Here is a 52482-nt window from a genome sequence, read left to right on the forward strand (position 1 = left end):
GCTCACCGCTCGGGCCGCAACGGCTCCCGCAGCAGCGGATTGTCCAGCAAATACAGCTGGCCCACGGACAGATAGTTCGCGGCCCGCCACCAGGCGTCCACATCGCGCAGGCCGGGGGTGAGCGCACCGGGCTCACCGGCCAGCAGGGTCGTCATCCCCGCCCCTACTTCACCGGGTGGACGACCATGACCGGGCAGGACGCGTGCTGCACCAGGGCGTGCGAGGTGGAGCCGAGCAGCAGACTGGTGAAACCGCCGCGCCCCCGGCTGCCGACCACGACCAGCTGGGCCGTGCGCGACCATTCGCGCAGCCGCCCGGCGGGATCGGTGGCGTAGACCTTGCGCGCCACCTCGACCTCGGGGTACTTCTCCTCCCATCCGGCCAACCGCTCGGCGAGAATCGCGTGCTCGGTGACGTCGAGATCGTCGGTGGACATCCACACCGGGTCCGCGCCCGCGAATTTGCCGCCCTTCCAGTCACTCCAGACATGGACCGCGACCAGCTTCGCGCCCCGCTCGGCCGCCTCGGCGAAGGCCGCGCCGATGGCGGCCTCCCCCGCCGGGCTGCCGTCCACGCCCAGCACCACCGGACCGGAGGTGTGGATGCGGTTGCCCGCCTCCGGATCGGTGCGCACCACGATCACCGATCCTTCGGCGTGCGCGGTCACCGCGAGCAGCGTCGACCCGAGATGACCGAAGGTGCCGACGGTGCCGGTCGCGCCGAGCACCACCGCGTATGCGTCGGCGCTGTGCGCGATGAGCAGTTGGTCGGCGGAATCGGCCGACAGGTTCACGGTGATCGGGACGTCGGGAGCCACCGTCTTCGCCACCTCTTCGGCGCGAGCGATGACCGCCTTGCCGTTGTCGCGCACCGTGTCGACGACCGCCGGTACCGAGACCTCGTAGACGCCGAGCACATGGGTGAGGCCGACCAGGTCCATGCCGTGCAGGATGTGCAGCGGGCGCTCCCGCTCGGCGGCCAGCTCGGCCGCCCAGCGCAGGGCCGCGTCCGAACCCGCCGATCCGTCCACGCCCACGACCACCGGTGCGGAGACCAGATGGTGCGGATCCTCGAAGCGCTGCTGTGTCATGGCGACCTCCCGTACTGGGTTGACGGTGCCCGGCCGGGCACTCACCCTCACGGTAGAAATCGGCACCCGCCACCGGATGCTGCCGATCGTCACCGGCTGCCGGGACCGAAGCCACTGCCGGAGGGCACTTCTCGCAGCTCCGGGCCTCGGGTCCCGAACCCGCGTGACCTTGGTCCCGTCCGCCGGGGCCGCACGCCCCTCACGACGGCGGCGCGTGGCGCGAAAGCTTGCCGGCATGCGAACCGACTCGTCGCCCGATGACGCGATTCTCGCCGTCCCCGCCATGGCGGTGGGCATCGTCATGCTGACCGTGGCCCTGGCCACCGCGCCCCTGCTACCGGGTTGGGCCGACGATTACGGCACCATACTCGTAGCGCTGGCGGTGGCCGAGTACCTCACGGCGGCGACGGCCTCGGTGTGGTGGGGATGCCGCGCCCTGTGTGCCGCTCGGTAGCCGGTGCGGCGCGCCGCGACGTCCGAAATGCCCATGGACCACGTCGGAATAGGGACTTTGGACCATCGCTGCGCCCCGCGCTCCCGCGTATGTTTGTTCGCATTACTCACCACAGATCGGATGCCGCCATGATCAAGGTGTTTCTCGTCGACGACCACGAGATCGTTCGCCGGGGACTCGTCGACCTCCTCGAGGGGGATCCGGAACTCTCGGTGGTCGGCGAGGCCGGGGACGTCGCGCAGGCCCTGGCCCGGATTCCCGCGCTGCGACCGGATGTCGCCGTGCTCGATGTTCGCCTGCCCGACGGCAACGGCATCGAACTCTGCCGCGAGCTGCTCTCGCGACTCGACGATCTGCGCTGCCTGATCCTCACCTCGTTCACCGACGAACAGGCCATGATGGACGCTATCCTGGCCGGTGCCAGCGGCTACGTGGTCAAGGACATCAAGGGCATGGAATTGGCGAAGGCCATCAAGGAGGTCGGCTCGGGCCGATCCCTGCTGGACAACCGGGCCGCCGCCGCGCTCATGGAGCGGCTGCGGCGCAGCACCCAGCCCGACGGTCCGCTCGCCGGGCTCACCGAACAGGAACGCCGACTGCTCGATCTGCTCGGTGACGGCCTGACCAACCGGCAGATCGCCGAACGCATGTACCTGGCCGAGAAAACCGTGAAGAACTACGTCTCGCGACTGCTGGCCAAGCTCGGCATGGAACGCCGCACCCAGGCCGCGGTACTGGCCTCCAAACTGCGCTCCGGGTCCGCCGCGACGCAGCAGGATGGGTGATCCCGAGACCGGTTCGCACTCGGTGCGCGAGGCACTCTCGCAGCTGCGGCTGCGGGAGCTGCTGGCCGAGGTCAGGGACCGGGTCGAGCAGATCATCGACCGCCGGGACCGGATCGACGGCCTGGTCGAGGCCATGCTGGCCGTCACCTCCGGACTGGATCTCGACCACACCCTGCACACCATCGTGCACACCGCCATCGAACTGGTGGACGCCCGGTACGGCGCGCTCGGGGTGCGCGGGCCGGATCGGCGACTGAGCCGGTTCGTCTTCGAGGGCGTCGACGAGGCGACCGGGCGGCGGATCGGCGATCATCCGTCGGGTCACGGCGTCCTCGGCCTGCTGATGAGCGAGGCCACGCCCATTCGCCTCATGAACATCGCCGATCATGCCGCCTCCGTGGGCTTTCCGGAGCACCATCCGCCGATGCGCGCCTTTCTCGGTGTGCCGGTGCGGATTCGGGACGAGATCTTCGGCAACCTCTATCTGGCCGAGAAGCACGGCGGGCTGCCCTTCACCGAGGACGACGAGGTGATCGTGCAGGCCCTGGCCGCGGCGGCGGGCACCGCCATCGACAATGCGCGGCTCTACGCGTCGGCGCACGCCCGGCAGGCGTGGATCGAGGCGATCCGCGACATCTCCACCGAATTGCTGGCGGGCACCGCGCCCGACACGGTGTTGGCGCAGGTGGTCGAACGTCTTCGCGCACTGACCGAATCGGAGCGGGCGTTCGTCGCCCTGGCCGACGATCCGGAGCTGCCGCCGGAGGAGATCACCGAACTGCGCATCGCACAGTGGTGCGGCACCGGCTCCGACCCCGGCCACCGCATCGTGACGCTGTCGGGCACCGCGATCGGCGACGCCTTCCATCGCCGCGGCACCCGACGTTTCGCCGATCTCGTCGGCGTGGAGCTGGGCAAGCCGATCAGCGGGGCCGGACCGGCCCTGCTCGTGCCACTGCACGCGCACGGCTCGACATTCGGTGTGCTGGTGACGACGCGCGCCAGCGGATCCGCGCCCTACTCCGACGAAATCCTGGAACTGACGGCGGGTTTCGCCGATCAGGCCGCACTGGCCATCCAGTTGGCCGCGGCACAACGGCGGGTGCGGCAGTTGGATGTGCTCACCGACCGCGACCGCATCGCCCGCGATCTGCACGATCACGTCATCCAGCGGCTGTTCGCCGTCGGGCTGGCGCTGGAGGGGACGGTGGCGCGGGCGCACACCGACGAGGTGCGGCAGCGCCTGTCGGATGTGGTCGGCGATCTCCAGGACGTGGTGCAGGAGATCCGCACCTCCATCTTCGATCTGCACGGCGGCGATCCGCGCAGTGTGCGCTTGCGCCAACGGCTGGCGCGGGCCGTCGAAGCGCACACCGCGTCCACCGACATCCGAGCCTCACTCCGGGTCAGCGGACCGCTGTCGGTGATCGGCGCGGAACTGGCCGACCAGGCCGAGGCGGTGGTGCGGCGGGCGGTGGGCCATGCGGTGCGGCAGTCCGGAGTGGGCGCGGTGACCGTGCGGGTGGACGTCGCCGACGAACTCACCATCGCGATATTCGGCGACGGAAACGGGATCGCGGGCGACAGCACGCCGGACGAGCTGCACGATTTCGAACTCCGGGCACGTCGAGCGGGCGGCGGTTTCGAAATCGCCGCCACCGCGCAGGGCGACGGAACCCGGCTGGTCTGGTCGGTGCCGCTGCGCTGAGTCCAATCCCCTGCACCGAGTCCGTTCCCACAACGACGAGCTCGACCGCACTACGCCGAGCTCGATCCCGCTGCGCAGAGCTCGATCCCCCTGCGCTGAGCTCGATCCCCCTGCGCTGAGCTCGATCCCGCTGCGCTGAGTACGATCCCCCTACGCTGAAACCGGCCCGCCGGAAAGCGCGCCGGTCCGGCGCGCTCCCCTCCTCAGCCTTCGCGAACCACCAGTACCGGGCAGGGGGCCAGGTGCAGCAGGGCGGTGCTGGTCGAACCCAGGTTCATCCCCGCGAAACCGCCGCGGCCGCGCGTGCCCACCACGACGAGTTGCGCGCCGTCGGCGTACTCGAGCAGGGCCCGGACCGGGGTGTCCCGAGCCACCACCCGCTGCACCTCGACCTCGGGGAACCGCTCGCCGAATCCGGCCAGGCATTCGGCGAGGACGGCGTCCTCGGTCTCCTGAATGCCTTCCCACGGGATGACGGGCAGGTCGTGGCCGGTGTCGTCGCTCCAGGCGTGCACCGCCACCAGGCCGACCTTGCGCCGCGAGGCCATCTCGAAGGCCATGGCCACCGCGGGCATGCTGTTCTCGCTGCCGTCCACGCCGACCACGATCGGGCGGTGCGCGGCGGTCGGATCGGTCTCCTCCGGCATGGCGGGGACGACCACGACCGGGCAGTGCGCGTGCCGGGTGAGCGAGGTGCTCACCGATCCCAGCACCGCGCGGCGCAGCGCGCCGCGACCGCGATTGCCCAGCACGACCAACCGCGCGCCGCGCGACCGGGCGATGAGCGTGGTGGTGATGGGCTCGAAGATCAGTTCGGTGGTGACGGTGAGATCGCCGGGCGCGGTGTGCCGCGCGATGGCGGCGGCCTCGCTGAGCACCCGATTCCCGTCCTCGCGCACCCAGGCCAGTTCCGCCGCTCCGAGCGAGGTGACGGGCACCTTGGAGACCGGGATGGCGTACGAGGTGATGATGTGCAGCGGGCAGCCGCGCAGATCCGCCTCCGCCGCCGCCCAGCCGACCGCCTGGTAGGAGATCGCCGAGCCGTCGACGGCGGCCAGGATGGGCGCGGGTCGTGATGCCTCGTGCGCGGTGTCGGCCATGTTTCCTCCCGTGGTCGGTTGTTACACCCAGCATGCCCGGCGAGCCGGGCTGGCCCCAGGGAACAAGGTCATTCGGGTCCGGGGTCGTCCGGCCTCGTGGCCCCGGTCGCGGCCCGGTACGCCTCCAGGGCGGTCGGCAGGGTCGGGAAGAGCCGGTCCGCGCCGACCCGGTCGACCAGGCCCGCGGCGTCCAGGGCGTCACGCAGATCCTGTTTCACCCGCGCCATGGCGAAAACGATGCCGCGCGAATCCAATTCGGCGCGCAACTGGTCGACCGCGTCGAGCGCGGTCAGGTCGACCTCCACATTGGCCTCGGCCTTCAGCACGAACCATCGCACCGGTGCGTCCCGGCCCAGCAGCTCCACCGACTCCAGCGCCCGGGTCCGGAAGTCCTCGGCATTGGCGAAGCACAGCGGTGCGTCGTAGCGGTAGATCACCAGTCCGGGAACGGGTTTCGCCTCCGGATAGTCGTCAATGTCGTGCATGCCCGCCAGACCGGGCACGAAGCCGAGGATGGCGTCGTGGGCGCGGGCCACGCGCCGCAGCAGATCCAGAATGGACAGCGCGATGGCGATGCCGATCCCGTAGAGGACGCCGAAGATCAGCACCGCGGCGGTGGTGCCCAGGGCCAGCACCAGCTCACTGCGCCGGAAGCGGGCGAACCGCCGGAATTCCGGGAGGTCGATCAGGCGCAGCGCCGCGAACACCACGAGCGCGCCGAGTGCGGCGGTCGGGAACTCGGCGAGGATTCCGCGCGCGCCGAACAGCACGATCAGCACCGCGGCCAGGGCCACCAGCGAGTACGCCTGGGTCCGCGCGCCCGCGAGATCGGCGATGGTGGTGCGCGACGCGCTACAGCTGACCGGGAAACCGTGCATCACCCCGGCGGCCAGATTGGTCGCCCCCATCGCCCCGAGTTCCCGGTTGGCGTCGACCCGCTGACCGTGCCGACCGGCGAAAGCCCGTGCGGTGAGGGCATTGTCGGAGAATCCCACCAGGGCGATACCGATGGCGGGCAACACCAGCTGGGTGAGGTCCGCGGCCGCCACCCCGGCCACGCCGGGCACCGGAACACCGGGTGGGATCGCGCCCACCACCCCGATGCCGTGCTCGCTCAGCGAAAACACCGCCACCACCACCGATGCCGCCAGCACCGCCAGCAGCGGCCCGGGCGCACGCGGCGCCCAGCGGCCGATGAGCAGCAGGGCCGACAGCACCACCGCGGCCAGGATCGTTGTCGGCCAGTGCAGATCGGAGAGGTTCGCGACGAAGGAGCGCAGCTGGCCCGGAATGGTCTCCCCGTCGACCCGTACCCCCGTCACCTTGCCGAGCTGACTGGCGATCATGATGCCCGCCGTGCCCGCGAGGTAGCCCACCAGCACCGGTTTGGACAGCAGATCGGCGAGCACCCCGAACCGCGCCAGCGATCCCACGAGGCAGATCACGCCCACCAGCAGCGCCAGCATCGCCGCCAGCGCCGCGTACCGGCCCGCGTCACCCGCCGCCAGCGGGGCCAGCGCCACGGCGGTGAGCAGTGCGGTGGTGGATTCCGGTCCCACCGACAGCTGCCGCGAGGTGCCGAGGAAGACGTAGACGGCGAGCGGACCGAGTATCGCCCACAGTCCGGTCACCGGCGGCAGCCCGGCCACCGTCGCGTACGCCATGACCTGCGGGACCAGATAGGCCGCCACGGTCACCCCGGCCACCACGTCGGGGCGCAGCCAGGCGCGCTGGTATCCGCGGAACTGCTCGAGCCCCGGGAGGAAACGCGCCGGACCGTTGATCATCAGGGTCCGACAGTACCGCGCGGCGCGCCCACCCGTCCCGTGTGCGCGGAAGGTGTTTCCGCGTCGCCGGTTCGGGCGCGATCGACGGGCTCAGTGCCGATTCCGACCGTCCCCGTCGGCCGGGGCGGTGTGGTCGCGGGCCAGACCCACCATGGCCAGCCCGGCCTCCCGGATCACGGTGTCGAGCTCGTCGAGAATGTCGGCCACGGTCCGCCCGGCCGCGTCCAGCCGCTCGGCGGTGACGTCGGGACGGCCCAGTTCGGATCGCACCGCGTGCAGGCGCAGTCCGATGTCGAACATCCGCCGCACGAGTCGGTCGTTGGCGTCCGCATACGCGGCCTGACTGTCGGCCAGCCGCGCCGGATCGAACTCCCCGGACAGTGGCGGTGGGATCGGGAGGGCGGCATCGGCCATCTCGACTCCTGGGTCGCGAGCGGGATCCCCCAGCCGCGCCGCGGGACTCGGGAAAACGTCACGAGTATCGTACGCTGTCACCGTCTCGGACAGATGGAGTCTCGAAACGCAATTTCTTTCGCGCGCAATGAAAATCATGCGTTTCGCCAATTTCCGGATCGGGTACGCCACAGTCCCGGGAAACGTGGAATACTTCGTGTCCCAGCAAGAATGCGTTCGCAGTTCGATGGCCGACAGAGTTTGTGGGGTATGGCCGTGCACGAGGAACTCCAGCCGCGGGAGCTGTCCACATCGGATTCGCTGCGACTGTTGAGCGGTATCCGCTTCGGCCGGGTGGTCTTCTCCCGGTACGCACTGCCCACCATCCGCCCGGTCAACCATGTCGTGGACGGCGGCATGATCGTCATCCACGCCAATCCCGGCACCACCCTCAGCGCGGACCGCCAGGTCGTGGCCTACGAGGCGGACACCATCGACCAGGCCACCCAGTACGGCTGGTGCGTCATCGTCACCGGCACGGCCGAGGAGGTCACCGATTCCGGCGACCTCGCCCGCTACCGCCGCCTGCTGCCCACCACCCTGCCGGGTCCCCGGCACCGCATCGTCCGCATCCGCCCCGATTTCGTCACCGGCGTGGAATACGTTCCGGCCGCTCTGCTTCCGGAAGATGCCCGGCCGACCGAGGACCGCTGAATTCGGCCGCGAATTCCGACTACGCCGTGGACGGTCCGTCGAACGCGTTCAGGATCTCCTCCGCGGCCAGGGCCGGAGTGAGCGATCCGTCGCGAACCTGCTTTTCCACCTGCGTCCGGATGGCGCGTACGGCCGGATTGTCGGTGAGGCGGCGCAGCAGTTGGTCGTGCACCATATTCCAGGTCCAGTCCACCTGTTGGCGACGGCGCTTCTCGGCGAATTCCCCCGCCTCGGTGAGCACGCGGCGGTGTTCGAGCACGGTGTTCCAGAAGGTGTCGAGCCCGTGGCCCTCGAGTCCGCTCATGGTGATGACCGGTGGGTGCCACAGCGATTCGCGCGGATGGATGAGCCGCATGGCCCCGCTCAGTTCGCGGGCGGCGGCCTTGGCCTCCACCTCGTGCTTACCGTCGGCCTTGTTCACCGCGACCAGGTCGGCGAGTTCCAGCACCCCCTTCTTGATGCCCTGCAACTGGTCTCCGGTGCGGGCCAGGGTGAGGAAGCAGAACACGTCGACCATATTGGCGACGGTCACCTCGGACTGGCCGACGCCGACTGTCTCCACCAGGATCACGTCGTAGCCCGCCGCCTCCAGCAGCACGATGGTCTCGCGGGTCGCCTTGGCCACCCCGCCCAGCGTGCCCGCGGTGGGCGAGGGGCGGATGTAGGCATCGCGCTCGACCGCCAGTCGGCCCATCCGGGTCTTGTCGCCGAGGATGGAGCCGCCCGTGCGGGTGGAGGACGGGTCGACCGCCAATACCGCCACCCGGTGCCCCTGACCGATCAGATGCATGCCCAGCGCATCGATGAAGGTGGACTTGCCGACACCCGGCACACCGGTGATGCCGACTCGGTTCGACACCACCGCGTCGCTGTCGGGCGTGACCCGCAGCAGCAGTCGCTGCGCCAGTTCCCGGTGGTCGGTGCGGGTGGACTCCACCAGCGTGATGGCCCGCGCCAGCGCCGCGCGCTCACCGGCGCGCACCCGGGCGGCCAGGTCGTCGACATCGATGACCCGGCGCGCCGCTCCGGCCGTCCCGGGCGCGCCGCCGCGCGGCCCGACGCCCGCCGTGGTGCCGAGCCGCGGGCGGTCGGCGCCACCCTCGTTCGCGTGTGCGGCGTCGCTCATTCCGCCGCGCCGGTGCCGATCTCGTGGCCGAGCGACGCGCCCAGCTTCTTGATCAGGCCGATGGCGGCATCGGCGATGACCGTGCCCGGCGGGAAGATGGCGGCGGCACCGGCCTCGTAGAGTTCGTCGAAGTCACCGGGCGGGATGACACCGCCCACGATGACCATGATGTCGGGGCGGCCGACCTCCGCCAGCGCCTGCCGCAGCGCGGGCACCAGTGTGAGGTGACCGGCCGCCAGCGAGGAGACGCCGACGATGTGCACGTCGTTGTCCGCCGCCTGCCGGGCCACCTCCTCGGGGGTCTGGAACAGCGGGCCCACATCGACGTCCATGCCGAGGTCGGCGAAGGCGGTGGCGATCACCTTCTGCCCGCGGTCATGTCCGTCCTGGCCCATCTTGGCGACCAGGATGCGCGGGCGGCGGCCCTCGGCCTCGGCGAACTCCTCCACCAGTGCGATGGCATTGCTGATATTGCTCACCTTGCCCGCCTCTTCCCGGTAGACGCCCGACAGCGTGCGGATCTCGGCCTGGTGGCGACCGTACACCTTCTCCAGGGCATCGGAGATCTCGCCGACGGTGGCCTTGGCGCGGGCGGCGTCGATGGCCAGGGCGAGCAGGTTGTTCTCCATACCACCCTCGGATGACGCGGCGGCACGGGTCAATTCGGCCAGTGCGCGTTCCACCTCACCGGAATCGCGTTCGGCGCGCAGCCGCTGGAGTTTGGCGTTCTGCTCGGCGCGCACCCGCGAGTTCTCGACCTTGAGCACCTCGATCGGAGTGTCCTCGGTGACCTGGTACTTGTTGACGCCGATCACCGGCTGCTGGCCGGTGTCGATGCGGGCCTGGGTGCGGGCGGCGGCCTCCTCGATGCGCAGCTTCGGGATGCCCTCCGAAATCGCCTGTGCCATACCGCCGTGTGCCTCGATCTCGGCGATGTGGGCGCGGGCGCGCTCGGCCAGCTGGTGGGTCAGCCACTCGACGTAGTACGAACCGCCCCACGGATCGGCGGGCCGGGTGGTGTTGGACTCCTGCTGGATCAGCAGCTGGGTGTTGCGTGCGATGCGGGCCGAGAAGTCGGTCGGCAGGGCGAGGGCCTCGTCGAGGGCGTTGGTGTGCAGCGACTGGGTGTGGCCCTGGGTGGCGGCCATGGCCTCCACGCAGGTGCGCGCCACATTGTTGAACACGTCCTGCGCGGTGAGCGACCAGCCCGAGGTCTGCGAGTGGGTGCGCAGCGCAAGCGATTTCGAGTTCTTCGGCTCGAACTTGGCGACCAGTTCACTCCAGAGCAGGCGGCCCGCACGCAGTTTGGCGACCTCCATGAAGAAGTTCATGCCGATGGCCCAGAAGAACGACAGGCGCGGGGCGAACTTGTCGACCTCCATACCCGCGTCGATACCCGCCTTGATGTACTCCACACCGTCGGCAAGGGTGTAGGCCAGTTCCAGATCGGCCGTCGCACCGGCTTCCTGGATGTGGTAGCCGGAGATCGAGATGGAGTTGAACTTCGGCATCTTCGCCGAGGTGTAGGCGAAGATGTCGGAGATGATCCGCATCGAGGGTTTGGGCGGATAGATGTAGGTGTTGCGGACCATGAACTCCTTCAGAATGTCGTTCTGAATGGTTCCGGCCAGCTGTTCGGGCTTGACGCCCTGCTCCTCCGCGGCCACGACGTACAGCGCCAGAATCGGCAGCACCGCGCCGTTCATGGTCATGGAGACCGAGACCTGGTCCAGCGGAATGTGATCGAACAGCTCCCGCATGTCCAGGATGGAGTCGATGGCCACACCGGCCATACCCACGTCACCGGTCACGCGCGGGTGATCGGAGTCGTAGCCGCGGTGGGTGGCCAGGTCGAAGGCCACCGACAAGCCCTTCTGACCGGCGGCCAGGTTGCGGCGGTAGAAGGCATTGGAATCGGCGGCGGTGGAGAAGCCCGCGTACTGGCGGATCGTCCACGGCTGATTCACGTACATGGTCGGATACGGGCCGCGCACGAACGGGGCGACGCCGGGCACGCTGTCGAGCGGGTAGCCCGCCGCCTCCACCGCGTCACGGTCGGCGCGGGTGAAAACCGGTGGGACGTCGATACCTTCGGGGGTGGCCCAGGTGAGCTGTTCGGGCGCGTACCGATTCGCGGCCGCCGCGGCCTGGACGAAGTCCCGCACCTGGTCGCCGGTCACGGCGGCGTCGGTGGTCGATTCGAGGGGGACGTCGGCGAAATTGCCGATCAGATGCTTGATGTCGCTCATGCTTACGCTCCCAGCTTCTCCAGCAGGCCGGACAGTGCCGTCACCGCATCCATCCGCGCCGTCAGGAATCCATCCGGCCGCTGCGCGCCGGCGGCGTCGGCCACCGCCTGCTCCGACCCGGCCAGCAGCACCGTGGTCACACCGGCCGCGCGCAGCGCGTCCACCGCCGCCGCGGCCTCCGCGCCGTAGCGGTTGTCGGAACCGCACAGCACCGCGAGGGCGACACCGGATTCCGCGACCGCGGCCGCGATGCCGTCGACGGCCAGCGCGCCCGGATTACTCGTCTCGATACCGCCCGAGGCGAGCAGGTTGGCGGCGAAGGTGACCCGCACATTGTGCTCGGCCACCGGTCCCAGCGGCACCAGCAGGGCGCGCGGACGCGACCCGTGCGCGGCCAGATAGGCGTCGGAGCGGTTGCGCAGCGCCTCGAACGCCGCGCCGTAGCTCGTCTGCGAGGTCATGGCGCGGGCCGCCTCGGACAGCGGCTGCTCGGCCAGGTTGGGGAATTCGTTCACGCCGGTGACGGCCGACCTGCGGTGCGCCACATCACCGTCACGGCGCGCCTTGGTCTCACCGACGCGCTGGGCCAGCAGACCGGATTCCAGGGCGGCCAGGTAACCCCCCGCTGCCTCCAGCTCGCGCATGAATTCCCATGCCTTGGCGGCGAGTTCGTCGGTGAGCGATTCGACGTACCAGGAGCCCGCGCCCGGATCCTGGACGTGGCCCAGGTGCGATTCCTCCAGCAGCAGCAGTTGGGTGTTGCGGGCCATGCGCTCCGAGAACGCCTTCGACACCTCGAGTTCCCCGGTGGGCAGCGCGTGGTCGAAGGGCAGCACGGTGACGGTATCCGCGCCGCCGACGCCCGCGCCGAAGGCGGCCAGGGTGGTGCGCAGCATATTCACCCACGGGTCGCGCTGGGTCATCATGGCGGGCGAGGTCACCGCCTGCTGCGGGGCATTGCCGAACGCGGGCGCGCCGCAGACCTCGGCGACCCGGGCCCAGAGCCGCCGGGCCGCACGGAATTTGGCGATGGTGGCGAACTGGTCGTCGGTGGCGGCGAAGCGGAATTCCAGCTGGCCCAGCGCATCCGCGATATCGGCGCCGGCGTCGGTGAGGGCGCGCAGATACTCCAGACCCGCCGCTACCGCCGCACCGAGTTCCTGCGCGTCGGAGGCCCCGGCTTCATGAAAGGCCAAGCCGCACACCGTGATCGCGCGCACGTTCTCGGGCCGCGCCACTGCGTCCTGGGCGAGCGCGATCGCGCCGTCCAGATCGAGGGCGGGGGTTCCGGCGAACAGGCTCGTCAGCGGGGCAGCACCCAACCGGACCTGAATGTCCGCGCGCTCCTCGACCCGGTAGGCGTCGAGCGTCGCGTAGACCTGCGCTGCCGCCTCGGCCAGCACCGGACCGGCGTCCAGGGTGAGCGGGGCCAATTCGAACAGCAGACCCGACAGCGCGGCGGGCAGTTGTGCCACGGGCACGCCGCCCTCCCCCACGCGGAGCCAGACGGCGCTGACGCCGTTCTCCAGTCCGAAGAGGATCTCGCGATTGGTCTCGGCCGCGTCGATGCCGCCGAAACGTGCGCCGACGTACCAGCCGCGATGCACGTCGCGGGTGCGGTCACCGCCGCGCACGAACGGGAACTCGCCCGGCAGCGGCTGCTCGGGCAGCTCGTCGCGGCGCGTGTAGAGGGGGTTGACGGTCAGACCGTCGTACGTGGTGACCGCGAGCAGCTTCTCCGGCTCGTCCGGCAGTTCCGAGACGTCCACCCTGCGGGCCTTGGCCAGCACGCCGGCGACACCCTTGCGCCAGGCGGCATACCCGGGCACCGGTCCGGTGTCCGAGTCTGAAGCAATCGGCATAGCTGCTGTTTCCTTCTCCCACACATGCCCCGAAAGGGACCGCCCCAGCAGCGCCGAACGTCTCGTTCGCCCTGCTCAGACAGCGTTTCGGTTAACGAGCATTCCTCGTCTTGCCTTCTGATGCTAGCGGCAGGGTTGTGATTCCCGTCGCCGGGCATTCACTACCAGCCGGTAACCTGGCGCGGTGCCAACAAGCCCGCGGACCCACTTCAGCCGACTCGGTGGATACCGAATGGTCACGTTTCTCGTGGCCGTCGTCGCGCTCTTCGCGGTGGTCGCGCTCATCCCGCTGCCGACCGCCGCGCAGATTCGGACCTGGGCCGATTCCTGCGGGCCGCTGCTGCCGCTGGTGTTCTTCGTCGCGCACGCGCTGATCTGCGTGGCTCCGTTCCCGCGCACCCTGTTCACCGTCAGCGCGGGCATGCTGTTCGGGCCGGTGCTCGGCCTCGGCCTCGCCCTGTCGGCGACGACCGTGAGCGCCGTGCTGGCCCTGCTGCTGGTGCGTGCCCTGGACAAGGAGCGGTTGCGCGCCCGGCTCACCCATCCGACGGTACGCGCCGTCGACGCCCGGCTGGCCCGCCGCGGCTGGCTGGCGGTGGGGTCGCTGCGGCTCATCGCCTTCGCACCGTTCTCGGTGGTGAACTATTGCGCCGCACTGTCGTCGGTACGGCTGACGCCGTATGTCGTGGCGAGCTTCATCGGCATCGTTCCCGGAACCGTCGGCACGGTTCTGCTCGCGGACGCGCTCACCGATCACACCCACCCCGCCCAGCTGATCGTGTCGGGTGTCTGCATCGCCGTAGGCATCATCGGACTCGCCGTCGACACCCTGCTGGCCACGCCCGAGGAGCGGCCGGAGCCGGTGGCCGCGACAACTCCCCGCTGAGCGCTCTCGCACCCCGTTCGTCTGCGCCGATTTCCTTGGCGCGGCACGATATTCGGATAAGGGAGACAGCGCAGGGAGATGCACATGGCACCGAGAGTCTGGCCGCTCGAACGCGGCCACATCGTCACCTCACCCTTCGGCCCCCGCGGCGGCGGCTTCCACTGGGGCGTCGACTTCGGCTTTCCCGGCGGCTCGGCCAACCGCCCGGTCTTCGCCATGCAGGGCGGCTATGTCACCCGGTCCGGACCGGCCTCCGGCTTCGGGCGCTGGGTGGTGATCGACCACCCGACCGCCGACGGCTCGGGCACCACCGTGTACGGGCACATCATCCCCGAGGTTCGCGTCGGCCGCCGCATCGAGGCGGGCCAGCGCATCGGCCTCGTCGATCCCGACCGCCGCACCAACGGCAACGTGCCCCCGCATCTGCACATCGAATGGCACCGCTCGCTCTGGGCACCCCCCGGCCCCGACCGCCTCGACCCACTCCCCCTCCTGGTCGGCGCGGCCCACCCCCTCGCCGATTGGCGACACGTATTGACGCCCTGACCCGGCGTGCCGCACCGAAGATTCGGCCTTGGGCAAATCCACTGGCCGAATCCGTTGCGAGACGGGCAGACTCCGGCTTCAAGGGCCGCGCCGACATCGCGACACAGGAGCAACCATGCACCCATCCGCACCTCCAGATCTCCCCCGGCTTCGCGGACGGGCTCTGATGGCATCGATCGCGGTGTTCATCGCCCTGATCGGCCCGGTGTGCCTGGCCCTGGCCACCCTGACCTTCGGCGCGAGCCGCAATTCGACGGAGGGACAGGTCGGCCGGGCCCTACTCGGTGGCGGCGTGGTGTACATGATGCTCACCTGGCCGATCGCCGGGATCATGGTCATGCTCTGGCTGCGACGGGCGCGGAGCAACGCCGAGGCGCTGAACCCGGACTTCCGGCATCGGTTCGCCCGTGGCTGGGTGATCGCGGGCTGGATCGTCCCCATTGCAAACCTGTTCGTTCCACCGCTCATGGTCGCCGATGTACTGCGGGCCTCGAGCGCGGTCGGAACGGGCTCGCGCGTGGTCGTCGCCTGGTGGACCACCTGGCTGACCGCCCACCTCACCCTCGTCATCGGCTTCGTGGCCGTGAACAACGTCGAATACCCCCGAGGCGCGTCCACGCTGGGCCATTTCCTGCTGCTCACCCTGGCGTTGTTCGCCGTGGCCGCCGTCACCCTGCGGTCGATCACGATGACGGTGGCCCGCTCACAGGACGGGCGATAGCATCGCCCACCGCTCGTCAACCATCGGTTGACTGGGAGCCCTCCGTCAACTATTAGTTGACGGAGGGTGTCGGAGTTCTCCGACACCACGCACAGCGCGGATTCTGGAGGGTTCATGACGGAAACGACGGCGGCGCGGCGGGTGCTGGTCGTGGGTGCGGGGATCGCCGGGATGGCCGCGGCGTTGCGGTTTCATCGAGACGGGTGGGATGTGCTCGTCGTCGAGCGGGCACCGGCGCGGCGCAGCAGCGGATATCTGGTGAATCTGCACGGCCCGGGGTACGACGCGGCTGAACGGTTACGGCTGGTGCCCGCGTTGCGGCGGCGCGATGCGGGGTTCTTCACCACCGTGCTGGTGCACGCGGATGGGCGCGAGAAGCTGACCGTGCCCGCGGCGATCACCGAGGCGGCGGTCGGCACGCGCGCGGTGAACGTATTTCGCGGTGATGTGGAATCGGTGCTGTACGACGCGGTGGCCGAGCGCGTCGAGATCCGGTTCGCCACCACCGTGCGGTCGGTCACCGAGCACGCCGACGGGGTGCGTGCCGAACTCAGCGACGGCACCCGGGTCGACGCCGAGTTGCTGATCGGCGCGGACGGGCTGCACTCCGGTGTTCGTGAACTCGTATTCGGTTCGGGGACCGACCATCTGGTGGATATGCGCACGCTGGTCGCGGCCTTCCCACTCGACACCGTGCCCGACCATGTTCCGGCGGGCGCCGGAATCACCTTCATCGGGCCGGGGCGCACGGCGGCGGTGATGAATCTCGGGCCGGGCCGGTCGTCGGCGTTCTTCACCTACCGCAGCACCGATCCGGCGGCGGAGGTCGCGCGCGGTCCGGTCGACGCGCTCACCGGAGCCTTCGTCGATCTCGGCGGCGGCATCGCCGAGGCACTCGCTCAGCTCGAACACGCTTCCAACAGCGCCTATTTCGACGCCGTCAGGCAGGTCACGCTGCCCCGGTGGAGCCGGGGCAACGTGGTCCTGCTCGGCGACGCCGCCTGGTGCGTCACCGTCTTCGCGGGCTACGGCGCGGCACTGGCCCTGCACGGGGCCGACCGGTTGGGCGCGGCGGTGGCGGCGCACGGCACCGATACTCCGGCGGCGCTGGCCGCCTGGGAAGCCGAACTGCGCCCCGAGGTCACCAAGCGGCAGGCGCTGGCCCGCCGCGGCATGGCCCGCTTCGTTCCGCCCACCCGGGCCCACGTCTGGTTGAGCGAGACGATGATGCGGGCCATCCAGCTTCCGGGCCTGCGCGGCCTCGTGCGGAGTGCCGTGCGACGCGCCAACAACTAGGCCGGACAGCGATATCCCCACGATCCGCGTCACACTGGATGGCCACGGCGCAGCCGGGATCGCTGGTCCCCGGCAGCGTGCGCCCTGGGCTCGGCGCGCCGACGCGGCGAGTATTCGGCGGGAACCGGATACCGCCGAAAGGGTCGGCAACCCATGCGAATTCCCGTGCGGTACCTCCTCCTGTCGCTGCGACAGCGGCGCTGACCGTCACCCGCGCCACGGGTGCGGCGGAGCGGGAACTGCTCGGCCGCTACGTCTTTGCGAGCGACCGAGCCTTTCCCTCCGGACCGGCCTACGGCAGCGACACCGGTCGCTTCAATATGGGCAGCGCCGCCCGACGGGTTCATCTGTCGCGGACAGGTGCACGCCCACTCACCCGCGACCCGCATCGCAACTGGACCCGAGCTGGCCCGTATCCATGCGCCTACTGGCCGAGGCGGTGGCCGACCACACCGTGGGGCCGATGCTGCCGCACCATCCGAGGGTCGGTGGTGGCGATGTGCTCCGGCCGCTCGCCGATGGTGTCACGGGACTCGGCGTGGTCACGGGCCGCCCGGGTCTACGGCGCGCCCCAGCGTTCGGCGTCGTTGGCGGCGAGGACGCGACGTAGCAGGTCGGTGAGGGTCTGCTGTTCGGCCGGGGTGAGGGCGTCGAGGAAACCCTCCTGGGACTGCGCCGCCACCGGCTGGAGTTCCCCGACCATGTCGGCGCCCGCGGCGGTGAGCGCGATCGTGTTGCGGCGGCGGTCGGCGGGGTCCTGCGCCCTGGTTACCAGGCCGCGGCGTTGGAGTTCGTCGATGTGGCCGACGAGATGGCTCTTGTCGAGGTCGAGCGCATCGGCGAGTTGCTGCTGGGACAGCGGACCGAAATCGTCCAGCGCGCTGAGCACGGCCTGATGGCCCAGCCGCAGACCCCGTTCGGCCAGTTCGGCCTCCAGCCGCTGCCGCCCGAACTTCGACACCTGCGAGGCCAGATACGACGGCTGGGCGAGCAAGGACGGCGGACGCTGCCGATGGACTGCCATCCAGCGATGATAACGACGGCACAAACTGTTGCATGTCGCTACTATTGTGTCAGTCCACGAAAAAGGATCGCTCATGAACCAGACCACCCACCTGCCCGACCGATCGGCCCGCACCCTGCTGACCGGGCCCGCACCCCGCCCCCTCGTCGACGGCGTCCTCCTCCTACTCCGGCTGGCACTGGCCGTGATCTTCTTCGCCCACGGCTGGGACACCCTCACCAACCTCGGCGTCGCGGGCACCATCGACCTGCAGCGCGAGTCCGGAATCCCGCTGCCGGAACTGGCCGGACCGTTCACGGTGTTCGCCGAACTGATCGGCGGGCTCCTCCTCGCGCTCGGCGCACTCACCCGCCCCGCCGCCGCGGCACTGACCGTCGTCATGCTCGGCGCCATCGCCTTCATCCACGCGCCATACGGAATCTTCGTCGAGGACGGCGGTATCGAACTGACCCTCGTTCTCGCCGCCGCCAGCCTCCAGCTCACCGTCCAGGGTTCCGGCCGCTTCGGTATCGACGGCCTGCTCGCACGCCCCCGGACCCCGGCATGACTCCGAACCGCCGCACCATCCTGACCGCACTCGGTATCGGCCTGGCGACGACCGCCTGCGGAACCAACCGCACGACCGGGGCGACCCCCGTCTGCGTCCTCACCCCCGAGGGCACCGAGGGTCCCTACTACGTCGATACCGCTCCGGTCCGCACCGACATCCGCGACAACCGACCCGGCGTTCCCCTGACCCTGCGCATCACGGTTCTCGACGCGACCAGCTGCACCCCACTCCCCACCGCCACCGTCGACATCTGGCACGCCGACGCCCACGGCGCCTACTCCGGCATCACCGACACCACGAACTTCCTTCGCGGCACCCAACCCACCGACTCCACCGGCACCGCCACCTTCACCACGATCTTCCCCGGCTGGTACGACAACCGCACCGTCCACGTCCACGTGAAGGTCCGCCTGGCCACCCGCGAGATCCACACCGGCCAGCTGTATTTCGACGACGAGCTCACCCGGACGATCGCCACCGTGGCCCCCTACGCGGACCGCGCCGAACCCCGCACCCGCAATACCGAGGACTTCCTCTTCCGCCGCGGCAACACCGTGGTACCGACAAGCGGTAGCACCGCCACCGGCTACCGAGCCGAGATCACCCTCGGTGTCCAGCGCTGACACCGACGCGACGGGCGGGTGCGGACCGCCCGTCGCACCAGGTTCCGTTCCCTCGCAAAGAGTACGGGTTTCCCGCTCCGGCGTGTCCGCCCGGGCGGGCATGCCCGTGATCGGGGTCACGCCGGTCCGGCCACCGTCATCGCGGTCATCACGCGCGGATGACACACCCCAGCACGTCGGGCACATCGGTCATGATGCCGTCGACTCCGACATCGATGAGCCGCCGCATGTTCCGCGTATCGTTCACCACGTAGGCGAAGACCTCCAGCCCGCGGGCGCGGGCCAGCGCCACATAGTCGGCGTCCACATCGTCGGCGGAAATGTGCACCATGCCGCTGTGTTCGGCGAGGGCATCCAGTTCGTCCGCCGCGGGCCGACTCTGGCTCAGTCCGCCGAGTGGGATGTCCGGCTCCAGCGCGTGGAACTCGCGCAGGAACTCCCAGTCCAGGCTCTGCACCATGAGACGCCGCCGATCCGGGCCGGTGTCCGCCCAGCCCGGCACCGCGCGCAATTCTCGTGATACGAGTTCGGCCACACCGTCTTTCGCGTCGGTGAGCTTGACTTCGAGCAGCAGTCCGGTGGGACCGTCGCCGAGGGCGCGCAGCACGTCGCCGAGTTCCGGAACGGGTTCACCCGCGTAGGCGGGCGCGAACCAGGAGCCCGCGTCCAGGGTGCGGATCTCGCCGAGCGTGAACTCCGCCACCCGCCACGGCGCGCGGTCCGGGTAGCGGGCGGCGGCGTCGGTGGTGCGCTCCAGGGTTTCGTCGCGAATGACCACGAGGCGGTCGTCGGCGGTGCGGCGAACATCGAGTTCGACCATGGTCGCGCCCTGTTCGGCGGCCAATCGCGTTGCCGCCACGGTGTTCTCGGGTGCGTAGGCGGACGCGCCGCGATGGGCGACGGTGGCCGGGGACGGGTCCTGCGCGACCGCCGGTGCTCCGGTCGCGGCGAGCGCCAGGCCGGTGACCAGCGCCATGAGATATCGGTACACGGTGGGCCTTCCGGGGCTACAGGGAGGTGGTCAGTCCGCCGTCGACCAGCACCGAGGTGCCGGTCATGTAGGCGAGGTCGTCGGAGGCGAGGGCGAGGGCCGCCTGCGCGAGATCCTCCGGCTCGCCGATGCGCTTGATCGCGGGCAGGTTCCGCTGCGCCCAGTCCCGCTTGTACGCGGCCCAGTCCCGCTGCGGATCGGTCGGCTGCACCGCCCGCCACAGCCGGGTGTCCACCGCCCCGGGTGCCAGCACATTGATCCGAATCCCCTGTGCCGCATAGTCCATACTCGCGGCCTGGGCCAGCGCCAGCACCGCGCGCTTGGTGGCGGCGTAGGCCGATCCGCCCGGTCGGGTGGCCACCTCGTGCAGCGATCCGGTGATGATGATGACGCCGCCGCCGCGCGCCAGCAGGTGCGGGATCTGCGACCGCATCGCCAGATAGACCCCGCGCACATTGGTGTTCTGCATATCGTCCCATTCGGCGGGAGCGGTCTCGTGCAACGGCCGGAACCAGTTGATTCCGGCATTGTCGAACGCGATGTCCAGTCCCCCGTACCGGTCCACCACGGCGGTGGTGAAGTTCTCGACCTGCTCGGCCTCGCGCACATCCGCGCGCACGTACACGGCCTCCCCGCCCGCCGCGCGAATCTCGCCCTCCACCTTGGCCCCCTCCTCGGCCCGCCGCCCGCAGAAGCCGACCCGCGCGCCCTCACGCGCGAAGGCGATGGCGGCCGCCCGCCCGATCCCCGAGGTGGCCCCGGTGATGGCGACGACCTTCCCGGCGAACCGCCCCGGCCGGTCCCCGGTCGCATCGGCCGCGGCCCAGCCCCCGGCGGCACCCGCCACCCCGGTGCCCGCGGCCGCCAACCCGTACAGCATCGACCTCCTGCTCACTCCCGGCCCTCGCTGCTCATCCACGCTCATATCAGCCTCCAGCTGGTTCCCCACCACCGCGTCGGCGGCGGCCACCCCATGGTGTGGCGGCCCCGAACCGCCACGGCAGGGCACGAACTGGCGAGGACCCCCGGTCCTGGTCACGCCGCGACCAGGTACGCCCGTAACCGAGCCGAGCGCACTCGTGAGCGCGGCGGTCGTCACGCGGCGGTGGGCTCCCACGACCCGCTCATGTGCACGCGGCGGCGCTCACCGTGCGGTCGCGGCCGACCGGTGCGACCGGCCCATCGACATCGCGAGTCCTTTCGAGGAGATACGGCGAGCGCCCCGGATGGTCGCGGAGTCGTTGCCCGCCACAAGATTCCGCGCACCGTCGACGCAGATGGAGCAGCGTCCGGCGCAGATCGTCGCGCCGCTCGCCCAGGCGTGCGCTGCCGAGCCGACCAGGGTGACCGAGCGACAGTCAGTCGCACACCGCCCCGGTGGACGCGGACCCCACCAGCTTCGCGTATTTCGCGAGCACTCCGCGGGTGTAGCGCGGCGGCAACGGTTCCCAGCCCTGCGCCCGCTGTCGCAGCTCGACATCGTCCACGAGCAGGTCGAGACTGCCGTCCGCCACATCGAGCCGGATCCGGTCCCCGTCGCGCACGAAGGCGATCGGGCCGCCGTCCACCGCCTCGGGAGCCACGTGGCCCACGCAGAGGCCAGTGGTGCCACCGGAGAAGCGGCCGTCGGTCAGCAGCAGCACGTCCTTGCCCAGTCCCGCGCCCTTGATGGCCGCGGTGATGGCGAGCATCTCCCGCATGCCCGGACCGCCCTTGGGTCCCTCGTAGCGGATCACCACCACGTCCCCCGCCGCGATGGTGCCGTCCTCGAGTGCGTCCATGGCGGCTCGCTCCCGGTCGAAAACCCGTGCGGTGCCTTCGAAGACGGAGGAGTCGAACCCGGCCGACTTGACCACCGCACCGCCGGGTGCCAGCGATCCGTGCAGAATCGTGATGCCCCCGGTGGGGTGGATCGGCGAATCCATGGCGCGCACCACCTTCCCGTCCGGGTCGGGCGGGGCGATGGCCGCCAGATTCTCGGCCACCGTCCTGCCGGTGACGGTGAGGCAGTCTCCGTGCAGCAGCCCGGCGTCCAGCAGCGCCTTCATCATGACCGGTACCCCGCCGATGCGGTCCACGTCCGTCATCACGTGCCGACCGAACGGCTTCACATCGGCCAGGTGCGGCACCCGCCGCCCGATCCGGGCGAAATCGTCCAGGGTGAGGGCCACGTTCGCCTCGTGTGCGATGGCCAGCAGGTGCAGCACCGCATTGGTGGAGCCGCCGAATGCCATCACTACCGCGATGGCGTTCTCGAACGCCTCCCGGGTCAGGATGTCGCGGGCGGTGATCCCCCGCCGGATCAGTTCCACCACCGCCTCGCCGCTGCGCCGCGCGTAGCCGTCGCGGCGGCGGTCGGTCGCGGGCGGGGCGGCACTGCCGGGCAGCGACATGCCGAGCGCCTCGGCGGCGCTGGCCATGGTGTTGGCGGTGTACATGCCGCCGCATGCGCCCTCTCCGGGGCAGATGGCGCGTTCGATGGCGTCCACGTCGGCTCTGCTCATGAGTCCGCGCGAGCAGGCGCCCACCGCCTCGAAGGCGTCGATGATGGTGACCTCGCGCTCGCTACCGTCGGAGAGTTTGGCGATACCGGGCAGGATCGATCCGGCGTAGAGGAAAACGCTGGCCAGGTTCAGCCGTGCGGCGGCCATGAGCATGCCGGGCAGCGATTTGTCGCAGCCCGCCAGCAGGACCGACCCGTCGAGCCGTTCGGCCTGCATCACGGTTTCCACGCTGTCGGCGATGACCTCGCGCGACACCAGGGAGAAGTGCATGCCCTCATGGCCCATGGAGATGCCGTCGGAGACCGATATGGTGCCGAACTGCATGGGGAAGCCGCCGCCCGCGAAGACGCCGTCCTTGCAGCCGCGAGCGAGGCGGTCCAGGGAGAGGTTGCAGGGCGTGATCTCGTTCCAGGACGATGCCACGCCGATCTGGGGTTTGTCCCAGTCCTCGTCGCCCATGCCCACCGCGCGCAGCATGCCGCGGGCGGCGGTCTTCTCCAGCCCGTCGGTGACGTCGCGGCTGCGGGGTTTGATGTCCGGGGTGCTCTGCTGATCGGCCACGGTTCCCCATCATCCCCCGTGTGGCCGGAAAGTCACCGCCACCACGCCCCGGTGCGCCGACGACGAAGGTCCCGCCGCGCCACGCCGCGCGAACGGGACCTCTGTCGATGTGCCGTGCCCAACGGGGCCACGGTGCCTGTCGGCGTTACCAGCCGACCGGTCGGAAGCCGACCGATCAGAGGTAGGCGCCGCAGACCGGCCAGGCGCCGACGCCCTGAGTGGCGAGCACGTTCTCGGCCACGCGGATCTGCTCCTCACGGCTGGCGTTGTGGGCGTAACCGGTGCCACCGTTGGCGAGCCAGGTGCTCTGGCTGAACTGCAGGCCGCCGTAGTAGCCGTTGCCGGTGTTGATCGACCAGTTGCCGCCGCTCTCACACTGCGCGACGGCGTCCCAGTTGCCGCTGTAGGCGGAGGCGGTAGCAGTGGAAACACCGAACGGGACAGCGGCGAGCGCGCCCAGCACGGCGGTGGTACCAGCGATACGGGTGAACTTGCGGTTCCGAAGCATGTGATATTCCTGCCTGCGCCCAACCGCCCGGTGAATTCGCACTACCGGGTCCCGTCCCCAGGGAATGTCTTGGTGAATCTCGACCGCGGGACGGGGTTACCGGTGTACGGCGGTTCGAGTCCGACTCAGCCTTCGCCCGAGCCGTCGACGACCATAACGGAACAATCACGATGGATCACGGACCGATAACTCGCATTTGACTTGCGTGACGCTCGAACCTGATCTCCGTTTATGCAGATAATCGCGCGGGTCGCACTTAATTACATTCCCGTAGTTACTAAACCAAAATGTGTCCGAGGTCACCGAAATTGGGTGATAACGATCTCGAGGCCAACCCGCTGAGGGCTTCCCAACGACCGTCTCAGACGCTATCGTACTGGCAGTACCGCATACTGGCGGTACACGCTCAACGAGGTGCGCCATGACCACCACATACCCCCAGGCCAGGCGGATCAGATTCCGCTTCGGCGATCCGGAGCCGATGTCGAAGTACTACGCGGGCGGCGACATCGTGTTCAGCCACTTCATCGCGGGTCTCTCGGCGGGCTTCCCGCCCGGCGAGGAGTCCTTCATCCGCTCGGTCCGCAAGTTCGCCGACCACATCACCGATCCGGCCCTGAAGAAGCGGGTGGCCGGGTTCATCGGCCAGGAGGCCATGCACGGGCAGGAACACCGGCGGCTCAACGGCAAGCTCGCCGAGCTGGGCTATCCCGTCGAGTGGTACGACTCCCCCGCCGCCGTCGAGCGCCTGCGCCGCATCGAGCAGCGGCTGCCCGACCTGGTGCATCTGGCGAGCACCGCGGCGGCCGAGCACTACACGACCGTGCTCGCCACCCGGGTGCTGACCCGGCCCGAAGTCCAGGAGCTCGCGGGCGACCCCGAGGTGCGCAACCTGTTGAACTGGCACGCCGTCGAGGAGATCGAGCACAAGTCGGTCGCCTTCGACGTGTACCGGGCCGTGGGCGGCAGCGAACGGATGCGCATCGCCACCATGGCCACCGTGCTGGCGCTCACCCTGCCGCTCACCACGGTGGGCCTGATCCTGTCGCTGCGCCGCGACGACTACGCGCGTGCGCATCCGGCCCGACTGGCCCGCGAGGCGTACACGCTGTTCACCGGGCCGCTGTTCCGCGGTCTGGGCCGCGAACTCGCCCAGTACCTGCGTCCGGGCTTCCATCCCGACGACAACGACACCACCGCGCTGCTGGACCGCTGGCGGGCCGAATTGTTCGGCGACACCGGCATTCTCAGCGATCACCTGCGTTAGCGGGCTCGGCGGACCGCTCGGAGACCGCCGCGAATCAACGGAGATTCATCATGAGCAAATCCACGCTTCGCACCCGCACCACCGGTGCGCCCCCGGTGCGCCGCATGCGATTCCGGTTCGGCGAGCCCGAACCCATGAGCAAGCATTTCGCGGACGGCGATATCGTGCTCAGCCATCTGACGGCCCTACTGTCGGCGGCCTTCCCACCCGGTGAGGATTCCTTCGTGCGTTCGGTGCGGCGGGTGTCCGGGCGGATCGACGATCCGGTGCTCAAGAAGCGCGCCGCCGGATTCATCGGGCAGGAGGCCATGCACGGACAGCAGCATCGGCTGCTCAACGACCAGTTGGTCCGGATGGGCTACGTACTGGTCCGGGTGCCGAATTTCGCACCGGGCAGCCGCCGGGAGCGGGCCCTGATCCGCGCCGAACGGCTGCTGCCCGCCCACGTCCACCTGGCGGCCACCGCGGCGGCCGAGCACTTCACCAGCATGCTGGCGCGGCGCGTGCTGACCAGCCCGGAACTCCAGGAGATCGCCACCGCGAGTCCGGAAGTTCGGAATCTGCTGAACTGGCATGCGCTGGAGGAACTCGAGCACAAGTCGGTCGCCTTCGACGTCTACCGCGCCACCGGCGGCGGTGAGGCGGTGCGGATCGGCGTCATGACCATCCCGTATGTGGGGATCATCCCCTTCATGGCGCTGGCGGTGGGCCTGTCCATCCTCACCGACCCGCAGGGCTGGCGGCCGGTCACGGTCACCCGCCAAGCCGTCGGCGTGCTGCGCGGCCCCCTGGTCAAAGGGCTGCTCGCCGAGATCCGGGAGTACCTGAAGCCCGGCTTCCATCCCGACGACCTCGATACCGAACCCCTGGTCCAGCAGTGGCAGCGGGAGCTGTTCGGCGACGACGGCCTGCTGCTCGACCGGGTCCGCTGACCCACCGAACGCCGGAGAGGATCCATCATGAACGCACATCCCGAGATTCCGCGCGCCGACCACGAGGTCGTGGTGGTCGGCGCCGGATTCGGCGGTATCGGAGCCGGTATCGCACTGCAGCGCAGGGGCATTCACGACTTCGTCATCGTGGACAAGTGGGACCGGGTCGGCGGCACCTGGCATGCCAACACCTATCCCGGTGTGGCCGTGGACATTCCGTCCTTCATCTACAGCTTCTCCTATGAGCAGCGCGGCGACTGGTCGCGGATCTTCGCCCCCGGCGACGAGTTGCGCGACTATGCCGACAGCATGGTCGACAAGTACGGGCTGCGCCGCAAGCTGCTGCTCGGCACCACCGTCACCGGAGCCGAGTACGACGAGGACGGCGGGCTCTGGCGGCTGCGCACCGACGGTGGCCGCACTCTCACGGCACGTTTCGTCGTCATGGCGGTGGGCGGCTTGGAGCGGCCGAAGATGCCCGATATCCCGGGGTTGCAGGACTTCGGTGGCGCGCTGGTGCATACCGCCCTGTGGGATCACGACCTGGCGCTGGCCGGTAAGCGGGTGGCCGTGATCGGCACCGGCGCGACGGCGCTGCAACTGGTGCCCGCCATCGCCGCGGAGGTGGACCACCTCACCGTCTTCCAGCGCACCCCCATCTGGGTGTTCCCGAAGACCGACGCCGCCGTGGGACCGTGGGGGCGGGCCGTGCTCGGCAATCGATTGCTGCGCTCCGGCATTCGCGCGGTCGGCACCCTGGCCACCGAGATCGGGATGGGCGGCATGGTCGCGGGCCCTGCCTGGCTCACCGAGACGGGACGACGGCTGGCCGAGATTCCGGTACGCCGCTGGATGCGGTCGCAGGTGCGCGACCCACGAGTGCGCGAACAGCTGATCCCCCGCTACGGACTGGGCTGCAAGCGGCCGTCCATGTCCAACGACTACCTCGCCACCTTCAATCGTCCGGATGTGCGCCTGGTGACCGACGCGATCGAGCGGGTCGACGAGCACGGGGTGGTCACGGCCGACGGGATCCGCCACGACGTGGATGTCATCGTCTGCGCCACGGGATTCAAACTGTGGGAAAAGGATTCGGTGCCGCCGTTTCCGGTGATCGGTCGCGATCGGGTCAGTCTCGGCGACTTCTGGGATACACACCGATTTCAGGCGTATCACGGGGTATCAGTACCCGGCTTTCCGAATATGTTCGCCATAACCGGCCCGTACGGTTTCGTGCTCGGCTCGTATATCTGGATGATCGAAGCCACCGCCGCCCATCTGAGTCGCGCCATCGCGGAAACCAAGCGGCGCGGTGAGACCGTCTGTGAAATACGGCGATCCGCGCACGATGAATATTTCGCCGCATGTCTGCGGCGACAGGAGAAGAACTTCCTCTTCACCCCGGTCTGCCACGGTTCGAATACGTATTACATCAATAGTCACGGAGATTCGCCGTTCCGGCCGTCCACCCACGGCGAGATGTACTGGCAGAACCGTCATTACAACCTCGACGACTACCGGTACAGCACCCCGGCGAACACGCCGCGACCCGACCGGATCCTGGAGGAGTCGGCATGAAACTCAACGACATCCGTCCCGAACTCGTCGTGGTGACCGGGGCGGGCAGCGGAATCGGACGGGCGGTGGCGCTGCGCTTCGCCCGGCGCGGAGCCCATGTGGTGGTCTCCGATATCGACCTCGACAGCGCCCGCGCCACCGAGGCCATGATCCACGCCCGGGGCGAGCACGCCAGCGCCGCGCGCCTCGACGTCACCGACCCGTGGGCGTGGGAGGAGTTCGCCCGCGATGTCCTGGCCGACTACGGGCTGGCCGATGTGCTGGTCAACAATGCGGGCCTGGTGGTCGGCGGGGCGTTCCTGGATATGGCGCCCGCCGACTGGGACACCCAGCTCGGGGTCAATTTGCTCGGAGTCGTGCACGGGTGCCGGGTGTTCGGACGGCAGTGGGTCGACAGCGGGCACCGCGGGCATATCGTCAATATCGCCTCGGCGGCCGCCTTCACCCCCACCCCGGTCATGTCGGCCTATTCGGTGTCCAAGGCCGGGGTGAAGATGCTCACCGAATGTCTGCGACTGGAGCTGGGCCCCAAGGGCATCGGCGTGAGTGCCATCTGCCCCGGATTCATCAATACCGGCATCGGTGCGCACGCCGTGACGGTGGGCGTCGATCCGGCCGTCGTCGAGCGGGGCAGGGAACTCGCCCGGCGCGCGCAGGAGGTGGCCGAGCGGCTGCCGTTCTCGCCGCTGAGCCCGGACCAGGTGGCCCGTGCGGTGGAGCGGTCGGTGCGCTACGACCTGGCCGTGGTGCCGGTGCGGCCGGAGGCGTGGCTGGGCTATGCCCTCATGCGGATCGCTCCCGGTGTCAATCGCCGGATGACCCAACCGTTCTCGACCGAGCGCCTGGAACGGCTGGCGGGCTGGGCGATGCGGCGCTTCGACCGGCAGGCGGTCACCGCCGACAGAGCGCCGACACCCGCGGGGGTGGGGCGGTGAGCGGGCGGACGCATACCCTCGAGGTCGCGGCGGTGGTGCGGGAGACCACCGATGCCCACACCCTGGTCTTCAGCGTGCCGCCGCAGCTGCACGGTCGGTTCGCCTACCGGCCGGGGCAGTTTCTCACCCTGCGGATTCCCAGCGAGCGCACCGGATCGGTGGCGCGCTGCTATTCGCTGTGCAGCAGTCCGCATGTGGACGATCGGCCCGCCGTGACGGTGAAGCGCACGGCGGGCGGCTACGCGTCGAATCTGCTCTGCGATACGGTCCGGGCCGGGGACCTCATCACCGTGCTGGAGCCGGGTGGCAGCTTCGGGCCGCGCGGGCTGGACGGGGAGCTGCTGCTCGCCGCCGGGGGCAGCGGGATCACACCGCTGCTGTCGATCGCGAAATCGGTGCTGGCGGCAGGGCGCGGCAACATCGTGCTGTTCTACGCGAACCGGGATCGGCGATCGGTGATCTTCGCGGCCGAACTGGAGCGGCTGGAGCGCCGGTATCCGCGGCGGCTGCGGGTGCTGCATTGGATCGAAGCCGAACGGGGGCTGCCGAACGCCCGGCGGGTGGGTGAGCTGCTGCGGCGGCATCGCCGCCGGGAGTGGTACATCTGCGGGCCGCAAGGCTTCACCACGGTGCTGCGGTCCGCGGCGGCCGCCGTGCGGGTACCGGCAGCCCGGGTCCATCTGGAGGAGTACCGGTCGCTCACCGCGAATCCGTTCGAGGACTCCACTCTCCCAGCGCATCTCACCGTCGCCGCGCTGCCCCCGCCCGCCGCCGGGGCGGACGACGGCAGCACCGCCCTGGAGGTCGACATCGACGGGCGCACCCATCACCTCGGCTGGCCGCGCACCGCCCGGCTGCTGGATGTGCTGCTGGACAACGGCATCGACGCGCCCTACGTGTGCCGGGAATCCGCGTGCGGCACCTGCGTTTGCGCGGTGCGGCGCGGGCGCACCCGCATGGTGCGCAACGAGGCGCTCATCGACGAGGAACTCGCCCAGGGATTGACGCTGGCCTGCCAGACGCTGCCGGACTCGGCCGACGTCCACGTCAGCTTCGACCTGTAGCGCCGCGTGTCAGTTCGCGGCGAAGGCGAGATGCGGGGGTTTGCGCACGTCCACCGCCACCTCGTTGAGCCGGGCCACCGCGTCCAGCACCGCCGCCGCGATGGTGCTGACATGCTCGGCGAACTGCTCGGCGGTCATGATCCGAGCGCGCGAGCGGTTGACGCCCAGGTACCACTCGGTGGCCGAACCCACCGCCCCGAAGATGGCGTAGGTGGTCAGTTCCAGGCTGCCGGTGTCCACCTGCTGACCCGAGAGCCGTTCCTCCACCAGCCGCGCCACCCGCAGAGCCGAGCGCTGCGCCACATCGAGCGCGCGCTCGGGCTGCTCGGCCTGCTGGGCCATCCGCCCGTGCACCAGGAAGCGGAACACCTCCGGACTCTCCTCGACCACGGCCACATATTCGGTGATCCCGATCCGCAGCAGGTCGGCGACCGAGTCGGCCATGAGGTTCACCCGCTCCAGGAAGCGATCCCACAACATGCTCTGCACCCGGTCCAGGATGGCCAGGTACAGGTCGGTCTTGTCCTCGAAGTGGCGGTACAGCTTGGGTTTCGCGCAGCCCGCGGCGCGCGCGATATCGTCCATGCTCACGTCCGGACCGTGTTCGGTCAGCGCCCGCAGCGCGGCGTCCACGAAGTCGGCGCGCACCTGTTCGCGATGTTCGCGCCACCGCTCGGTGCGCGCGTCCGGACGGGATCCGGCCGCCGCGGTGCGTTTCGCCCCACGGGTGAGCCTCTTCTCGGCGGCCGACATGACGTCATGATATGCGATACCGCCGGTACGCGAAGACCGGTGCGGTGGGTGATCGGGTCAGGACGGCGCGGCCGGTCCCGGCCCCTCGGACACCGGGACGGTATTCGCACGGCAGGGTTGCTGGGCCGTGGTCGCGCAGTCGGGCAACCGCTCGGCGTGCGGGTACGGGATGTGGCCGAGGACGAGGCTCGACGGTCGTCCCGGCTCGAACCAGACGGTGTTGTCCGCGGGTGTGGGGAGGGTGCCGAAGACCCAGTAGCCGGTGGGCGCGGGGTGTCGAACGGTAGCGCGGACACGCCGGGCAGGGCGGGTGGCGTGGCGTCGAGCCGCCCGTCCGGCTGGAGCCACAACCGCATCGGTGTCACCGGAAGCTGGTTGTAACCGGAGTAGGAGTAGCCGATCATGCCGACGCGGCCGTTCGACCACGGCTGCTGCGCCGCCTATTCCACGGCGGCGGCACCGGCCGCGCCGACGGTCTCGTCGACGATGTGGTTCACGCCGGTCGAACAGCCGGTGCCGGGAACGTTCACCCCGACGATCGCGTAACCCTCGGCGAGCCAATCCCTTCCGATATCGGGATCGGAACCGGCGCTGTAGCCGTCGTATTCCACCAACACCGGATGCGGCCCGTCCGCGCCTACCCACCATGGTCGTATCTCCTCACCGTCACGTCCGCTCGTCAGCTGCGACAGTACGAATCCGATCGTGGACTGTCGTCGCACCAGCGGATGATCCGCACCGGCACCGCCGGTGGACATCGCCCCGACACCTCCCCGATGAGTACCCTCGTCACCCGCCACGACCGTGGGCCGATGCGCGACGGTCGGCCATCTGCCTATCGACGCCACCCGGGCGGCCGGACCGGCCGCGGACGGACCCGCCGATCGCGCCTTCCCGAGGTCGGCGCCGACGGCGAGACGCACGAACCCGACGGTACCGATGACACCTGGGACGTGACCTGGTCGGCGGTGCGCCGCTGGAGGCGATGGCCCACCGTCGGCGGTCCAGGTGCGTGGCGTCCGTATCGTCGATGTGGACATGTTGATCTTCCTACTGGTCCTCGCGGGCTTCGCGTTCCTGGACTCGCTCGACGTGCTGATGGTCGGCGTCACCACGGCGGTGATCTACGACAGTCGGCTCGGTCGTCGCTCACCGGTGCCCGGGGTGCTCAGCTTCCTCGCCGGAGTCTTCGCCGTCACAACGACTTTCGGCATCTGCACGGTGCTCGGGTTGAGCTTCGTCACCGACCTGGTGGATTTCACGGTGACACCGACACTGCGGTACTGGGGTGAGCTGATCGCGGGAATCGTACTGCTGACACTCGGGGCCGTCCGCATCTCCGGGAGTACGACGGCGGCGGTGCCGACGTGGGCGCTGGAGGCGCGGCGACGGCCGTGGCTGCTCGGGCTGGCGGGGATCGCCATCGGTCTCGGGCAGGCCCCCACGGCGGTGCCCTATCTGGCGGCCCTGGCCATGCTCTCGGCCCGCGACCCCAGACCGGCGGTGTGGCCGCTGATCATCATCGGATACTGCGCCATCGCGCTGCTGCCACCGGCGCTGGTTCTGCTCACCGCCACCCGCGAGACCGCGCGGGCCCGGCGGTTCCACCGGAGGCTCGTCCGGGGCATGCGCCGGTTCGGCCCGGCGTCGGTGCGGGTGCTGTTCCTGATCTTCGGGGCCGTCCTCGTGATCGACGCGCTACGCCACCACACGGTGCTGTGGTGAGATCCGCCGCAGCTCATCCACCGCTACCCGGCGGCGGATCCGTGGGGGATTCGGCCCGGTGCCGGGCGAACTCACGGCCGACGGCGGTGATCGGCGGGTCGCCGTAGATCCATTCGCGGGCGATGCGGTGCCAGTTGTTGGTGGCGGTCAGGCTGCCGATGGTGCCGAAGGTCATGAGTTCGGCGCGACGGGAGAACAGGTGTTCGGCGGGCAGGTTGTCGACGCGCTGTACGACGGCGTCGGCGCGGGGGTCGACGGCGCGGGCGAAGGCGGTGGTGGCGATATCGCCGGTCACCGTGACCTCTTCGTCGACCAGACTCCACCACGCGGTCGCGGCGATGTACTCCAGGCATTCCTCGGCGGGGACGGGCGTGGTCGGGTCGATGACGCCGCGGCGCACCAGCAGGGTGCGCAGATCCTCCGCCCGCCCTTCGACGGCGGCGCGGACGCAGTCGATTTCGAAGCGCACGTATTCGGGACGCATGCGGTGGAACAGCCCGAAGTCGACGAATGCCACGCGCCCGTCCGCGCCGAGCAGGACATTGCCCGGGTGCGGGTCGCCGCAGTACTCGTTGTCGCGGTAGAGGGAGCCGACATAGAAGCGGTAGACGATCTCGGCGATGCGTTTGCGGTGCGACGCGGGCAGTTCCGCGCCCGTCACGAAGGGCCGGCCGTCGACGAGGTCGCTGACCAGCACCCGGCGGGTGCACAGGGGTGCGACGACATCGGGCACGTGCACGAGGGTGTGATCGCGGTAGCGGTGGGCCATATGCCGCTGTGCCCGCGCCTCGGCCAGGTAGTCCAGCTCGCCGGTGATGGCGAGCGAGACTTCCTCGAGCACTCGGGAATCGGCGAGGGCGGGCAGCATGGGCCGCCAGAAGGCGGCGAACAGCCGTAGATTCTCCAGGTCGGCCCGCACGGCCTCCTCGATCCCCGGATACTGCACCTTCACCGCCACCGCGCGGCCGTCCCGCAGCGTCGCGCGATAGACCTGGCCGATGGACGCGGCCGCGAGAGGCTCGGTGTCGAACTCGGCGAACACCTCCCGCATCGGCCCGAGGTCGGCCTCCAGTACCGAACGCAGCTGTGGGAAAGGCATGCGCGGCGCTTGATCGCACAGGTCCGCGAGGCGTTCCCGGAAACGCTCCCGGTGCGATTCCGGGAACATGTCCAGGTCGAGCAGCGACATGGTCTGCCCGACCTTCATGGCCGCGCCCTTCATACCGCCGAGAATCGTGAACAGCTGATCGGCGGCCCGCAGCGTCTGCTTCTCCGCCAGCCGCGCCCGCAACTCCTCCGACCGCCCCACCATGGACAGCCGAACCCCGGTGTCGCGCAGCACCTCTCGCGCCACCGCCCGACCGAGCCGGTGGGCACGAGCGATCCGGCTGGTCGGGATGCGATCGGCCACCCCACCATCGTCACCACCGGTGCGGCGCACTGTCAAAGGTCGGCTCGCACCCCGCTGTCCCGGAACACCGACCGAAGGGCACCCGACGCGAACGCACGCCGAGTCACACACGGCGAGTACAGCGCGCGACGCCGTGCGTTCTGCGCGCGAGATGCCCCTTCGGCCCCGACCGCGAAACCGGTCACCGCGGATGCGAGCGGAGCGGCCACGTGGGGTGGTCGCCGCTCCTCGAGCCGGTGCTCAGTGTTGTTGCGGGCCGGGCTGTTGGGGGCCCGGGCGCTGCGGGTCGTAATAGGTCGGGTTCGGCGGGTAGGACACCTGGTGCGACGGGTCGGGTAGGCCGCGCTGACCGGGGTCACGCTGCCCCATCTCGCGCTGGCGGCCCAGGGCGGCGGCGGTGGGATCCTCCACCGGCTGCCGGGCATCGGCCTCGGCGGCGCGGACCGCGCGTTCGGCGGCCGGGTCGGTGGCCATATCGAACCAGTCGGCGACCTCGTCGGAATCGTCCTCGGGGCGTTCGCCGGTGTCTCCGTCGGGGGCCGGTTCGTAGCGGAAGACGCCGTCCTCGCCCTGGGTGGCGAAGTTGCGGGCGAAGCCCTCCAGGGCCTTGCCGAAGTCGCTGGGCACCATCCACACCTTGTTGGCGTCCCCGCGCGCGACCAGGGGCAGGGTCTGCATGTACTGATAGGCCAGCAGCTCCGGCGTCGGCTTGCCGGACTTGATGGCCGCGAACACCTTCTCGATGGCCTTGGCCTGGCCCTGCGCCTGCAGATAGGCGGCCGCGCGCTCACCCTGGGCGCGCAGGATGCGGCCCTGCCGCTCACCCTCGGCGGACAGGATCGCCGACTGCTTGGAGCCCTCGGCGGCGAGGATCTGCGCCTGCTTCTGACCTTCGGCGGTCTTGATGGACGCTTCCCGCTGACCTTCCGCGGTGAGAATCATGGCGCGCTTCTCGCGGTCGGCCTTCATCTGCTTCTCCATCGACTCCTGAATCGACGGCGGCGGATCGATGGCCTTCAGTTCGACGCGCGAGACCCGCAGCCCCCAGCGGCCGGTGGCCTCGTCGAGCACGCCGCGCAGCTGGCTGTTGATGAAGTCACGGGAGGTGAGCGTCTCCTCCAGGGTCATGCCACCGACCACGTTGCGCAGCGTCGTCACCGTCAACTGTTCAACGGCGGCAATGTAATTGGAGATCTCGTAGACAGCGGCCTGCGGGGTGGTGACCTGGAAGTACACCACCGAGTCGATCTGCACGGTCAGGTTGTCCTGCGTGATCACCGGCTGCGGCGGGAAGGACACCACCCGCTCGCGCAGATCCACCTTGGCGCGAATGCGATCGGCGAACGGCACCAGGAAGGTCAGCTGACCGGACACGGTGCGGGAGTAGCGGCCGAGGCGTTCGATGACGGCCGCCTCCGCCTGCGGCACCAACGCCACCGATTTGAACACCACCACCACGACCAGCAGGACGAGTACGGCGGCAACGATGAGTACAGCCATAATTTACGGCCCTTTCCACACGACGGCGGTCGCGCCGTCGATCTCCGCGACGTAGACGGTCGCGCCTTCCTCGTAACGATCGGACGGGTCGAGCGGCCGGGCGCTCCACACCTCGCCCTCCAGTTTGACCCGCCCGCCGTGCTCGTCGACGGGCTCCAGCACTCGCGCCGTCTTGCCCGGCAGCGCCTCCATACCCATGGGTTTGGCGGGGCGAACCGCGTAGCGGCGCAACAGCACCGGACGGACCACCAGCATGAGCGCGACGGCGGAGATGCCGAACACCACCGCGTCGACGATCAGGGAGGTGTCCGTCAGCCCGCTCACGCCGGCCGTCACCAGCGCGGCACTTCCCAACATGAGCAGGGTCAGATCCCCGACCAGTACCTCCGCCGCCGCGAGAAGCAATCCCGCGACCAGCCAAATGATTGCGGCCACGCCTCCACCCTAGTGCTTTTACCGCTACGTCGGCGGAGATCGAATCCGAACGTGACCTGATACCGGTGCGTGATCCCCCACCGGCGTCGACGACCCGCACGCCCAACTGGTCTCGCGGCGCGGCCGGTGTGGCGGCACGGCGCGGCATCGCGGCGCAGCCGGGGTCCGCAACGGCGCGGTATCGCCGCAGGGTGCGGTGTTGCGGCGCGGCCGGTGTCGCGGTCCACCCTGTGGCACGCGGGTCGCTGCCCCGCACGGCACGCTCGGACCGGTACCTTCTATGCGGTGAGCGGGCGTGACATGTACGGCGGTGACATCTACTCGGGCCATACCCGGAAGCAGCGGCGCGAGGTGCCGAAGGTGGTGGCCGAACGCGATCTCGTCGCCGAGGACGCCGCCACCGGATTCTGCGGTGCCGTAGTGGGTTTCGACCGCAGCTACGACGGCGAGTTCGTGAAGCTGGAGGATCGCGCCGGTCGGGTGCGGCTGTTCGCGCTGCGCGAGGCGGCCTTCCTCATCGACGGACGGCCGGTGACCCTGGTGAAACCCGCGGCGACCGCGCCCCGGCAGCCCACGCGGTCCGCCTCCGGTTCCACCCGGGTGGACGGGCTGCGCGCCCGGGTGGCGCGGGCCAGCCGGATCTGGGTGGAGGGCGTGCACGACGCCGCCCTGGTCGAACGGGTGTGGGGGCACGACCTGCGGGTCGAGGGCGTGGTGGTCGAGCATCTGGAGGGGCTGGACAATCTCGCGCAGCGGCTGGGCGAGTTCGGCCCGGGGCCGGGTCGCCGGGTCGGCGTCCTGGTCGACCACCTGGTGACCGGTTCCAAGGAGACCGGCCTCACCACCGGACTCGGCGAGCACGTCCTCGTCACCGGCCACCCGTACGTGGACGTGTGGGAGGCGGTGCGGCCCGCCGCGCTGGGCATTCGCGAATGGCCGCGGGTGCCGCGGGGCGAGGAGTGGAAGACGGGCGTCTGCGCCCGGCTCGGCTGGGGTACACCGCAGGACGGATGGCGACGGGTGTACAACGCGGTCAACAGTTTTCGCGATCTGGAGAGTCCGCTCATCGGCGCGGTCGAACGACTCATCGACTTCGTCACCGAACCCGCGTAGGACAACGCGGCACAGCGGCCTTCGCCGGTCGAGCCCTGCGGCCGTCGAGCACGGTCGCGCGCCACCGTGTCGTGCGCGCTCCACCCGTTACGCCGGGTCCGCCGCCGCCTGATCTCCGGCGAGCGGTGGCCCGTACCGCCCGCCGCTCCCGGACCTCGGCCGCCCACCGGGCTTCCCGCTCCGCGCGCCCGGTCCGCAGCCCTCCAGTTATCCTCGAAGAATGAGTACCCCGAGCGCCACGCTGACGGTCTGGGCAGGCTCCTGGCTGGCCGGGCACAGCGCCCCCGACGATGTGCTGGACGCGCTGCGCGCCTGGGCGCCCCGGCAGACCGTGGCCGCCGGGGACCCCGTCACGGGCGGACACACCGGGCTGCCGTGGGCGGCCGACGACGCGCTCGACGCACACGGGGCCGGGATCATGGTGCTGCTCAAGCTGATTCGGGAAGCCATCGCCGCGCCGGGCGCACGGGCACGGCTGGTGCTGCCGGTGCCCGGCGATGTGCGCGGTCTTCCCGGTGGCACCGAATTCGCCGCCGCCGCAATGGAAGTCGGCGAAGGGCTGCTATTGGGCGCACCCGGCGCCGACGGCACCGGCCTGGTGCCGATGTGGTCCGATGACGACACCTTGCGGTGGACCGTCTACGCCACCCCCGTCCCACCGTCCGAACCCGATATGCCGCTGGGCGAGGCGGAGTTCACCATGCGGCAGGCGGTGCGCGACGCCGCCGACGCGCTGCAGCGACTACAGACCACCCGGCTCGGCACCGGTACGGCGGGTCCGCGCGAACTGGTGGAGGCGGAATTGGCGAGTCATTCCAAACACCGCTACCCGGATTCCATGCCGCTGCGGGCCCGGCGCATTCTCGACACCGCCGATCAGGTGGCCGCCATTCTGACCGTGGCCGAGCGCGAGCCCGCCTCCGCACCCACCTCCGCCAGTGCGGCCGCCGCGCAGGAGACCCTGCTGCGCCCGCTGTGGAACACGATCCGCGCCGCCCGGCTGGCAGCGGTCCATGCTGCCGGGTCCTGACCCGGACGCGCCCGCCGTGCGAGAAGATCGAGCCATGAACGACGCCCTACGGTTCGTTTCCACCGTCGACGAGCTCGACGCGCTCCCCCTGCTCTCGGTCATCATGGCCGCCAAACCGTCCCGCTCGGTCTTCCAGAAGTGGATCGACCGCCAGGAGGGTGGGCCCACCTGGGTTCGCATGATGAGCGACGACCGCTACACCTCCGAGGAGCTGAGCGTCGGCCCGTTCCCGCTCTCGGCCCCGCAGCGGTTCTGGTTCGTCGTGCTCTACGACCCGTCGGTGCAGGGCCATCCGAACGATTGGGAGATCGCCGACGAGCTGGCACGCGACCGCGCCGAATAATCGGATGCGCGGGCCCACGATGCCGTCCTACCGTGGGTCGGGTGGAGGTCATGTTCAAACGCACCGGCCAGCGCCGCTACGCGACGGTGGTGACCGATGCCGCGCACGGTGCCCGCGAACTCGATCCGGCTCCCGGATATCACGATGACGTCCCGCACGATCTGGCGCACTACCTGGTGGAATGTGAGCTCGGCCTGACCGGTGGGGTGTTCGGTCGCGCCGCCCGCGGCGGCGGCGCGTTCCGCCCGGTGTCCACGGGCGCGCAGGATGCCCGCGCCGCCCGCCGCCATTCCCGCAAACAGCGCCAGCGCGAGAACCGGCTGCGCCTCACCGATCACGACGGCGACAACGAGATGAACCTGTCCGAGCAGTTGGCCGGGCTGTGCCTGGTGTACTGGGCGCGGCGGCACGACCCCACGGCGCGGCGACCCTCCTGGGCGGCCGCCGAGGCGGAACTGGACGAATCGCGCCGCGCCGCCCTCGAACGGATCGTCGACCGCCTCGATGTGCTGGCTCCGCGCTGGCGGGCGCTCCGCGTCGGCGATGGGATCGGCTTCACCTGGCCGCATCCGGAGCCGACGACACCGTAGACACGGGCGGCGACCACACCTCGGTCGCTGGCACCGTTCCGTTCCGACCTCCTTCGTGTCACCCGGTTCTCCGGCGCCTCCTCGATGTCACCCGGTGCACCGGCGTCGGGCGGCGACCGGCGCGGTGGATCGGCACCGTCTGGACCCACCGCCCACGCCGCGCGGGGTCGTGCGAGTCACGCCCGCTGGTCCTGCTGCTCGTAATAGGGCTTCATGGACGGGTAGTAGTCGTCGAAGCTCGGCTGCGCCGCACCGTGTTCGGCGGCCACCCACGCATCCAGGTAGTACTCCCAGCCGGGGCCGACGTCCGCGGCGGCGACTCCCGGTGCGAGGTGCTGGGTGAAGGTGAGTTCGGTACCGTCGGACCGTTCGGTGAGCACCGCTTCGAGCACCCATTCGCCGAGGTCGTCGGTCGTGCGCAGGATCAGGCGGCGGGGTGGTTCGCAGGTGTCGATGTGCATGTCGAAGACGGGCTGGTTCTCCTCGAAGAGCATGCGCACCTTGATGGTTCGGCCCGGCCCGGCGTCACCCTCCCAGGAGCCGTACCAGCGGGCGGTGCGTTCGGATTCGGTGACGCTGGCCCACACGTCCTCGATGGGCGCGCGGAAGTTCCGGGTCAGGACGAGTTCGCGGCCCGCTGCGGTGCGGAGCAGGCGACCGTTCGGTTGGGGTGTCATGCGGTGTTCTCCTCGGTGTCGGGCTCGGCCGGGCGGGTGCGCCGGTCGCGCCGGGTGCGGAAGACTTCGGTCTCGAGTGCGTCGAGACGCCGTTCCCAGGTGTCGACGGTGGCGAATTCCGCGATCCAATCCGCGATCTCGCGCAGCGGCGCGGGATCGAGGCTGTAGTAGCGCTCCCGACCCACGAGTTCGTCGTGCACCAGACCGCTTTCCCGCAACACGCGCAGGTGACGGCTGATGGCCGGGCGACTGATCGGGAAGTGCGACGCGATCGCGCCGGCCGTGCGCCGCTCGGCGCGCAGCAGGTGCAGGATCTCCCGGCGTACCGGGTCGGCTATCGCGGCGGCTACCTCGTCCACCCCTAAAGCGTAACCGGTCAGTTACGCGTTTGACCAGACCTCGGCGCCATACGACCGGAGACACGCCGATCCCGGCGGTCGCGGCGAGCCCGGCGTTCGCGCCGTTCGTGGCGTTCGTGGCGTTCGTGGCGTTCGTGGCGTTCGTGGCGTTCGTGGCGTTCGTGGCGAAGGATCCGCTCGGAGCGCGTTACGCGCGGGCGATGGCGTAGAGGTCCCGGGCCGGACCGGTCGGGCGCTGCCCGCGCGGCCAGACCGCACGCAGCGGCCGTTCCAGCTCGAGCCCGGACACGCTGGGCGACAACAGGGTTCCCTCGGCCAGTTCACTCGCCACGGCCAGCGAGCTGAGCACGGCCGGACCCAGCCCGGTCGCCACGGCCGTCTTGATGGCGGTGGTCGAGGACAGTTCCAGCAGGACGTCGGGCTGCCAGTCGGGGATGACGCGCCGCATGGCGCGCTCGAAGGAGATACGGGTGCCGGACCCGGACTCGCGGTAGATCAGCGGGGTCGCCGCGAGATCGTCGACGGTCAGTGCGGTGCGCCGAGCCCACCGGTGTCCGGGTGGGATCACCACCACGAGGCGGTCACGGCACACGATATGCCCCTCCAGATCGCGCGGCACCGTCGGACTCTCGACGAAGCCGATATCGACCCGCCCGTCCAGCACCGCGCGCACCACCTCGGCGGAGTTCCCGGATTCCAGGGCGATGGTGGTCGCGGGCTGCCGCGCGCGCAGCGACATCAACCACTTCGGGAACAGGTACTCGGCCACGGTCTGACTGGCCGCCACCTGGAGCCGGGAATCCCGCTCGGCGCGCAGGGAGTCGATCCCGGCGTCCAGACGTGCGGCCGCGTCCACCACCTCGCGGGCCCAGGTGGCGATGAGCGCTCCCGCGGCGGTCGGACGCGACCCCAGGGAGGTGCGCTCCAGCACCGGCACACCGACCAATCGCTCGAGGTAGCGGATGCGGGAACTCGCCGAGGGCTGGCTGATGCCGTGCGCCTGCGCCGCACGCCCGAGACTGCCCAGTTCGATCACCGACAGCAGCAGGTCGAGGGCGGCCACATCGGGCACTCGCGGCGACAGAGGCATAGAACGAGTCTATGGACCCATCGGCGTGCGACCGCTACCGGGGGCGCTGCTCCGGGCGCACGCTGGAGCCATGACCAGCACACTCCCCCGCCCCGCAGTGTTCCGCCCCCGGCACCACACCCGGCCGGTGCGATGGGCGCGGGTCGAGCGCGCCGACGCCTTCCGGCATATCGGGCCGAACTGGTTCGCCGCCGTCATGGGCACCGGCATCGTCGCCACCGCCGCGGTGACCCTGCCCTGGCAGCCGCACGGGCTGCGCGGGGCCGCCACCGCCGTCTGGGCGCTGGCCGCGGTGTTGCTCGTCGTGGTCGCCGGTGCCTTCGCCGTGCACTGGATGCGGCATCCCGACGCGGCGCGGGCGCACGGTCGCCATCCGGTCATGGCGCACTTCTACGGCGCCCCGCCCATGGCGCTGCTGACCGTCGGCGCGGGCACCCTGCTGCTGGGTTCCGACGTGATCGGTATGCGGGCCGCGGTCGCCGTCGACTGGGTGCTGTGGTCGGCGGGGACCGTACTAGGGCTGCTGACCGCGCTGGTCATCCCCTACCGAATGATCACCGGGCAGCCCAGCCGCCCCGAGGCCGCGTTCGGCGGCTGGCTCATGCCGGTCGTGCCGCCCATGGTCTCCGCCGCCACCGGCGCGCTGCTGGTCCCGCATCTCCCCGCGGGCCAACCGCGGTTGACCATGATGTTCGCCTGCCTGGCCATGTTCGGGCTGAGCCTCATCGCCGCCGTCATCACCATCACCCTGATCTGGTCGCGGCTGCTGCACCACGGTCCGCCCGCCGCGGAATCGGTGGCCACCGTGTGGATCGTGCTCGGCCCGCTGGGCCAATCGGTGACCGCCGCCGGGATGCTCGCCAATGCCGCTCCGGTCGCGCTGCCGGATCCCTACGCTCGGGGCCTGCTCGTCTTCTCGGTGGTATTCGGCGTCGCCGTCTGGGGTTTCGCCATGCTGTGGCTGGGTCTGGCGCTCGCGGTCACCCTCCGGCACCGCACGGTCATGCCCTTCAACCTCACCTGGTGGGGCTTCACCTTCCCGGTCGGCACCTGCGTCACCGGCAGCAGTGCACTGTATGCCCATACCGGGGCCGACCTCTTCGCCGTCACCGCGGTGGGACTGTACGCGTTGCTGGTGGGCGCGTGGGTCATGGTCGCCGGACGCACCCTCGCCGGAATCCGCGCGGGCGCACTGCTCCGCCCGCCCGCTCCGGTAGCCGCCTGACCTGCGGCACACGGTGATTCGGAAAGTGCCGATCGCGCCGGAACCCAATCGTTCCGGCGCACCACGCATTTCCGCACAGCCTGCCGCCTTGCACTCACTGCATCATTGCCGCGCATGCCTTTCGGGCCGGGCCCATGCGTCGGGCGATCTCCCCGCTCAGGCGCGGCGTGTCGGGCGGTTGTGGCTGTTCGGCCGCGGGCGCGGCTGCGGTCGCGCCGCCACCGTCGGGCGGTTCGCCCAGGACTCGAAGACGACCAGCGCCACGGCCGCCGCGATCAAGGCCAGTGCCACCGCCGTCGACTGCAAGATGACCACACAGATGGCGGCCGCTTCCACCAGTCCCAGCACCGGGGCCCACACGAAGAAGTCCGGCGTCCCGAAGGCCCGACCCTGCATTGATTCTCACCCACCATCCGGCTCGTGGCGGCGCGCCGCCGATCGTCCCGAGATGCTATCGGTGCTGCGGCGGATTCACAGCGCTGGGGAATCCGGTTCGCTCACCAGCCACCGGCCGTCCGCCGCTCCTCCCAGCGTCACGACCACCGGCAGGGCGTGGACATGCGAGGCTCCCCTACGGTCGATAGCGGCGACATCGTAACCGCCGCCGATCGGCACACCACGCCGCTCCCCCGCACGTAACACGTTGACCGCCAGCCCGATTCAGCAACCACAGGACAACGACGGGACCGTGCGATGAACAAGCCGCGCCCCTGGCCGCGCTGGCTGCGGTGGGCGAGACAGCTGCTGGCCGCGGCGGCCGCCGTGGCCCTGGTCACCGGCGGGCTCGCCCTCTTCGCACCCACCGACCCCGGTCGCACCCTACCGCCGATGTACCCGCTGCCACCGGTCGTGTCCAAGCCCCTGAACACCGGCCAATGGCCCGCCCATCGCAGCCCTCATACCGACTTCCGCGAATCACCGGGCGAAGCCGAACGCTACCGCCGCCCCGCCCCCACTCAACGACTCGTGGGCAGCCAGCCGTAGTGGCCGGAACTCGGATCAGCCGAATTCGGACATCCACGAAGTGAGAATGGATTTCCAAGACTTTCCACTCAACCTTTGAATGTGATTTATAGCGAGCAAAACCCGACACAAGCGGACAAATCAGATTGCGTGTGAAGATACTTGGTTCACATTCCTTTTCCGGTTCTGCCGCAATGTATTTCGCGATAGAATAGCCGCATGAATTCGGAGGGGGAAATCCAGCAGCGCGATACCGCGCTCGCCGCGTTGGCGGCCGCGATCGATACGCTGGCGGCCGAGGACCTGACCGGGTTCACCGACGCCGAATTCACCGCCCGCGTCCAAGGACTGGAAGCCTGTCGCCGTCGACTCGAGACGGTCGGGCATCGGCATGTGGTCGAGATCAACGACCGACAGTTGTGGACCACCACCGGGTCGGTGGGGCTGTACCGGTACCTGGTGGAGACCCTGCGCCTGGCCAAGGCGGACGCTGTCGCGCGGGTGAAAGGCGCCGCGCAACTGGGAGCGATGACCAGCGCCTACGGCGAGAAATGCGAACCGCGCCTGCCAGCCACGGCGGCCGCGCAAGCCGAGGGTGCGATTTCGGGGGATCACGCGCGGGCGGTGATGCGGGTGATGGACCGGATACCGGACGCGGTCGATACCGAACACCGGGCGATCGCCGAGGAACACCTCGCCGATGCCACCCGCACCGGAACCCCGGAAATGGTCGGTAAGGTCGGTGACCGCATCCTGGGCTACCTCGACCCCGACGGGTCGTTGACGACCGCGAAGGATCGCGCCCGGCTGCGGGCGGCGACCTTCGGGGAACAGCGCGTGGACGGCATGAGCCCGTTCGAGGGCTGTTTCGATCCCGAACTGCGCGCGATGCTCGATACCGTGTTCGCCAAATGGGCACGCCCGGGCATGAGCATGCCCGACGACCCCGACAGCCCCCAGTTGGGGGTGCACGATCCCGACGGGTTCGACCTCGACCGATTGGCCGCCGCCGTCGGGCGCGATGTGCGATCGTCGGCGCAGCGGCGGCACGACGCGCTCAAAGCGTTCCTGTCGGCCAGCGGCCCGGACACACTCGGTGCCCATCGCGGCCTGCCGGTGTCGATCGTGCTCACCATGTCGGTCACCGATCTGCTCGAGGGTGCCGGGGTCGCGCGCACCGCGACCGGGACGACGGTGCCGGTGCGGCAGGCGTGGCGGATGGCCGAAGGCTCGATCCCGTTGTTGATGCTCTTCGATGAAACCCGAGGCAAGCCGTTGTATTTGGGGGAGGGTGCGCGGATCGCGTCGTCGTGGCAGCGGTTGGCCGCGATCGCCCGCGACCGCGGCTGCACGCATCCGGACTGTTCGGCGCCCGCGACGATGTGCGCGATGCATCATCTGATTCCGTGGGCGGCGCAGCGGCCGACCGATATCGACAATCTGACGCTGGTCTGCGATGCGCATCATGCGCAGATCGCCGCCGATCCCGACGATCCGACCGGGTGGGCCACCCACCGCGTCGCGGCGGGGAGTGTGTATGCGGGGCGGACGGCGTTCTGCCCACCGGCGTCGGTGGATCCGCAGCGTCGGGCACGGGTGAATCGGTTCCATCACCCCGAACAGGTCCTCGCCGAGAGCGTGAAACGCCGCCGCGCCCGGCTACTGGCCGACCGCACGAGCAAATCCCGGCACGGTGCCGACCGCACGGGCGAATCCCGCCACAGACAGGAATCCCACTGCGGCCGCGAGTCTCATCGTCCTCGCGAACCCCACCGCGCCCGCGAATAGCACCGCCCGCACACGACCCCGGTTCGACCAATCGCACACCAGCATCGACCCCGCACAGCGAATATCCTTTGCCGCGCGGGAGAATTGGCATGCTGTCAAGACTTTCGGCCCGCTACGCATCCATCGGAATCGCGAGCACCACCCGCTCCGTGGACCGCTCTTCAGCGCACACCAGGGCGACGGTTCGCGATGGGCATCTGTCTGTTCAGCTCAAGGCGACCAGGAGACTCGTCAGCGTCAGCGCGAGCGAGACGGGCGTCATGACGTAGCGCTCCGGCTTGCTCCGGGAGGCCGCGTTGGCGGCGACGCCGAGTGCCATGAAACCGACGATGAACCAGGCGGCTACCGTCGTGACCGAATTATCGATTATGTCGATGGCGTCGGCTCGGTCGAGAATCACCAGCGCGAAGACCGCGTACAACGGCATGCTCATGCCACTGGCGATTCGCAAGCGCGCGGGGAGAACTCGCCGACCGCCACCCCACGCGAACGCTCCCCAGGGAGCCCCGCACGCCAGTGCCACCTGGAATACCGCGAGAACACTCAGCACGACGACGAAGGACACTGCCGCGATCACGGATAGCAGTGTAGTGACGAACCGAACCGATAATGGGGTTCGGCAAGAAGGAGGGATGGACGTGCGGGTCGACGGAACCATCGGCGTGCGGGTCGTATGGACGGTATTCGCGCTCGTAGTGTGCGGCTACGGTTTCTTCGTCGCATCCGAGCCCCTCTATCAGGTGAGCACCTGCGAAATCATCAACGCTGATACCGCATGCACGAGTTCACTATTCGCCCATTATGGTTGGCGACTCGGAATTCTGATCGCTTGTTCGACCGCGATATCCGCGTTGCCCGCACTCAACCCGACCCGCACGGCAGAGTGGAGCGCTGCGGCCCTGCTGACCGTGGGACTGATATCGCTGTCGGCAATTCTCGGCCTACCGGTGGCCTTGTACTACGCCCCTATCGTCGTCACGGCACTGCTCTTGGCAGCCCTGCATGTCGGGGGCCGCTTTCACCGGTTGCGCGGGCCATGATCGGCCGCGTCGATCTGTTCGCGCAAGATGTCGCCGTGGCCCGCGTGCCGGGCGAATTCCTCGATCATGGCGAGCAGGGTCCAGCGAAGGCTGATCGTGCCCTCCTGCGGGATGTCCCTGGTGTCGTCGAGGTCGAAGTGGGAGGCGATCTCGCGGGATCGCTGGCTGGCGCGTTGGAATTCGGCGATGACGTCGGCCAGTGACTCGTCGGCGGTGACGGTGAAGGTGCCCTCGTCGCGGTGCGCGTAGCCGTCGCATTCGGAGGCGTCGAGTCCCGCCCAGAAACGCTGGAACCAGATTCGTTCCGCGGCGGCGGCATGTTTGAGCAGGGAGATCGGCGTCGTCAGCGAGGTGACGAGTCGGCGGCGGGCGTCGGTGTCGGACAGGCCGCGCGCGGTCGCGATGAGTGCTTCGCGGTTGCGGTCGAGGGTGTTCTCGAGGAGCGTGCGTTCGACGCCATTCGTGATTCGGTGGGTGGTCATGGGTTCTCAACTCCGTTCTGTGGCAGCAAATGGCCCACGATGGCGCGGCGTGACCGCTCAGCGGCCGATCGAGGGAGAGAAGAAAGCGTCCGGCGCTGGTGAACGACCGGGAAAGAGAGTTGCTCGCCGCGGATGGCGGACCGAGCGTGGGCGATATGCCTGCCCGAACCCTACCTTGTTCCCGGCCTCGGTAGGCGCGAACCACCCACGAACCCCCGCTCTGCAACATGTTCTAATACATAAGGTTTGCCAGTAGAAGGAGTTGAGCGGATGACGGCGTTCTTCACCGTGGTCGACGGGCGTTATCGTGCCACCGAGATGGCGGAGAGCGCGTGGTCCGCTCGACAGTTGGCCGGGACGGCGGTGTGTGGGCTGCTGGCCCGCGAAGCCGAGTTTCATGCTCCGGCGGGGTTCCTTCCGACGCGGTTCACCGCGGATCTTTTCCGCCCGGTGCTCAACGAGCCGATCGACGTGCACGCCGAGGTCGTGCGCGACGGGAATCGGGTGCGGGTGGTCGATACGTCGATCGTGCAGCACGGCACCGTACACGCACGGGCGAGCGTGATGTACCTGGCGGTCACCGAGCCGCCGCCCGGACAGGTGTGGGAACCGTTGCGGGATCTGCCGGTTCCGGCGCGACGGCTGGCGGGTGAGCACGGCGATCCCCCGCTGTTCAAATCCGGATCCGCCGACTGGACCGGCGATTTCGCCTCCGGCCGCAACAGCGACCGCAAGAGCGTCTGGCACAACCTCCCCGCCCTGGTCGACGGCGAGCCCATTTCCCCGTTCCAACGCGCCGCCTTCGTCGGCGACGCCACCAACCTGGTATGCAACTGGGGCACCGACGGCGTCGGCTATATCAACAGTGATGTGACCGTCACCCTCGCCCGCCTCCCCGAAGGCCATGAGGTGGGGCTCCAAGCCCGCGACCATGTTTCGGCCAACGGCATCGTCGTCGCCACCGCCACCATGTACGACCGCCACGGCCCCCTGGGCACAGCCGTCATCACCGGCATCTCGAACGCCCGCCGCCAGGTCGACATGGCCGCCTTCGCCGAATCCAGATCCATCCCGGCCCCGACCCTGCACTGAGTTACCGGACGAATTTCCGAAATTCGGTGGACCCGATGTCGGTCTGTGCGGATCATCGTCGGGTGACCATGAATCCGCAGGAACGTCTTCGGTTGATCGATCGGGTGGAGAACGCCGGGTCGGTGGCCGATGCGCTCTCGTGGGTGATGAATCTCGATGATTCCGATTCGCCCCGCGATGTGATCGACGCGTTGGGGCTGGCGCCGTTTCTCGGTGGGGAGCAGCCGCATGCGGTGTCGGTGCAGTTGGAGCATGTGAAGCCGGATGCGCCGTTGCGGCCCGAGGATGCGCGGGTGCTGCGGACCAGTGATGACGACGGCACCGAGGCGGTGCTGTCGGTCGGGACGGGGTGGACGCTGCGGGTGGTGCGGCGCAAGACCGGGAGTGCGTCGCTGGATGTGTGTGCCAGCAGCGCGGAACTGGCGCGTGCGGTCATCGCGGCGTGCAGCGCCGACGCCACCGTCGAGCCGGAGCCGGATGCGAGCCGGGTGTCGATGGGCTTCTGGCACAACGGCGCTCATGGGCCGCAGCGGCGGGAGCGCACCATCACCGCCGACGCGTGGGCGGAGGTCGATCGCAACTACAGCGCCGATGTCGCGGCCGCACTGGGCCGACTGATGGCGCTGCGGGCCGAGGAGGTCAGCGGGCGGCTGTTGCTGCTGCACGGGCCGCCCGGAACCGGGAAGACGTCCGCGCTGCGGGCGTTGGCGCGGGAGTGGGCGGACTGGTGCCAGGTGGACTGCGTGCTCGACCCCGAGGTGCTGTTCTCCAATCCGGGCTACCTGATGGAGGTCGCCATCGGCGTGGACACCTACGACGAGAACAAGCGGCGCTGGCGGTTGCTCGTCCTCGAGGACTGCGACGAGCTGATCCGCGGCTCCGCGAAGGAGACCACCGGACAGGGACTGTCGCGGCTGCTGAACCTGACCGACGGCATGCTCGGACAGGGCCGCGATGTGCTGGTGGCGATCACCACCAACGAGAACCTGTCCCGCCTGCACCCGGCCGTGGTGCGGCCGGGTCGATGCCTGGCCCAGCTGGAGGTCGGCCCGCTCGGGTTCGCGGAGGCCACCGCGTGGCTGGCGCGCGAACTCGGTGACCGCCCGCGGCCGGTGGTCGGCACCGACGGCATGACCCTCGCGGAACTCATTGCCGCACGCGACGATACGGATCGCATTCAGGCCGTTCCCACAGCCCCCTCGGCGGGCGGCTACCTGTGAGCAGGTGTTGATCTTCCGACTGTCGGCCCACCCGCCGCGCCGATCGTGGCACGACGCCGCGAACGCCTGTACCGTTCAGCGGCGCGCGGGCGGCTCACAACAGCCGGGAACGCACGGTGCGCCGTTCGTAGTGCAGCCCAGGGCGGTCATCACGCTCGAACGCACGGGCTCGGCCCCACTCCGGTACTCCTCCACCAGGGCGGCGACCATTTCCGCGAAGCGCGGATCGGTACCGGGTGTGGCGGCCCGTGCGAACGCCATACCATATTCGTCCGCGCGCGCCTTGGCCTCATTGTCCAGATCCCAGATCACCTCGAGGTGATCGGACACGAACCCCACCGGGCACACCACCACCGCGTTCACCCCGCGTTCGTGCAGCGCATCGAGGTGATCGACGATATCCGGCTCCAGCCACGGCACCTGCGGCGGCCCGGACCGCGACTGCCACACCACATCGAATTCGTCGATGCCGACGGCCGCCGCCGCCAGCCGCGCCGCCTCGGCGACCTGCGCGCTGTAGAGGCCGCTCTCCCCCGGCGGACCGGAGGCATTGTCGGCCGAGACCGGAATGGAATGCGCGGTGAACACCAGCCGCGCCCGATCCCGCCGATCGTCCGGCAATGCGCCCAGCGCCGCGCGAATTCCGTCGGCGACGGCCGCGATGAACAGCGGATGGTCGAAGAACTGACGCAGTTTCACCAGCTGCGGCGCATCGGCCACCGCCGCCCGCGCCCGCGCGATGTCCTCGTGATACTGACGGCACCCGGAATACCCGCCCCATGCGGAGGTGGGGAAGACCAGCGCCGACCGGACACCGTCGGCGCGCATGCGCTCCACGGTCTCCTCGACCATCGGATGCCAGTTCCGATTGCCGAAATACACCGGCAGTTCGATACCGCGCGTGGCGAACTCGGCCTCGATCGCCTTGATCATGTCGCGATTGAGCGCATTGATCGGCGACACTCCGCCGAAGTGCATATAGTGCTCGGCGACTTCGGCGAGGCGTTCGGGTGGCACTCCCCTGCCCCGAGTGACGTTCTCCAGAAACGGCATCACGTCCTCGGGGCGCTCCGGGCCGCCGAAGGACAGCAGTAGCAGTGCGTCGACAGCCACGGATCCTCCTCGCCTATCGCAATCTCGCCTATCGCACTGCGGACTAGTCGCCGAAACCGTTCTCCGGGAACCAGGTGTTGTGCGACGCGCCGCCGTCCACGTAGATGATGGAGCCGGTGGTGCCGGGCAGCCAGTCCGAGAGCAGCGCCGCGATGGACTTGGCGACCACGGTCGGATCGTCGACGTCCCAGCCGATGGGCGAGGCGCCGTCCCAGTAGGTGTTGAGCATGTTCAACTGCTTGGCGTCATCGGTGGCGGTGCCCGCGATGGCCTTGGCGGCCAGGGTCTTGATCGGGCCCGCGGCGATGAGGTTGGAGCGAATCCGCTTGGCCTCGCCCACTTCTCGCGCCACATACCGGTTCACCGATTCGAGCGCGGCCTTGGCCACGCCCATCCAGTTGTAGTACGGCATGGCGGTGCGCGGATCGAAGTCCATGCCCACGATGGAGCCGCCCTCGTTCATGACCGGCAGCACGGCGCGGGCCAGGGAGGCGTAGCTCCAGGCCGAGATCTCGAATGCCTTGGCCGCGTCCGGGCCGGGGCCCTGCAGGAACGGCACGGCTTCCGGACCCATGAGGGTCTTGGGCGCGAACGCGATGGAGTGCAGCACGCCGTCGATGCCCTCGGGAGCCAGTTCGCGCAGCTTGGCGGGCAGGTCGGCCAGATTCACCTCGTCGGTGACATCGAGGCCGATGGCCGGGGGCACCTCCTGCGGCAGGCGCTTGGCGATGCGGTCGATCAGCCGCAGTCGCTCCGGGATACCGGTGATGATCACCTTCGCGCCCTGTTCCTGCGCGACCCGGGCCGCGTGGAAGGCGATCGACGAATCGGTGATGATGCCGGTGATGAGGACGGTTTTTCCGGCGAGCAGTCCACTCATGGGTTGGTCGGTTCTCCTCGTTGACAAGTATTGCGGGCCTGTGGGATCGGAAGGGGCAGGCTCAGTGGCCCATACCCATGCCGCCGTCGACGGGGATGACGGCGCCGGAGACGTAGCGCGAATCCTCGGAGGCCAGGAAGCTCACCACCGCGGCCACATCCTCGGGCTGGCCGAGACGCTGGAGCGGAATGAACTTCTTCGCCATATCCCGCAGATCGTCCGGCAGCTCCGAGGTCATATCGGTCTCGATGAACCCGGGCGCGACGACGTTCGCGGTGATGCTGCGCGAACCCAGCTCACGGGTGACCGACCGCGCCAGACCGATGACGCCCGCCTTGGACGAGGCGTAGTTGATCTGACCGGCCTGACCGGCCATGCCGACCACGGACCCCAGGAAGATCATCCGCCCCCACTTGGCCCGCAGCATGGCGCGATTCGCGCGCTTGGCACAGCGGAACGCACCGGTGAGGTTGGCGTCGATGACGCGGGTGAACTGTTCCTCGCTCATGCGCATGAGCAGCGTGTCGTCGGTGATGCCGGCATTCGCGACCAGCACCTCCACCGGACCCTGATGCTGTTCCACCTCGGTGAAGGCGGCGTCCACCGACTCACTGTCGGTCACATCGCATTTCACGCCGAAGAGACCCTCCGGCACCCCCGACCCACGATGCGTGACGGCCACCTTGTGGCCGTCGGCGAGCAGACGCTGGGCGACCGCGAGTCCGATGCCGCGGTTACCGCCGGTCACCAGTACCGACCGGGAAGTGAAGTTCGACATATGAGTCAACCTATCTGTTCGTAGTGATGGCTCGGCGCGCGGTAGGCGAATTACGGCAGGCGCTGACGATAGACCAGAGCCGTCACCACGCCGGCGGCGGTCACCAGCATGCCGAGGATCAGCCACGGTCGGCTGGCATCGCCCATGGTCATCTCGTAGCCGATCTGCTGCTCCAGGGTGTCGTACACCTGGTTCAGTTCCTCCAGGCTGGACGCGGAGTAGAACTCGCCGCCCGACAGCGTGGCGATCTCGTGCAGCGAATCGTCGTCCACGGGCACCCGCACCCGCTGTGCGCCCGTACCGTCCTGGTCCGGGATCTCGACCGTGCCCCAGGTGGTGCCGAAGGAGATGGTCGAGACCGGCACGCCCTTCTCCTTGGCCAGCCGCGCCGCGGTGAAGGCATGCCGGGGATTGTCGACGTCCTTGTCGTCGGGCACGGTCTGCTTGCCGTCGGACATGAGCACGATCCGCGCGGGCGGCGGTGTTTCCGCACCGCCCAGCACCGCCCCCAGCGTGTCGATGGATTGCAGTGCGGTGAGGATGCCCTCGCCGGTAGCGGTGCGCTCGGACAGCTTGATGTTGTCGATGGCGGCCTTCACCGCCTCGCGCTTGGTGGTGGGCTGCATCTGCACCGAGGCGGTACCGGCGAAGGTCACCAGGCCCAGATTGATGCCGGGGGTGAGGCCGTCGGCGAACTCCTTGGCCGCCTGCTGCGCCACCTGGAGGCGGCTCGGCGGCACGTCGGTGGCCTCCATGGACAGCGAGACGTCCATGACCAGCACCACGGTCGCCCGGTTGCGCGGCACCTTCTGCGCCGCGGTGGGTCCGGCCGCCGCGACGGTCAGCGCCGTCAGGCCGACCAGCAGTAACGCGATCGGTACATGTCGCCCGATCCCGGGCCGTTTGGGCGCGACCTTCTCCAGCATCTCCATATTGGAGAAGTTCATGAGATGGCGTTGCCGCCGCCGCTGCGCCACCACATAGCCCAGCGCGAACGCCGCCACCACGAGGAGGAAGAACAGCCAGCCGATATGTTCGAAATTCGAGAGTGAGAAGGTCACTGGCGCGGCACCCGCCCGGAATTCGGGGCGCCGAAGGTATGGCGCCGGGTGGACACGAACCGGACCACATCGGCGATCCAGTCCCGATCGGTGCGCAGCGGCATCACCGGGGCGCCGCAGCCGCGCAGCGCCGCCTCGACCTGTTGACGGTGCCGGTGCGCGGCGCGCGCGTAGTCGGCGCGCAGTGTGGGAGTCACGCTGAATTCGCGGGTGCGCCCGGTCTCCGGATCGTGCAGCACCACATCGCCGATATCCGGCAGTTCCAGATCGCGCGGATCGAGAATCTCGACCCCGAGCAGATCGTGGCGGGCCGAAATGGCGCGCAAGCTGCGCTGCCAGTCGATATCGCCGAGGAAGTCCGAGATCACCACGGCCAGACCGCGTTTGCGCTGCGGGCGGCGCAACGACTCGATGGCGCCGCGCAGATCACCGCGCACGCCGTCGCGGGCGTGCGGGGTGGTGGCGATGGTGCGCAGCATGGATTGCGCGTGAATGCGCCCGGTACGGGCGGGAATTCGAATGAGCCGCTCGCCGTTGGCGACCACCGCGCCGATCCGGTT

General features: G+C 69.5%; 55 protein-coding genes and 2 pseudogenes. 27 read left to right on the forward strand and 30 right to left on the reverse strand.

From position 1 onward, the window contains the following. Nucleotides 1–8: 8 nt before the first annotated feature. A pseudogene (locus tag ON31_RS35640) lies at nt 9–155 on the reverse strand (phosphoketolase family protein); the annotation flags it as partial. An 8-nt stretch (nt 156–163) separates the two neighbouring features. Next, nucleotides 164–1090, reverse strand: a complete 927-nt coding sequence (locus ON31_RS16215; RefSeq protein WP_039814621.1) for a universal stress protein — start codon at nt 1088–1090, stop codon at nt 164–166. A gap of 235 nt (nt 1091–1325) precedes the next feature. Here ON31_RS16215 and ON31_RS16220 point away from each other — a divergent pair, with 235 nt between their 5' ends. The 3 genes from ON31_RS16220 to ON31_RS16230 all read left to right on the forward strand — a co-directional run bounded on the left by ON31_RS16220 (nt 1326) and on the right by ON31_RS16230 (nt 4037). Continuing rightward, the gene (locus ON31_RS16220) at nt 1326–1544 is read left to right on the forward strand and encodes a hypothetical protein (RefSeq protein ID WP_039814623.1); all 219 of its coding nucleotides are present in this window, start codon (nt 1326–1328) and stop codon (nt 1542–1544) included. A gap of 128 nt (nt 1545–1672) precedes the next feature. Next, a complete protein-coding gene (locus ON31_RS16225; RefSeq protein ID WP_039814624.1) occupies nt 1673–2329 on the forward strand; it encodes a response regulator transcription factor in 657 nt (218 codons plus the stop codon). Then, complete coding sequence (locus ON31_RS16230; protein WP_051037353.1) at nt 2322–4037, forward strand: GAF domain-containing sensor histidine kinase; 1716 nt, start codon at nt 2322–2324, stop codon at nt 4035–4037. Before ON31_RS16225 ends, ON31_RS16230 begins: the two co-directional genes overlap by 8 nt. 203 nt (nt 4038–4240) lie before the next feature. Here ON31_RS16230 and ON31_RS16235 read toward each other — a convergent pair whose 3' ends face one another. From ON31_RS16235 to ON31_RS16245, 3 genes are all read right to left on the reverse strand, one after another. Then, a complete protein-coding gene (locus ON31_RS16235) occupies nt 4241–5137 on the reverse strand; it encodes a universal stress protein (RefSeq protein ID WP_039814625.1) in 897 nt (298 codons plus the stop codon). Between the two features lie 68 nt (nt 5138–5205). Beyond that, nucleotides 5206–6924 (reverse strand): SulP family inorganic anion transporter, encoded by a 1719-nt coding sequence (locus ON31_RS16240; RefSeq protein ID WP_051037354.1) that lies wholly within the window; start codon nt 6922–6924, stop codon nt 5206–5208. A gap of 90 nt (nt 6925–7014) precedes the next feature. Beyond that, the gene (locus ON31_RS16245) at nt 7015–7338 is read right to left on the reverse strand and encodes a hypothetical protein (RefSeq protein ID WP_039814627.1); all 324 of its coding nucleotides are present in this window, start codon (nt 7336–7338) and stop codon (nt 7015–7017) included. Nucleotides 7339–7587: 249 nt separating this feature from the next. Between ON31_RS16245 and ON31_RS16250 the strand changes: the two genes are divergently transcribed. Beyond that, nucleotides 7588–8031 (forward strand): pyridoxamine 5'-phosphate oxidase family protein, encoded by a 444-nt coding sequence (locus tag ON31_RS16250; protein ID WP_051037355.1) that lies wholly within the window; start codon nt 7588–7590, stop codon nt 8029–8031. Nucleotides 8032–8050: 19 nt separating this feature from the next. Here ON31_RS16250 and meaB read toward each other — a convergent pair whose 3' ends face one another. Genes meaB through ON31_RS16265 form a run of 3 tightly spaced genes read right to left on the reverse strand, consistent with a single transcriptional unit; the run spans nt 8051 to nt 13268 of the window. After that, the gene (gene meaB, locus ON31_RS16255) at nt 8051–9157 is read right to left on the reverse strand and encodes a methylmalonyl Co-A mutase-associated GTPase MeaB (RefSeq protein ID WP_081592501.1); all 1107 of its coding nucleotides are present in this window, start codon (nt 9155–9157) and stop codon (nt 8051–8053) included. Further along, nucleotides 9154–11406 (reverse strand): methylmalonyl-CoA mutase, encoded by a 2253-nt coding sequence (gene scpA, locus ON31_RS16260; protein ID WP_039814631.1) that lies wholly within the window; start codon nt 11404–11406, stop codon nt 9154–9156. Before scpA ends, meaB begins: the two co-directional genes overlap by 4 nt. A 2-nt stretch (nt 11407–11408) precedes the next feature. After that, nucleotides 11409–13268, reverse strand: a complete 1860-nt coding sequence (locus tag ON31_RS16265) for a methylmalonyl-CoA mutase family protein (protein WP_039814633.1) — start codon at nt 13266–13268, stop codon at nt 11409–11411. A gap of 232 nt (nt 13269–13500) precedes the next feature. On the opposite strand from ON31_RS16265, the gene ON31_RS16270 reads away from it, so the two are divergent. From ON31_RS16270 to ON31_RS16285, 4 genes are all read left to right on the forward strand, one after another. Continuing rightward, nucleotides 13501–14154, forward strand: a complete 654-nt coding sequence (locus tag ON31_RS16270) for a TVP38/TMEM64 family protein (protein ID WP_039814635.1) — start codon at nt 13501–13503, stop codon at nt 14152–14154. Nucleotides 14155–14238: 84 nt separating this feature from the next. Beyond that, complete coding sequence (locus ON31_RS35645) at nt 14239–14700, forward strand: M23 family metallopeptidase (protein WP_081592504.1); 462 nt, start codon at nt 14239–14241, stop codon at nt 14698–14700. Between the two features lie 166 nt (nt 14701–14866). After that, nucleotides 14867–15421 (forward strand): DUF4328 domain-containing protein, encoded by a 555-nt coding sequence (locus ON31_RS16280; protein WP_051037356.1) that lies wholly within the window; start codon nt 14867–14869, stop codon nt 15419–15421. A gap of 114 nt (nt 15422–15535) precedes the next feature. Next, the gene (locus tag ON31_RS16285; RefSeq protein WP_039814638.1) at nt 15536–16717 is read left to right on the forward strand and encodes an FAD-dependent oxidoreductase; all 1182 of its coding nucleotides are present in this window, start codon (nt 15536–15538) and stop codon (nt 16715–16717) included. 559 nt (nt 16718–17276) lie between these two features. Here the strand turns inward: ON31_RS16285 and ON31_RS16290 are convergent. Next, a complete protein-coding gene (locus tag ON31_RS16290) occupies nt 17277–17741 on the reverse strand; it encodes a MarR family winged helix-turn-helix transcriptional regulator (protein ID WP_039814640.1) in 465 nt (154 codons plus the stop codon). Between the two features lie 73 nt (nt 17742–17814). Between ON31_RS16290 and ON31_RS16295 the strand changes: the two genes are divergently transcribed. Then, nucleotides 17815–18288 (forward strand): DoxX family protein, encoded by a 474-nt coding sequence (locus ON31_RS16295; RefSeq protein WP_063821511.1) that lies wholly within the window; start codon nt 17815–17817, stop codon nt 18286–18288. Continuing rightward, nucleotides 18285–18914, forward strand: coding sequence for an intradiol ring-cleavage dioxygenase (locus tag ON31_RS16300; protein WP_051037357.1), 630 nt, complete (start codon nt 18285–18287; stop codon nt 18912–18914). Before ON31_RS16295 ends, ON31_RS16300 begins: the two co-directional genes overlap by 4 nt. Nucleotides 18915–19062: 148 nt before the next feature. On the opposite strand, the gene ON31_RS16305 is transcribed toward ON31_RS16300, so the two are convergent. From ON31_RS16305 to ON31_RS16320, 4 genes are all read right to left on the reverse strand, one after another. Then, nucleotides 19063–19890, reverse strand: coding sequence for a glycerophosphodiester phosphodiesterase (locus ON31_RS16305; protein WP_039814641.1), 828 nt, complete (start codon nt 19888–19890; stop codon nt 19063–19065). A 31-nt stretch (nt 19891–19921) separates the two neighbouring features. Then, complete coding sequence (locus ON31_RS16310; protein ID WP_255222132.1) at nt 19922–20785, reverse strand: SDR family NAD(P)-dependent oxidoreductase; 864 nt, start codon at nt 20783–20785, stop codon at nt 19922–19924. A gap of 478 nt (nt 20786–21263) precedes the next feature. Then, nucleotides 21264–22970 carry a dihydroxy-acid dehydratase gene (gene ilvD / locus ON31_RS16315; protein ID WP_039814642.1) on the reverse strand — a complete coding sequence of 569 codons (1707 nt, stop codon included), beginning with the start codon at nt 22968–22970 and terminating at the stop codon, nt 21264–21266. Nucleotides 22971–23145: 175 nt separating this feature from the next. After that, entirely contained in the window at nt 23146–23478 is a 333-nt protein-coding gene (locus tag ON31_RS16320; RefSeq protein WP_029928628.1) for a transglycosylase family protein, read from the reverse strand. 421 nt (nt 23479–23899) lie between these two features. On the opposite strand from ON31_RS16320, the gene ON31_RS16325 reads away from it, so the two are divergent. Genes ON31_RS16325 through ON31_RS16345 form a run of 5 tightly spaced genes read left to right on the forward strand, consistent with a single transcriptional unit; the run spans nt 23900 to nt 29254 of the window. Beyond that, the gene (locus ON31_RS16325) at nt 23900–24745 is read left to right on the forward strand and encodes a metal-dependent hydrolase (RefSeq protein WP_039814643.1); all 846 of its coding nucleotides are present in this window, start codon (nt 23900–23902) and stop codon (nt 24743–24745) included. Nucleotides 24746–24795: 50 nt separating this feature from the next. Then, nucleotides 24796–25677 (forward strand): metal-dependent hydrolase, encoded by an 882-nt coding sequence (locus ON31_RS16330; RefSeq protein WP_051037358.1) that lies wholly within the window; start codon nt 24796–24798, stop codon nt 25675–25677. A gap of 27 nt (nt 25678–25704) precedes the next feature. Then, nucleotides 25705–27255 (forward strand): flavin-containing monooxygenase, encoded by a 1551-nt coding sequence (locus ON31_RS16335; protein ID WP_039814645.1) that lies wholly within the window; start codon nt 25705–25707, stop codon nt 27253–27255. Next, nucleotides 27252–28190: an SDR family NAD(P)-dependent oxidoreductase gene (locus ON31_RS16340; RefSeq protein WP_039814646.1), complete on the forward strand. Its 939-nt coding sequence runs from the start codon at nt 27252–27254 to the stop codon at nt 28188–28190. Before ON31_RS16335 ends, ON31_RS16340 begins: the two co-directional genes overlap by 4 nt. Next, entirely contained in the window at nt 28187–29254 is a 1068-nt protein-coding gene (locus tag ON31_RS16345; protein ID WP_039814649.1) for a ferredoxin--NADP reductase, read from the forward strand. The genes ON31_RS16340 and ON31_RS16345 overlap by 4 nt, the downstream gene beginning before the upstream one ends. Before the next feature lie 9 nt (nt 29255–29263). Here ON31_RS16345 and ON31_RS16350 read toward each other — a convergent pair whose 3' ends face one another. The 3 genes and pseudogenes from ON31_RS16350 to ON31_RS37285 all read right to left on the reverse strand — a co-directional run bounded on the left by ON31_RS16350 (nt 29264) and on the right by ON31_RS37285 (nt 30765). Next, complete coding sequence (locus ON31_RS16350; RefSeq protein WP_051037359.1) at nt 29264–30007, reverse strand: TetR/AcrR family transcriptional regulator; 744 nt, start codon at nt 30005–30007, stop codon at nt 29264–29266. 371 nt (nt 30008–30378) lie between these two features. Further along, nucleotides 30379–30435 (reverse strand): annotated as a pseudogene (locus tag ON31_RS38570) (CocE/NonD family hydrolase); the annotation flags it as partial. A 12-nt stretch (nt 30436–30447) separates the two neighbouring features. Beyond that, the gene (locus ON31_RS37285; RefSeq protein ID WP_039814651.1) at nt 30448–30765 is read right to left on the reverse strand and encodes a CocE/NonD family hydrolase; all 318 of its coding nucleotides are present in this window, start codon (nt 30763–30765) and stop codon (nt 30448–30450) included. Nucleotides 30766–31045: 280 nt separating this feature from the next. Here ON31_RS37285 and ON31_RS16360 point away from each other — a divergent pair, with 280 nt between their 5' ends. Continuing rightward, nucleotides 31046–31732, forward strand: a complete 687-nt coding sequence (locus tag ON31_RS16360; RefSeq protein ID WP_039814689.1) for a GAP family protein — start codon at nt 31046–31048, stop codon at nt 31730–31732. Between the two features lie 13 nt (nt 31733–31745). Here ON31_RS16360 and ON31_RS16365 read toward each other — a convergent pair whose 3' ends face one another. The 3 genes from ON31_RS16365 to ON31_RS16375 form a co-directional block, all read right to left on the reverse strand. Further along, nucleotides 31746–33143 (reverse strand): ABC1 kinase family protein, encoded by a 1398-nt coding sequence (locus ON31_RS16365; protein ID WP_051037365.1) that lies wholly within the window; start codon nt 33141–33143, stop codon nt 31746–31748. A gap of 240 nt (nt 33144–33383) precedes the next feature. Beyond that, the gene (locus ON31_RS16370) at nt 33384–34643 is read right to left on the reverse strand and encodes an SPFH domain-containing protein (protein WP_039814652.1); all 1260 of its coding nucleotides are present in this window, start codon (nt 34641–34643) and stop codon (nt 33384–33386) included. Between the two features lie 3 nt (nt 34644–34646). Continuing rightward, complete coding sequence (locus tag ON31_RS16375; protein WP_029928649.1) at nt 34647–35078, reverse strand: NfeD family protein; 432 nt, start codon at nt 35076–35078, stop codon at nt 34647–34649. Nucleotides 35079–35378: 300 nt separating this feature from the next. Between ON31_RS16375 and ON31_RS16380 the strand changes: the two genes are divergently transcribed. The 4 genes from ON31_RS16380 (at nt 35379) to ON31_RS16395 (ending at nt 38154) form a co-directional block, all read left to right on the forward strand. Next, entirely contained in the window at nt 35379–36191 is an 813-nt protein-coding gene (locus ON31_RS16380) for a DUF3097 domain-containing protein (protein WP_039814693.1), read from the forward strand. 220 nt (nt 36192–36411) lie between these two features. Further along, complete coding sequence (locus tag ON31_RS16385; RefSeq protein WP_039814653.1) at nt 36412–37221, forward strand: Rv1486c family protein; 810 nt, start codon at nt 36412–36414, stop codon at nt 37219–37221. Nucleotides 37222–37255: 34 nt separating this feature from the next. Beyond that, entirely contained in the window at nt 37256–37564 is a 309-nt protein-coding gene (locus tag ON31_RS16390; RefSeq protein ID WP_029928655.1) for a hypothetical protein, read from the forward strand. Nucleotides 37565–37605: 41 nt separating this feature from the next. Continuing rightward, complete coding sequence (locus ON31_RS16395) at nt 37606–38154, forward strand: hypothetical protein (RefSeq protein ID WP_039814694.1); 549 nt, start codon at nt 37606–37608, stop codon at nt 38152–38154. Between the two features lie 176 nt (nt 38155–38330). Here ON31_RS16395 and ON31_RS16400 read toward each other — a convergent pair whose 3' ends face one another. Beyond that, nucleotides 38331–38831 carry an SRPBCC family protein gene (locus tag ON31_RS16400; protein WP_039814655.1) on the reverse strand — a complete coding sequence of 167 codons (501 nt, stop codon included), beginning with the start codon at nt 38829–38831 and terminating at the stop codon, nt 38331–38333. Next, nucleotides 38828–39190 (reverse strand): metalloregulator ArsR/SmtB family transcription factor, encoded by a 363-nt coding sequence (locus tag ON31_RS16405; protein ID WP_039814658.1) that lies wholly within the window; start codon nt 39188–39190, stop codon nt 38828–38830. Before ON31_RS16405 ends, ON31_RS16400 begins: the two co-directional genes overlap by 4 nt. A gap of 29 nt (nt 39191–39219) precedes the next feature. On the opposite strand from ON31_RS16405, the gene ON31_RS36715 reads away from it, so the two are divergent. Next, nucleotides 39220–39399, forward strand: a complete 180-nt coding sequence (locus ON31_RS36715) for a hypothetical protein (RefSeq protein WP_115061705.1) — start codon at nt 39220–39222, stop codon at nt 39397–39399. On the opposite strand, the gene ON31_RS16410 is transcribed toward ON31_RS36715, so the two are convergent. After that, nucleotides 39378–40280, reverse strand: a complete 903-nt coding sequence (locus tag ON31_RS16410; RefSeq protein WP_081592503.1) for a LysR family transcriptional regulator — start codon at nt 40278–40280, stop codon at nt 39378–39380. The genes ON31_RS36715 and ON31_RS16410 overlap by 22 nt on opposite strands. Nucleotides 40281–40350: 70 nt before the next feature. Between ON31_RS16410 and ON31_RS16415 the strand changes: the two genes are divergently transcribed. Further along, nucleotides 40351–41505, forward strand: a complete 1155-nt coding sequence (locus ON31_RS16415) for a TDT family transporter (protein WP_039814663.1) — start codon at nt 40351–40353, stop codon at nt 41503–41505. A gap of 156 nt (nt 41506–41661) precedes the next feature. Here ON31_RS16415 and ON31_RS16420 read toward each other — a convergent pair whose 3' ends face one another. Then, entirely contained in the window at nt 41662–41901 is a 240-nt protein-coding gene (locus tag ON31_RS16420; protein ID WP_039814666.1) for a hypothetical protein, read from the reverse strand. A gap of 297 nt (nt 41902–42198) precedes the next feature. On the opposite strand from ON31_RS16420, the gene ON31_RS16425 reads away from it, so the two are divergent. Together ON31_RS16425 and ON31_RS16430 are read left to right on the forward strand one after the other, a co-directional pair. Beyond that, nucleotides 42199–42489: a hypothetical protein gene (locus ON31_RS16425; RefSeq protein ID WP_039814667.1), complete on the forward strand. Its 291-nt coding sequence runs from the start codon at nt 42199–42201 to the stop codon at nt 42487–42489. A gap of 198 nt (nt 42490–42687) precedes the next feature. Next, entirely contained in the window at nt 42688–44256 is a 1569-nt protein-coding gene (locus ON31_RS16430; protein ID WP_051037361.1) for an HNH endonuclease signature motif containing protein, read from the forward strand. A gap of 205 nt (nt 44257–44461) precedes the next feature. Here ON31_RS16430 and ON31_RS16435 read toward each other — a convergent pair whose 3' ends face one another. Continuing rightward, entirely contained in the window at nt 44462–44833 is a 372-nt protein-coding gene (locus tag ON31_RS16435) for a hypothetical protein (RefSeq protein WP_255222133.1), read from the reverse strand. A 55-nt stretch (nt 44834–44888) separates the two neighbouring features. On the opposite strand from ON31_RS16435, the gene ON31_RS16440 reads away from it, so the two are divergent. Continuing rightward, the gene (locus ON31_RS16440) at nt 44889–45296 is read left to right on the forward strand and encodes a hypothetical protein (protein WP_147287244.1); all 408 of its coding nucleotides are present in this window, start codon (nt 44889–44891) and stop codon (nt 45294–45296) included. On the opposite strand, the gene ON31_RS16445 is transcribed toward ON31_RS16440, so the two are convergent. After that, nucleotides 45275–45778 carry a DinB family protein gene (locus ON31_RS16445; protein ID WP_039814670.1) on the reverse strand — a complete coding sequence of 168 codons (504 nt, stop codon included), beginning with the start codon at nt 45776–45778 and terminating at the stop codon, nt 45275–45277. The genes ON31_RS16440 and ON31_RS16445 overlap by 22 nt on opposite strands. Nucleotides 45779–46048: 270 nt before the next feature. On the opposite strand from ON31_RS16445, the gene ON31_RS16450 reads away from it, so the two are divergent. Both ON31_RS16450 and ON31_RS16455 read left to right on the forward strand, forming a co-directional pair. Further along, nucleotides 46049–46870 carry a thioesterase family protein gene (locus tag ON31_RS16450; protein ID WP_051037362.1) on the forward strand — a complete coding sequence of 274 codons (822 nt, stop codon included), beginning with the start codon at nt 46049–46051 and terminating at the stop codon, nt 46868–46870. Nucleotides 46871–46938: 68 nt separating this feature from the next. Next, on the forward strand, nt 46939–48090 hold the full coding sequence (locus ON31_RS16455) for a DUF5925 domain-containing protein (protein ID WP_081592505.1): 1152 nt from the start codon (nt 46939–46941) through the stop codon (nt 48088–48090). Between the two features lie 75 nt (nt 48091–48165). Here ON31_RS16455 and ON31_RS16460 read toward each other — a convergent pair whose 3' ends face one another. The 5 genes from ON31_RS16460 to ON31_RS16480 form a co-directional block, all read right to left on the reverse strand. Further along, a complete protein-coding gene (locus ON31_RS16460) occupies nt 48166–49143 on the reverse strand; it encodes a ferrochelatase (RefSeq protein ID WP_370450513.1) in 978 nt (325 codons plus the stop codon). A gap of 103 nt (nt 49144–49246) precedes the next feature. Continuing rightward, entirely contained in the window at nt 49247–50083 is an 837-nt protein-coding gene (gene inhA, locus ON31_RS16465; protein WP_029928678.1) for an NADH-dependent enoyl-ACP reductase InhA, read from the reverse strand. Nucleotides 50084–50144: 61 nt separating this feature from the next. Beyond that, a complete protein-coding gene (gene fabG1, locus ON31_RS16470; protein WP_029928679.1) occupies nt 50145–50861 on the reverse strand; it encodes a 3-oxoacyl-ACP reductase FabG1 in 717 nt (238 codons plus the stop codon). A gap of 50 nt (nt 50862–50911) precedes the next feature. Further along, nucleotides 50912–51922 carry a VWA domain-containing protein gene (locus ON31_RS16475; RefSeq protein WP_029928681.1) on the reverse strand — a complete coding sequence of 337 codons (1011 nt, stop codon included), beginning with the start codon at nt 51920–51922 and terminating at the stop codon, nt 50912–50914. Next, on the reverse strand, nt 51919–52482 hold a 564-nt coding region (locus tag ON31_RS16480; protein ID WP_039814675.1), incomplete at its 5' end, for a DUF58 domain-containing protein. The genes ON31_RS16475 and ON31_RS16480, both read right to left, overlap by 4 nt.

The organism is Nocardia otitidiscaviarum NBRC 14405, assembly GCF_000308635.1.
GTDB lineage: Bacteria > Actinomycetota > Actinomycetes > Mycobacteriales > Mycobacteriaceae > Nocardia > Nocardia otitidiscaviarum.

What these genes read in the sequence shown, in the direction of transcription:
- ON31_RS16215 (WP_039814621.1), bottom strand. Translation starts at nt 1,090, where the DNA reads ATGACACAGCAGCGCTTCGAGGATCCGCACCATCTGGTCTCCGCACCG.
- ON31_RS16220 (WP_039814623.1), top strand. Translation starts at nt 1,326, where the DNA reads ATGCGAACCGACTCGTCGCCCGATGACGCGATTCTCGCCGTCCCCGCC.
- ON31_RS16225 (WP_039814624.1), top strand. Translation starts at nt 1,673, where the DNA reads ATGATCAAGGTGTTTCTCGTCGACGACCACGAGATCGTTCGCCGGGGA.
- ON31_RS16230 (WP_051037353.1), top strand. Translation starts at nt 2,322, where the DNA reads ATGGGTGATCCCGAGACCGGTTCGCACTCGGTGCGCGAGGCACTCTCG.
- ON31_RS16235 (WP_039814625.1), bottom strand. Translation starts at nt 5,137, where the DNA reads ATGGCCGACACCGCGCACGAGGCATCACGACCCGCGCCCATCCTGGCC.
- ON31_RS16240 (WP_051037354.1), bottom strand. Translation starts at nt 6,924, where the DNA reads ATGATCAACGGTCCGGCGCGTTTCCTCCCGGGGCTCGAGCAGTTCCGC.
- ON31_RS16245 (WP_039814627.1), bottom strand. Translation starts at nt 7,338, where the DNA reads ATGGCCGATGCCGCCCTCCCGATCCCACCGCCACTGTCCGGGGAGTTC.
- ON31_RS16250 (WP_051037355.1), top strand. Translation starts at nt 7,588, where the DNA reads ATGGCCGTGCACGAGGAACTCCAGCCGCGGGAGCTGTCCACATCGGAT.
- meaB (WP_081592501.1), bottom strand. Translation starts at nt 9,157, where the DNA reads ATGAGCGACGCCGCACACGCGAACGAGGGTGGCGCCGACCGCCCGCGG.
- scpA (WP_039814631.1), bottom strand. Translation starts at nt 11,406, where the DNA reads ATGAGCGACATCAAGCATCTGATCGGCAATTTCGCCGACGTCCCCCTC.
- ON31_RS16265 (WP_039814633.1), bottom strand. Translation starts at nt 13,268, where the DNA reads ATGCCGATTGCTTCAGACTCGGACACCGGACCGGTGCCCGGGTATGCC.
- ON31_RS16270 (WP_039814635.1), top strand. Translation starts at nt 13,501, where the DNA reads ATGGTCACGTTTCTCGTGGCCGTCGTCGCGCTCTTCGCGGTGGTCGCG.
- ON31_RS35645 (WP_081592504.1), top strand. Translation starts at nt 14,239, where the DNA reads ATGGCACCGAGAGTCTGGCCGCTCGAACGCGGCCACATCGTCACCTCA.
- ON31_RS16280 (WP_051037356.1), top strand. Translation starts at nt 14,867, where the DNA reads ATGGCATCGATCGCGGTGTTCATCGCCCTGATCGGCCCGGTGTGCCTG.
- ON31_RS16285 (WP_039814638.1), top strand. Translation starts at nt 15,536, where the DNA reads ATGACGGAAACGACGGCGGCGCGGCGGGTGCTGGTCGTGGGTGCGGGG.
- ON31_RS16290 (WP_039814640.1), bottom strand. Translation starts at nt 17,741, where the DNA reads ATGGCAGTCCATCGGCAGCGTCCGCCGTCCTTGCTCGCCCAGCCGTCG.
- ON31_RS16295 (WP_063821511.1), top strand. Translation starts at nt 17,815, where the DNA reads ATGAACCAGACCACCCACCTGCCCGACCGATCGGCCCGCACCCTGCTG.
- ON31_RS16300 (WP_051037357.1), top strand. Translation starts at nt 18,285, where the DNA reads ATGACTCCGAACCGCCGCACCATCCTGACCGCACTCGGTATCGGCCTG.
- ON31_RS16305 (WP_039814641.1), bottom strand. Translation starts at nt 19,890, where the DNA reads ATGGCGCTGGTCACCGGCCTGGCGCTCGCCGCGACCGGAGCACCGGCG.
- ON31_RS16310 (WP_255222132.1), bottom strand. Translation starts at nt 20,785, where the DNA reads ATGCTGTACGGGTTGGCGGCCGCGGGCACCGGGGTGGCGGGTGCCGCC.
- ON31_RS16320 (WP_029928628.1), bottom strand. Translation starts at nt 23,478, where the DNA reads ATGCTTCGGAACCGCAAGTTCACCCGTATCGCTGGTACCACCGCCGTG.
- ON31_RS16325 (WP_039814643.1), top strand. Translation starts at nt 23,900, where the DNA reads ATGACCACCACATACCCCCAGGCCAGGCGGATCAGATTCCGCTTCGGC.
- ON31_RS16330 (WP_051037358.1), top strand. Translation starts at nt 24,796, where the DNA reads ATGAGCAAATCCACGCTTCGCACCCGCACCACCGGTGCGCCCCCGGTG.
- ON31_RS16335 (WP_039814645.1), top strand. Translation starts at nt 25,705, where the DNA reads ATGAACGCACATCCCGAGATTCCGCGCGCCGACCACGAGGTCGTGGTG.
- ON31_RS16340 (WP_039814646.1), top strand. Translation starts at nt 27,252, where the DNA reads ATGAAACTCAACGACATCCGTCCCGAACTCGTCGTGGTGACCGGGGCG.
- ON31_RS16350 (WP_051037359.1), bottom strand. Translation starts at nt 30,007, where the DNA reads ATGTCGGCCGCCGAGAAGAGGCTCACCCGTGGGGCGAAACGCACCGCG.
- ON31_RS37285 (WP_039814651.1), bottom strand. Translation starts at nt 30,765, where the DNA reads ATGTCCACCGGCGGTGCCGGTGCGGATCATCCGCTGGTGCGACGACAG.
- ON31_RS16360 (WP_039814689.1), top strand. Translation starts at nt 31,046, where the DNA reads ATGTTGATCTTCCTACTGGTCCTCGCGGGCTTCGCGTTCCTGGACTCG.
- ON31_RS16370 (WP_039814652.1), bottom strand. Translation starts at nt 34,643, where the DNA reads ATGGCTGTACTCATCGTTGCCGCCGTACTCGTCCTGCTGGTCGTGGTG.
- ON31_RS16380 (WP_039814693.1), top strand. Translation starts at nt 35,379, where the DNA reads ATGTACGGCGGTGACATCTACTCGGGCCATACCCGGAAGCAGCGGCGC.
- ON31_RS16385 (WP_039814653.1), top strand. Translation starts at nt 36,412, where the DNA reads ATGAGTACCCCGAGCGCCACGCTGACGGTCTGGGCAGGCTCCTGGCTG.
- ON31_RS16390 (WP_029928655.1), top strand. Translation starts at nt 37,256, where the DNA reads ATGAACGACGCCCTACGGTTCGTTTCCACCGTCGACGAGCTCGACGCG.
- ON31_RS16400 (WP_039814655.1), bottom strand. Translation starts at nt 38,831, where the DNA reads ATGACACCCCAACCGAACGGTCGCCTGCTCCGCACCGCAGCGGGCCGC.
- ON31_RS16410 (WP_081592503.1), bottom strand. Translation starts at nt 40,280, where the DNA reads ATGCCTCTGTCGCCGCGAGTGCCCGATGTGGCCGCCCTCGACCTGCTG.
- ON31_RS16415 (WP_039814663.1), top strand. Translation starts at nt 40,351, where the DNA reads ATGACCAGCACACTCCCCCGCCCCGCAGTGTTCCGCCCCCGGCACCAC.
- ON31_RS16420 (WP_039814666.1), bottom strand. Translation starts at nt 41,901, where the DNA reads ATGCAGGGTCGGGCCTTCGGGACGCCGGACTTCTTCGTGTGGGCCCCG.
- ON31_RS16425 (WP_039814667.1), top strand. Translation starts at nt 42,199, where the DNA reads ATGAACAAGCCGCGCCCCTGGCCGCGCTGGCTGCGGTGGGCGAGACAG.
- ON31_RS16430 (WP_051037361.1), top strand. Translation starts at nt 42,688, where the DNA reads ATGAATTCGGAGGGGGAAATCCAGCAGCGCGATACCGCGCTCGCCGCG.
- ON31_RS16440 (WP_147287244.1), top strand. Translation starts at nt 44,889, where the DNA reads ATGGACGTGCGGGTCGACGGAACCATCGGCGTGCGGGTCGTATGGACG.
- ON31_RS16445 (WP_039814670.1), bottom strand. Translation starts at nt 45,778, where the DNA reads ATGACCACCCACCGAATCACGAATGGCGTCGAACGCACGCTCCTCGAG.
- ON31_RS16450 (WP_051037362.1), top strand. Translation starts at nt 46,049, where the DNA reads ATGACGGCGTTCTTCACCGTGGTCGACGGGCGTTATCGTGCCACCGAG.
- ON31_RS16455 (WP_081592505.1), top strand. Translation starts at nt 46,939, where the DNA reads ATGAATCCGCAGGAACGTCTTCGGTTGATCGATCGGGTGGAGAACGCC.
- ON31_RS16460 (WP_370450513.1), bottom strand. Translation starts at nt 49,143, where the DNA reads ATGCCGTTTCTGGAGAACGTCACTCGGGGCAGGGGAGTGCCACCCGAA.
- inhA (WP_029928678.1), bottom strand. Translation starts at nt 50,083, where the DNA reads ATGAGTGGACTGCTCGCCGGAAAAACCGTCCTCATCACCGGCATCATC.
- fabG1 (WP_029928679.1), bottom strand. Translation starts at nt 50,861, where the DNA reads ATGTCGAACTTCACTTCCCGGTCGGTACTGGTGACCGGCGGTAACCGC.